This window comes from Actinomadura flavalba DSM 45200 (assembly GCF_000374305.1).
Lineage (GTDB): Bacteria > Actinomycetota > Actinomycetes > Streptosporangiales > Streptosporangiaceae > Spirillospora > Spirillospora flavalba.
The window spans coordinates 802,769-860,439 of sequence record NZ_KB894093.1 but is presented as its reverse complement, the minus strand read 5'-3'; the positions used below and the strand labels follow the sequence as shown (position 1 = coordinate 860,439).

Below are 57,671 nucleotides of genomic sequence, written 5' to 3'. Positions count from 1 at the left end.
GAAGGGTCGAGCGGTCCGCGCACGTCAGCGGCGTCACCCCCGGCCCGGACGGCGTGACCGTCAAGGTCGACCGGCCCGGCGGCACCGAGCTGATCGAGGCCCAATGGCTCATCGCCGCCGACGGCGTCGGCAGCACCGTCCGGCGCCTGCTCGGCATCGACTTCCCCGGCACCACGCTCCCGGCCCGCTACCTCGCCGTCGACGGCGCCATCGACGGCGACCTGGCGCCCGGCGCCGTCCACTACTTCCTGCGGCCCGCCGGTCCCATGGTCGTCGCGCCGCTGCGCGGCGGGACCGTCCGCATGGGCGCGCCCGTCCCCGACGGCACCGAGCTGTCCGAGGCGACCGTGCAGCGCGTCCTCACCGAGCGCGGCGGCGACGGCCTCGTGCTGCGCCGCCTCGACGACATCACCACCTTCGCCAGCCAGGAACGCGTCGCCGCCACCCTGCGGCACGGACGGTGCTTCCTCGTCGGAGACGCGGCGCACACCCACTCGCCCATCGGCGGGCAGGGCCTCAACCTCGGCCTCCAGGACGTCGCCAACCTCACCTGGAAACTCGCGGGCGTCCTGCGCGGCGCCTACACCCCCGACCTCCTCGACACCTACGAGCCCGAGCGGCGGCGGGCCGCCGAGCAGACCGTCCAGAACACCCACCGGTTCGCGCGGATGTTCACGCTCGGGCCGCGCCCCGCCCGGGTCCGCAACGCGGCCTGGCGCGGGCTGGACGCCACCGGGGTGCTGCGCCGCCACTTCGTCCCGCTGCTCGCCGGACGCCGCGTCGCCTACCCCGACGTCCTGCCCGGCGGTCCCGCCCGCCGCGCCCGCGGCCTGCCCGCGCCCGGAGAGCGGCCGCCCGGCGGCGCGCCCCCCGCCGGGACGGGCGCGCTGCGGCTGGTGACCCGCGGCGACGCCGCCCTCGCCGCCGCCGGAGCGCACCTCGCCGCCCGCCACCCCGGCCGCATCGCGCACGAGCACCGCGCCTCCGGACGCGGGTTCGTGCTCGTCCGGCCGGACGGGTTCGTCGCCCGCGCCGGCCGCACCACCGCCGACCTCGACCACGTCGCGACGCTGGCGGCGGGCCTCGCGCCCGCCCCGGGAGGAGCCTGAATGACGATCACGGAAGGGCTGGCCGAACTGGCCGACCGCAAGCGCGCCGTCCGGGACGGCGCCGCGCCGGACGCCACCCGCCGCCAGCACGACAAGGGCAAACTGACCGCCTACGAGCGCATCGCGCTGCTGTGCGACGCGGACAGCTTCCACGAGATCGAGCCGCTGCGGCGGCACCGCGCCACCGGCTTCGGCATGGAGGCGCGGCGCCCCGACGGCGACGGCGTCGTCACCGGCTGGGGCACCGTCCACGGCCGCCGCGTGTTCGTCTACGCGCACGACTTCCGGTCCTTCGGCGGCTCGCTCGGCGAGGCGCACGCCGCCAAGATCCACAAGCTGATGGACCTCGCCGCCGCGGCCGGGGCGCCGCTGGTGAGCCTCAACGACGGCGCGGGCGCCCGCATCCAGGAGGGCGTCAGCGCGCTCGCCGGATACGGCGGCATCTTCGTCCGCAACACCCGCAACTCCGGCGTCATCCCGCAGATCAGCGTCATGCTCGGGCCGTGCGCGGGCGGCGCCGCCTACTCCCCGGCCCTCACCGACTTCGTGTTCATGGTGCGGGGCGTGGCGCAGATGTTCGTCACCGGGCCGTCCGTCGTCCGCGCCGTCACCGGCGCCGACGTCACCGCCGAGGGCCTCGGCGGCGCCGACGTCCACGCCGCCACGTCCGGTGTCGCCGCCTTCGTCCACGACGACGAGGAGAGCTGCCTGGCCGACGTCCGCTACCTGCTGTCCCTGCTGCCCGCCAACAACCGGGAGACGCCGCCGCGCGAGCCGTCCGGCGACCCGCCCGACCGGCGCACCGACCGGATGCTCGACCTCGTGCCCGCCGACCCCGCCCGCCCCTACGACGTCGGCGCCGTCATCGCCGAACTCGTCGACGACGGCGAGTACCTGCCGGTGCACGAGCACTGGGCGCCGAACGTCGTGTGCGCCCTCGCCCGGCTGGACGGGCACGTCGTCGGGATCGTCGCCAACCAGCCCTCCGTCATGGCGGGCGGCCTCGACATCCACGCCGCCGAGAAGGCCGCCGGGTTCGTGCAGACCTGCGACGCGTTCAACATCCCGCTCGTCACGCTCGTGGACGTGCCGGGATTCCTGCCCGGACTCGACCAGGAGCACGGCGGCATCATCCGGCACGGCGCCAAACTGCTGTACGCCTACTGCGACGCGACCGTTCCCCGCGTCCAGGTCATTCTGCGCAAGGCGTACGGCGGCGCCTACATCGTCATGGACTCCCGTTCCGTCGGCGCGGACCTGTCGTTCGCGTGGCCGCGCAACGAGATCGCCGTGATGGGCCCCGAGGGCGCGGCCGAGGTCATCTTCCGGCGCGACATCGACGCCGCCGACGACCCCGGGCAGGTCCGCGCGCAGAAGATCAAGGAGTACCGGGCGGCGCTCGTCCACCCCTTCCACGCCGCCGAGCGCGGCCTCGTGGACGACGTCATCGACCCGCGCGACACGCGCGCCACGCTCGTCGCCGCGCTGGACATGCTCCGCACCAAGCACGCCGACCCGCCGTCGCGCAAGCACGGCAACCCGCCGATGTGACCGGCGGCGAGCCCGTCTTCCGGATCGTCCGCGGCCGCGCCGACGACGTCGAGTACGCCGCCGTCGTCGCCGTGCTGCTCGCGGTGGCCCGCCGCGCCGCGCGGCCGCCGGACGAGCCCGCCGCGACCCGCGCGGGCTGGGACCGGAACCGCCGCGGCCCCTTCGTCCCCGCCGGGTCCTGGCGGTCCTGGCGCCATTCCGGATAGGGGCCGGACTGGGGTTGTGACTAGGGGTCGGAGATCCGTAGCGTCCGCCCTAAATCGGCTTTTCTTGCGGCCACTCCGAGAAAGCGCTGAATTCCATGACGCAAGGCGCAGAATCGTTTCTTTCCGTGCTGGAGTCGGGGCGGCTCGGCCCCGGCGCACTCCAGCCGTTCCCCGCCCCCGGGCCCGTCCCCGCCGTGGCCGCCGAGATCACCGCGCTGCTGCGGGAGCGGATCGACCCCGACGACCTGGACCGCACCGGCACGTTCCCCCCGGACGTCCTCGCCGCGCTGCGCGACCGCGGCCACTTCCGGCTCCGCCTCCCGCCGGACGACGGCGGGCACGGCCTGACCGACCACGCCGCCTTCCACACCGTCACCGAGGCGGCGGCGTGGTCCGCGTCCGCCGGGCAGCTCCTCGCCGTCCAGAACGCCGTCGGCGCCGCCGCCCTGCTCGCCGCGCTGCCGCCCGGCCCGCTGCACGACCACGTCGCCGCCCGCGTGCGCGCCGGAACCGTCTCGGCGTTCGCCGGAACCGAGGAGGCCGGTGCCAACAACGCCTGGCCGGGGACGACCGCGACCCCCGACGGCGACCACTACGTCCTGTCCGGCACCAAGCTCTACACCGGCGCCGGAGCCGTGGCCGACCTGTTCGCGCTGACCGTCACCCTCCCCGGCGACGTTCCCCGCGTCGGCGTCGCGTTCGCGGACGCGGACGCGCCCGGCCTCGCCGTCACCGCCCGGCACGAGTTCCTCGGCCAGCGCGGCCTCGGCAACGCCCGGCTGCGCCTGGACGGCGTCCGCGTCCCGCGCGCGCACGTGCTCGCCGGGGAGCCCGGCGAGCCGTCGTTCCCGGCCGAGATCATGCCGATCGCGCTGCTGAGCGCGCTGTTCTTCAACGCCGCGCCCGCCCTCGGCCTCGCCCGCGGCTGCCTGCGCCTCGTCCACGCGTTCGTCCCCGGCCGCACCGTGAACGGGCGCCCGCTCGGTGAGTACGACGCCGTCCAGCGCGTCACCGCCGACCTGCTCGCCGACGTCTACGCCATGGAGACCCTGACCCGCTGGTGCCTGCTCGGACCCGGCGCCCCCGCCCGCACGCTGGAGCGGCTGGTGGCCAAGAACGTCTGCACGCGCGCCGCCTGGCGGGTCGCGGACCGCACCGTCTCGCTGCTCGGCGCGCGCGGCCTGGAGACCGCCGCCTCCCAGCGGCGGCGCGGCGCCGTCCCGGCGCTGCCCGCCGAACGGCTGCTGCGCGACGCGCGCGGCATGCGGGTCTCCGGCAACGTGGACCTCGTCCTGGACGTCAACGCCGGACGCCTCGTCCTGTCCCGCTTCCTCGGCCGCGCCGCGCCCGCGTCCGCCGCCCCCGCGGGGGACGCGCTCGCCGCCGACGTCCACCGCTTCACCGCGACCTGCGCCGCGCTCGCCGCCCGCCACCCCGACCCGGCCGACCTCGCCGAACGCCAGGGGACGCTCGGCACCCTCGGCCGCATCGCCGCCGAACTGCTCACCGCGGCCGCCGTCCGCGCCCGCGCCGCGTCCGAGCACTCCGGCGGCGAACTGGCCGCCCTGTACGGCGCCGCGTCCCGCGCCCGGCTCGCCGCGCTGTGGACCCGCCTGGACGCCGACGCCGACGCCGCCGCGCCCGACCACGCCAAGGTCAGCCGCGGCTGGCTCGGCGGCGGTGCCGCCGACCCGTTCACCGACCCCGGAGGAGACCGCCCGTGACCACCGCACCCCCGGCCTCGTCCTGGCCCGCCGTGCTCGACGGCTTCGACCTCACCGACCACGCCGCGTTCGCGCGCAGCCCGGACGGCATCCCCTACGACGTCTTCGCGCGGCTGCGCCGCGAGGCGCCCGTCCTCTGGCACCCGCCCGGCCGCACCGGCGACGGCGAGGGGTTCTGGGTGCTCACCCGGCACGCCGACATCGCCGCCGTCGCCCGCGACCCCGCGACCTTCTCCGCGCGCGGCGGCGGCGACCGCCCCGCCGGAGGCTCCCACCTGGAGGACCTGCCGTTCGGGATGCTCGCCGGAGTGATCATGGCGATGATGGACAACCCCCGGCACCATCTGCTCGGGGACCTGCTCGGCCCCGCCGTGACGGACGCCGCCGCGGCCGCGCTCCAGGACGAGCTGCGCGCCGCCGCCGTCGCGCTCGTGGACCGCGCCGCCGCGGCCGGGCGCTGCGACCTCGCCACCGACGTCTGCGAGCCGTTCGCCTACCTCGCCATCGCGATCCTGCTCGGTGTCCCGGACGAGGACCGGCCCCGCGTCGCCGGATGGGCGCACGAGTCCACCGGCTTCCACCGCCGCCGCACCGGCGTCGCCGACGACGTCTCCCGCGTCACGTTCGCGGCCACCCGGGAGTACGTGGCGGACCTGCTGGCACGCAAGCGCGCCGACCCCGGCCCCGACCTCGCCACGATCCTCGCCACCGGTGAGATCGCCGCCCACCGCGACGAACCCCCGCTCACCGACGCCGAACGCGAGCAGAACCTGCTGCTCCTGCTGCTGACCGGCGGTGAGCAGCCCCGCAACACGCTCGCGAGCGGCCTGCGCGCGCTCGCGCGGCAGCCCGGGGGGTGGCGGGCGCTGCGCGGCGACCGGGACGCCGTGCCCACGGCCATCGAGGAGATGCTGCGCTGGGCGCCGCCCAACCCCTACAACCGCCGCACGGCGACGCGCGACGTCCGGATCGGGGACGCCGCCGTCACCGCCGGGGACAAGGTCACGCTCTGGTGGCCCTCCGCCAACCGCGACGAGGACGTCTTCCCCGACCCCGGCGCCTTCGACCTCCGCCGCGACCCCAACCCCCACATGACGTTCGGGCACGGCAACCACTACTGCCTGGGCGACCGCGTGGCCCGCCGCCAGTTCGGCGTCCTGCTCGACGTGCTGCTGGAGCGCGTCGAGGACCTGCGACCGGCCGGGCCCGTCACCTACCAGCCGAGCAACAAGCACACCATCGTCCTCGACATGCCGGTCGAGCTGCGCCCGGCACGTTCCTGAGGCGACGTCCACGACAGGAGCCTCCGCATGACCGAGACCGCCGCGTTCGACCCCGCCGTGATCACCCAGATGCTCCCCTTCAACCCGTTCGACCCGGCGTTCCACGCCGACCCCTACCCGGTGTTCGCCGCGATCCGCCGCGAGCACGGCGAGGCGTTCCGCACGCCCGCCGGAATCCCGATCCTGCTCGGCCACCCGGGCGTCACCACCGTCCTGTCCGACCCCGCCTTCGGCTGGGGTGATGGGCCGATGGTGGAGAGCCAGAAGCTGTCGATCTACGGGGAACCGCCCGTCCGGTTCCTCGCCATGCAGGACCCGCCCGACCACACCCGGCTGCGCGGCCTCGTCTCCAAGGCGTTCACGCCGCGCACCGTCGCGCGGCTGCGGCCCGTCGCCGAGCGGATCACCGACCGGCTGCTGCGCGAGGCCCGCGCCGCGTCCGACGACGGGACCGTCGACCTCATGAACGAGGTGCTGCGGCCCCTCGGCGGCCTCATCCTCACCGAGATGATGGGCATTCCCGAGCAGTACCACGAGCAGGCGTTCGCGCACTCGATGGACAGCGCCCGCGGACTCGACCCCGACTTCACCCTCACCCCCGAGCAGGCCGCCCGGCGCGACGAGGCGCGGCTGTGGTTCGCCGACCTCACCCGCGAGCTGGCCGCGCGCCGCCGCGCCGAGCCCGGCGACGACCTCATCAGCGAACTCGTCGCCGCCGAGGAGGGCGGCGACGGGCTCAGCGAGGTCGAACTCGGCATCATCTGCGTCAACCTGCTCGCCGCCGGGTTCGGCGCCACCGCCGCGCAGATGGGCAACTCGGCGCTCGCCCTGCTGCGCCACCCCGACCAGCTCGCCTGGCTGCGCGAGCACCCCGGCGAGATCGCCGGGGCGACCGAGGAACTGCTGCGCTTCGACGGGCCGCTGTTCCTGCTCACCCGCTCGGCGCTGCGGCCCGCCTCCGTCGCCGGGCTCGACCTCGCGGCGGGCGAGCAGGTGTTCCTCGTCATGGGCGCGGCGAGCCACGACCCGGCCGTCTACGACGACCCCGACCGGCTCGACCTGTCCCGGCCGCCCTACCGCGTCCTCGGCTACGGGCACGGCATCCACTTCTGCGTCGCCGCCCCCGTCGCCCGCATGACCACGCAGGTCGCGCTGGCCGCCCTGGCCCGCCAGGACGTCGAGCTGACCGGCGCCGAGCCCGCCTTCAACGGCGCCCTGGTGATCCGCGCGCTCGCCGCGCTCCCGGTGCGGCTCGGCGCCGTCCGGTGACCCCGCCGGGCCGTCCGGTGGACCGGGACGGTCCACCGGACGGGCGGTCAGGTGACGGCGACCTTCTCCCGGTCCTCCTGCCGGCCGTCGTAGACGCGCTGCGCCGCGGCGATGGCGTCCTGGTGGCGCACCGCCCAGGCGGCCAGCTCCTCGAACGCGCCCTGCAACTCGCAGGCCATCGGCGTCGCCGTGTACTCCACGCGCGGCGGGACGGTCGGGAAGACGGTGCGGACGAGCAGGCCGTCGCGTTCGAGCTGGCGCAGGGTGAGCGTCAGCATCCGGCGGCTGATGCCCTCGATGCCCCGCTCCAGTTCGGTGAACCGCACCGGGCCCTTCGCCACCGCGATCAGGATGATCTGCACCGACCACTTGCCGGCGACGCGGTCGAAGATCTCCCGGATCGGACACACGATCGGGTGCACATCCTGCGGGGACACACGCTGGTTCCTCTGTGACACGAAAGTTCCTCCTTCCGTTCCTCCTGACTGTGACAGACCATTACCTCTGGAGCAAGAAGTGGCCTAGGGCAACTATCAGTTACCCGGTCACCAACGATTACGGGGAGCACGACCTGTGTCCATGGGCGGCCCCCGCGACCAGGAAAGGACCCGATGGACACGACAACGACCAGCGCCGTGCCCCAGGCCGGTCGGCGGGAGTGGACGGGGCTCGCGGTCCTCGCACTTCCCACGCTGCTGACCTCGCTGGACACGAGCGTGCTGTTCCTGGCGCTCCCGCACATCAGCGCCGACCTCGACCCGAGCAGCACCCAGCAGCTCTGGATCCTCGACATCTACGCGCTGATGATCGCCGGGTTCCTCATCACGATGGGCACCCTCGGCGACCGCATCGGACGCCGCCGCCTGCTGATCACCGGCGCCGCCACGTTCGGCGTCGCCTCCGTCCTGGCGGCCTACTCGACCAGCGCCGAGATGCTCATCGTCACCCGCGCGCTGCTCGGCATCGCCGGGGCCACCCTGATGCCGTCCACGCTCGCCCTCATCAGCAACATGTTCAAGGACCCCAAACAGCGGTCGGTGGCCATCGCCGCCTGGCTGAGCTGCTTCATGCTCGGCATCGCCGTCGGCCCGCTCGCCGGGGGCCTGCTGCTGGACAACTTCTGGTGGGGCTCGGTCTTCCTGCTCGGCGTCCCGGTGATGATCCTGCTGATCGTCGCCGCGCCGTTCCTGCTGCCCGAGTACCGCAATCCCGGCGCGGGCAAGCTCGACCTGCTCAGCGTCGCGCTGTCGCTGGCCGCCGTCATGCCGATCGTCTACGGCATCAAGGAGTTCGCCAAGGACGGCGTCGGCGCCGAGGCCATCGCGACCACCCTCGCGGGCGTCGTGTTCCTGGCGGTGTTCATCCTGCGGCAGAGCCGCCTGGCCGACCCGCTCATGGACCTCGCGCTGTTCCGCAACCGGACGTTCGCGGCGTCGCTCGGCATCATGCTCCTCGGCTCGGCGATCATGGGCGGCATCACGCTGTTCATCAGCCAGTACCTCCAGCTCGTCGAAGACCTGTCGCCCATCCGCGCGGGCGTGTGGCTGCTCCCCGCCGCCGTCGCGCTCATGGTCAGCGCCATGGCCTCGCCGGGGCTCGCGCAGCGGCTGCGGCCCGGCGACGTCATGGCCGCCGGGCTCGCCGTCGCCGTCGTCGGCGGCGTCCTGCTCACCCGGGTCGAGACCGGCGCCGGGCTGGCCCTGCTCATCACCGGGTTCGCCGTCGTCTACTTCGGCATCGGCCCGATGGCCGCGCTCACCACCGACCTCGTCGTCGGGTCCGCGCCGCCGGAGAAGGCCGGATCGGCGTCCGCGATGTCGGAGACCGCCACCCAGCTCGGCGTCGCGCTCGGCGTCGCGATCCTCGGCAGCGTCAACACCGCGCTGTACCGGGGCGAGGTGGACGGCACCCTGCCGTCCGGCCTGCCGCCCGAGGCGTCGAGCCTGGCGCACGACTCGCTCGCCGGGGCCGTCGCCGTCGCCGCGTCGCTGCCCGCCGAGGCCGCCCGCGCGGTCCTGGTCCCCGCGCGGGAGGCGTTCACCGCCGGGCTCAACGGCGTCGGCGGCGTCATCGCCGGGACCGCCGCCGTGCTGGCGATCGCGGCGGTCGCGCTGCTGCGGCGCGTCCCGCCCGCCGGCAAGGCCCCCGCCGACGCGGCCGACCCGGCCCCCGCCGCCGACGAGGTGGCCGCCCGCTGACCGGGCGTGCCGCGAGCCCGGAGACCCCGGGAGGACGGAGAGACAGGATGGACGTCACCGATCGGGTCGTCCTCATCACCGGAGGGGCCTCCGGGCTCGGCCAGGCCACCGCCGCCGCGCTCGCGGACGCGGGCGCCCGCGTCGTCATCGCCGACCTGCCGGACTCGGCCGGGGCGCTGACGGCGAAGCGGCTCGGGGGCCGGGCGCGGTTCGTCGCCGCCGACGTCACCGACGAGGCGCAGGTCGCCGCCGCAGTCGCCACGGCGGCAGAGTTCGGTGACCTGCGCGCGGCCGTCAACTGCGCCGGCGTCGCCCTGGCCCGGCGCACCACCGGCCGCCGCGGGCCCCACCCGCTGGAGGAGTTCCGGCGGATCGTCGACGTCAACCTCGTCGGCACCTTCAACGTGCTGCGGCTCGTCGCCGCGCACCTGGAGACGCTCGACCCCCTCGGTGAGGAACGCGGCGTGATCGTCAACACCGCGTCGGTGGCGGCGTTCGACGGGCAGATGGGGCAGGCCGCGTACGCCGCGTCCAAGGGCGGCGTCGTGAGCATGACGCTCCCCGTCGCCCGCGACCTGGCCGCGCGCTCCGTCCGGGTGGTGACGATCGCGCCGGGCGTGTTCGACACCCCGATGGTCGGCGGGCTGCCCGACGCCGCCGTCGCCTCGCTGGCCGGGCAGTTCCAGCACCCCGCCCGGATGGGCGACCCGGCCGAGTTCGCGGCGCTCGTCGCGAGCGTTCTGCGCAACACCATGCTGAACGCGGCGGTGCTCCGGCTCGACGGGGGACTCCGGCCCGGACCGCGCTGAACCCCGGAAATGTTCGGTACTCCGCTGCCCGGATGCGGCCACCGATAGGGGTCGTAGGGGCTGTCATCCGAGCCGTCCTGGAAATAACGTGAAAAGCGTGGTGCGGCGGGGGCGCACGCCCCGCGCGGTGCCACAGAAGGGAAACCAATGATCATCGAGCACGCGCTGCTGTCGGTCGTCCCGGACCGTGTCGACGCCTTTGAGGAGGCGTTCAAGAAGGCCGAGCCGGTGCTGGCCGAGGCCGAGGGTTTCGTGTTCGTGGACCTGCTCCGCCAGACGGGGGCCACCGGCGCCTACCTGATCCTCATCGCGTGGGCGGGCGAGGCCGCCGCCGCCGGGTTCCGGGCCTCGCCGTCGTACGCGGCGTGGACGGACCTCGTCGGCTCCCACTTCGCCGCACCGTTCTCGTCGGACCACTTCGAGGTGCTCTCGCACTACCCGCCCGAGGGCTGACCCCGGCACGCCGACGACCAGACTCCCACCCCGCACTCTCCTCCCGGCACCCGGGAGGAGAGTGCGCGTTCGTTTCCGCCCGAATAACGAGTTCCGAGGTTACGGAAAGTCAACACCCGCAATGTTGCACGGCATCAGGGGGATGCATGAGCCTCGTGGAGCGTGACCGAGAAATCCGCCGCCTCAATCCACTGTGGACCGAAAGAGATTCCGGTTCCGGCGCCGTCACCGTGATCAGCGGCCCGGTCGCCAGTGGAAAGACCGAACTGCTCGAACTGTGCGGCGCGCAGATGCGCCGCGCCGGAGTCCTCGTGCTCAAGGCCGCGGCGTCGCGGACCGAGACGGGGATTCCCCTCGGGGTCATCGGCCAGTTCGTCGCCGCCGTCGAGAACACCGCCGACCCCGACGTCGCCGCCGCCCGCGCCGTCCTCGGCGACCGCCCCTTCCCGTGGACCGCGGGCGGTTTCGACGTGACGGCCCGCAGAGAGATGGACCTGCTGCACGCCGTGGCGGGAATGCTCGCCGAACTGGGCCGCACCCGGCCCGTCGCGCTGTGCCTGGACGACGCCGGCTACGCCGACGTCCCCTCGCTCGTCTGCCTCCTCTACCTCGCCCGCCGACTGCGCTTCTCCCGCGTCATGATGCTGCTCAGCGACAGCGAGCACTCCAGTAGTGAGTACCGCTGCTTCCAGGCCGATCTGCTGCGCGAGCCCCGCAGCCGCCACGTGCGGCTGCGCAGGCTCACCCTCGGCGCCACCGCCCGCCTGCTCGAACAGTTCCTCGGCGCCGCGCCCACCGCCGCGCAGGCCGAACGCGCCCAGGAGCTGACCGGCGGGAACCCGCTCCTGCTCCGCACCCTCGCCGAAGAGCATCTCGCCCGCGCCGGGGGCGCGGGCGACCTCGTCCCCGGGCCGGAGTTCGCGCACGCCGTCGGCCTCTGCCTACTGCGCTGCGAGCACACCTCGCAGAACGCGGCGCGGATGGTGGCGCTGCTCGGTGACCGGCCCGCCACCGAGGAACTCGTCGCGGAACTGCTCGGCGTGGACCGCGTCACCGGTGCGCGCGCCCTAGGCGAACTCGTCGCGACCGGCCTGCTGCTCGACGACGGCCGCTACCGCGACCCCGCCGTCCGCGCGGCGGTGCTGGCGGGCTGGGCGCCCGAACGCCGCGCCGAGGCGCACACCCACCTCGCCCGCCTGCTCCACGACTGGGGTGCCTTACCCGCGCAGGTCGCCGGGCACCTCATCCGCGGCAGGCCCACCGGCGAACCCTGGGTGCCGCCGCTGCTGCTCCGCGCCGCCGAGCAGGCCCTGCTGCGCGACGACAACAGCGGCGCCGTCACGCTGCTGCGCGCGGCGCTGAACGCCTGCGCCCACGAGGACGAACGCGCCCCCGTCACGCTGGCGCTGCTGCGGACGCTGTGGCGCACCAACCCGGTGTCGGCGGGCCGCTACCTCAACGACGCGGTCGGCCACGCCATCGCCGGACGCCTCACCCGGGGCGACAGCGCCTCGCTGCTCATCTACCTGCTCTGGTTCGGCCGTCTCGACCTCGTCCACGCGCTGGTGGAGGCGCTCGCCGGACGCGCCGACGGAGCGGCGCACGCCGTCGAGACCTGGCTGGGCTGCTTCTACCCCGACCTGCACCGGGGCGCGCGGGACGCCGACGGCCCGCCGGGCACCTCGCCCGCCCGGCGCAGCGGGCCCAAGCGCGCCGCGCTGCTGCTCAGCTCCGTGCTGCACGGGAGCTGCGGGGAGGTGAGCCTCACCCTGGCCGAACAGGTGCTCCAGGGCGCCCGCCTGGACGACGAGGGCATCTTCACGATCAGCGCCGCCCTGGTGGCGCTCATCTACGAGAACCGCCTCGCCGACGCCGAGCACTGGTGCGACTCGCTGCTGGCCGAGCTGGCGGACCGCTCCGCCCCGACGTGGACGGCGATGCTGCTGACGCTGCGCTCCACCGCGGACCTGCGCCGGGGGCGGGTGGCCGACGCCGAACGCCACGCCGACCAGGCCCTCGACCTCATCACGCTCGACGGCTGGGGCGCCGCCGTCATGCTGCCGCTCGCCAACTCGATCGTCGCCAAGACCGCCATGGGCCGGTACGAGCAGGCGGGCGCACTGGCGCGGGCGGCCGTGCCGGAGGCGGGGCTGCGGACGCTCGGCGGCGTCCACTTCCTGCACGCCCGGGGCCGCTACCACCTCGCCACCGGCCGCCCGCACGCCGCCCTGGACGACTTCCAGAGCTGCGGCGACACGATGGCCGAATGGGGCCTGCTCACCAGCGTCGTGCCGTGGGCGGCGGACGCGGCCGACGCGCTGCTGACGCTCGGTGACCGCGACGGCGCCCGCGCGCTGGCGCAGCGCGAGCTGGAACGCACCTACGGCGCGCGGGGCGGGCTGCTGCGCGTCCTCGCGCTCACCGCCGGATGCGTGGAGCAGCGCCGGGCGCTGCTGGAGGAGGCCGTCGCGGAACTGGAGGACGTGGACGACCTGTACGGGCTCGCCCGCGCCTGCGCCGAGCTGCGGCGCGCCCACCTCCAGCTCGGTGACGAGGCGGGGGCGCAGGCCATGGAGAGCCGGGCGCAGGAGCTCGGCCGCCGCCACGGGTTCGTCGCGCACGGCACCGCGAGCCGTCCCGTGCCCGCCGTTCCGGCGCCCGAGGGCGGCGCCCTGGAGGTGCTCAGCGAGGCGGAGCGGCGCGTCGCGGTGCTCGCCGCGCACGGCGACACCAACCGGCAGATCGCGGGCAAGCTGTTCATCACGGTGAGCACCGTCGAACAGCACCTCACCCGCGTCTACCGCAAGCTCGACGTGGGGCGCCGCTCCGAACTGCTCACCCGGCTGAAACCGGGGCGGTATCCGCTGGAGCCGGCCGACTCGGCCTGACCCGCCGCAGGGGCGCCGGGTCATACCGGCGCTCCGGCGTCCGCCCGGCACGCCCGCCGGTACTCGCCCGGCGGGACGCCGTACTCCCGCTTGAAGGCGTGCGCGAACGTGAACTCCGACGTGTAGCCGACGTCCAGCGCGACGCGGCGCAGGGACGCGTCCGGCTCGCGCAGCAGCCGGGCCGCCAGGATCATCCGCCACCCGGTGAGGTACGTCAGCGGCGGCTGGCCCACCGTCGTCGTGAACCGCCGCGCGAACGCGGCGCGGGACAGGCCCGCGCGGCGGCCGAGGTCGGCGACCGTCCACGGCCGGGCGGGCTCGCCGTGCAGCGCGTCCAGCGCCGCCGTGACCGCCGGGTCGTGCAGGGCCGCCGCCCAGCCGTCGTCCTCGCGCCGCTCGTCGAACCAGGCGCGCAGGAGGTAGAGCAGGACGAGGTCGAGCAGCGCGGGCACCGCGGCGCCGCTGCCCTGCGCGGGCGACTCCGCCTCCTGGGCGAGCAGGCCCACGGCGGCGTTCAGCGACGGGTGCCGCCCGATCCGCGCGGGGAAGCGCAGCACGTCCGGCAGGTCGTCGAGCAGGGGGTGCGGGCGGGGCTGGTCGAGGATGTAGGCCCCGCAGAGCAGGGCCGTGGACTCCTCGCCCTCTGCGTCCCCGCCGCCCTCGGGCGGCCGCTCGCTCATCGGCGTCCCGCCGCGGTCGGCCAGGCCGTGCGCCCGGCCCGAGGGCAGCAGCACGATGTCGCCGGTGCGCAGCGGGAGGACCGCGCCGTCGTCGGTGACGAGCACGCACGATCCGCGCAGGACCAGATGGAAGCCCGCCCCGGCGACGGCGGGGAACCACTGCCCGAACGGGGCGCGGTGCGTCACCCGGCGGCAGTGCGGCCGCCCGGCGCTGACCGAGCTGATCACGTCTGACAGGACGTCCACACTCCGCAATCTAGCACGCATCCACCTATCAAGACGATGGAACAGGGAATCATCTTTTCCATGGATGCAACGTCTCGGGATGATGCTACGTTGGGTAGCCGGTCGAACTCTCAGGGTGGGGTGGCGTGATGGCGGTCGCGGTGTTCGGAGCGAGCGGTTACCAGGGCGGCCTGGTCCTGGCGGAACTACGGCGGCGGGGTCTGCGCCCGCTGCTGGTGGGCCGCTCGGCGGCGCGGCTGCGGGAGGCGGCCCGCCGCGCCGACCTGCCCGAGACGGTCCGCGTCGCCGACACCGCCGACGAGGAGGCCCTGGCGCACGCCTTCGCGGACGCCCGCGCCGTCATCGACTGCGCGGGCCCCTTCGCCCGGCTGGGCCCGCCGGTCCTGCGCGCGGCGCTGGCCGCGGGCTGCCACTACACCGACACCTCCGGCGAGCAGCGCCACGTCCGGTGGGTCCTGGACGCGATGGACGACGCGGCCCGCCGCGCGGGCGTCACGGCCGTCCCCGCCGCCACCGACGGCTGCCTGCTCCCCGACCTGGCGGCCCGTCTGCTCTCCGACCGGCTCGGCCCGCTCGACTCGCTGTTCATCACGCACGTGGTCGAGGGCGGCACCTCGTCCCGGGGCTCGCTGCGCTCCCTGGTCGAGGGCATGGACGACATCCGGTCCGGCGGCGTCAGCTACCGCGACGGCGCCTGGACGGAGGCCGCCCCGGAACCCGCCGAGGTCCTGCTTCCGGACGGCGCGGCCGTCCGGACGGCCCGCTTCCCGCTCCCCGAGGTCGTCACGATCCCGCGGGCGACGCCCGTCCGGAACCTGACGGCCGTCGTCGACGCCGACCTGCGCTCCCGCCTGAGCGCGGCCCCGCCGCCCGCCGAGTCCATCGCCGCCCTGCCGGACGGCCCCGACCCGGGCGCCCGTGCCGCCCAGCGCTTCACCTACCTGCTGGACGCGCTGGCGACGTCCGGCGCCCGCGCCCGCGTCACGCTCCGCGGCCGGGACACCTACGGCACCACGGCCGTCACGGCGGTGGAGACCGCCGTCCGCCTGCTCGCCGCGCCGCCGTTGCCGGGCGCGCTCACCGCGTCCCAGGCGCTGCGGCCCGGCTCGTTCCTCGCGTCGCTGAGCGCCCACGGCGTCGACCACGCCGTCTCCGCCCCCGCCCCGGTCTGAATCCCGGGCGGGGGCGAAGGGCGCGGTCAGCTCCGGGCGAAGGCGCGGAGGCGGGTCAGGTCGCCGTTGAAGTAGTTCTGGTCGCCGGGGAAGACGCCGCGGTCGGACCACTGCCAGATCGTCTGGTAGGTCCAGTTGAAGGGCATCGGACCCGGGGTGCCGTTGTAGTTGGCGATCATGAGCGGGTTCGTGGTGGCGAAGCCGCCGAGGTTGCCGGTGCACTGCGTCCACCAGCTCGTGGAGGTGTAGATCGCGGGGTAGCGGCCGGTGCGGGCGCGGTAGCGGTCGCTGAACGCGCGAATCCAGTTCACCATCGCGGTCTGGGAGAGCCCGTAGCAGGCGGCGCCGTAGGGGTTCCACTCGACGTCGAGCAGGCCGGGCAGCGTCCGGCCGTCGGCCGACCAGCCGCCGCCGTTGTTGACGAAGTAGTCGGCCTGGACGGCGCCGGACGAGATGTTCGGCACCGCGAAATGGTAGGCGCCGCGGATCAGCCCGGCGTTGTAGGAACCGTTGTACTGCTGCGCGAAGTACGGATTGCGGTATCCGGTGGATTCGGTCGCCTTGACGTAGGCGAATTTGGCGCCGTTGGCGGCGACGGACGCCCAGTTGACGTTTCCCTGCCACGAGCTGACGTCGAGTCCGGGCGTCTGCGGGACGGCGAGCACCCCGGCGGCGGGCGCCCGCCGCGCGGCCGGTTCCCGCTTGGCGATCTGCGAGCCGAGCCAGTGCCGGTCGGGGCCGTCGGCGGGTGCGGCGGCGGCGCCGGGCGCGGCGAGCGCGCTCGCCGCGAGACCGCCGGAAAGGATGAGGGAGAGCGCGAGAATCCTGGCCATGCGGGAGCTCCTGAGGGAGAGGGGCCGAGTGACGCGTGCTGCGGTTATAGTCCGCGTCCCCGCCCTTCCGCGAGCACTTGACGGGCATTTGATGCCGATCTTCGATTCGGTGTCCGGTTCTTTGGCAGGTTCCGTCCTGCCCTGAGCGGAGACGATCGGCTAGCGGGCCGGGCGGCCGCTCGCCCGGCGCGGGGGCCGCGTGTCTTGTCACCAAGGTGACTAATCGGGCGGATGTGACGTGCGTAACTGACAAGAGCGTCAGCGCGGGCGTGGCTACGCTGAGGCACCCGTCGTCCGTGTAAGGGGTGTGCATGTCGATCGCGCCGGTGTCCAAGTCCGAAGTCGAGCTGTTCCGCGAGCTCGAACCGGTCGTGGAGAAGGAGGTCGACCGCCATGTGGCGACGGCCGAGGAGTGGTTCCCGCACGAGTACGTCCCCTACAGCGACGGGCGCACCTACGCCGGCGTGCTCGGCGGCGAGGGCTGGGAGCCCGGCGACTCCAAGGTGACGCCCGAGTCGCGCGAGGCGCTGCTGGTCAACCTGCTCACCGAGGACAACCTGCCCGGCTACCACTTCGCGCTGCGCAGCGTCTTCGGCCAGGAGGGCGCCTACGGCTACTGGACGAACCGGTGGACGGCCGAGGAGGACCGGCACGGCATCGTCATCCGCGACTACCTGACGGTCACCCGCGCCATCGACCCGGTCGCGCTGGAACGCGCCAGGATGGCGCACCTCCAGGTCGGCTACGCGATGCCGTACGGGGCCGACCTGCTGCGCGGCGCGACCTACGTCGCGTTCCAGGAGCTGGCGACCCGCGTCTCGCACCGCAACACCGGCAAGGCGTCCGGCGACCCGCTCTGCGAGCGGATGATGGCGCGCGTCGCCAAGGACGAGAACCTGCACATGATCTTCTACCGGAACTTCATCGGCGCGGCCTTCGAGGCCGACCCGAGCCAGACGCTCCGGGCCGTCAAGGACGTCGTGACGACGTTCGAGATGCCGGGCAACACGATCGACGGCTTCCTGCGCAAGTCCGTCGCCATCGCGAACGCGGGCATCTACGACCTGCGCCTGCACCACGACGAGGTCGTCCAGCCCATCCTGCGCAAGTGGGGCGTGTTCGAGCTGACCGGCCTGGACGCCGAGGCCGAGCAGGCCCGCGACGAGCTGGCCGCGTTCCTGGACGGCCTCGACCAGGCCGCCACCCGCTTCGAGGACCGGCGCGCCGAGCGTCAGGCCCGGCGGGAGGCCCGCCGCGGCTGATCGTCCGGGAGGCGGAGGACCAACGACCTAGATCCACTTCGGGCCGCCGCCCGATGTGCTCCCACCAGGTGTCTTCCTAGCGTTTGCGGTGTTCGCACCTGACGTTCGACGCACCCGGTAGGAGTTCCCCGTGTCCACGCCCGCCCAGCGTTCCCGCCGTCCCGGCTGGAGCCTCGCGCTGCTGGCCCTCGGCCACCTGATCATCAGTCTCGACTTCACGATCATCTTCGTGGCGCTGCCCGACATCGCGGCCGACGTCGGTTTCTCCGCGCACGCCCTGCAATGGGTGGTGAGCGCGTACGCCGTCCTGTACGGCGGGTTCCTGCTGCTCGGCGGGCGGTTGTCGGACCTGCTCGGACGGCGCCGGATGTTCGTGACCGGCATGGTCCTGTACGGGGTGGCGTCCCTGGCGGGCGGCCTGGCCGGATCGCCGGAGGTGCTGCTGGCGGCGCGCGTCGTCCAGGGCCTCGGCGGCGCCGTCCTGTTCCCGGCCGTGCTGTCGCTGGTGAACACCACGTTCGCCGAGGGCGCCGAGCGCAACCGCGCGCTGACGGTGTGGGCGATGGCGGGCGCGGGCGGGCTCACCGCCGGTTCGCTGGCGGGCGGCGTGCTCACCCAGGCGTTCGGGTGGGAGGCGGTGTTCTTCGTCAACGTCCCGCTCACGCTCGTCGGTCTCGTCGCCGCGTTCGCGCTGCTGCCCGCCGACGGGCCGGTCGTGCGGGGACGCGTCGACCTGCCCGGCACGCTCACCGGCACCGCCGGGGTCACGCTGCTGATCTTCGCGGTGGCGCACGGCTCGGAGGTCGGCTGGTCGGCGGCCGAGGTGGTCGTCGCGGCGGTGCTCGCGCCGGTGCTGCTCGCCGTGTTCCTGCTCGTCCAGGCGCGCAGCCGTACCCCGCTGATGCCGCTGCGGCTGTTCCGCAACCGGGCGCTGAGCGCGGCGGTCGTCGTCATCCTCGTGTTCGGCCTGACGATGCAGGCCGTCCCGTTCTTCCTCACGCTGTACTTCCAGAACGTGCTCGGGTTCACCGCGCTCCAGACGGGGCTGGCGTTCCTCGGCCCGACGCTGTCGATCACCGTGGGCAACTTCGTCAGCGAGCGGCTCGTGCACCGCTTCGGCACCCGCGCCACGCTGATCACCGGAATCGTGCTCAACGCGCTCGGCGGCGCGCTCCTGGCGCCCGGCCTGGTCGCGGACGGGTCCTACCTGACGGTCCTCGCGGGCATCGTCGTCGTCGGGCTCGGCATGGGCGTCACCTACGAGAGCATGTGGATCGCCGCCGGGACCGGCGTGCCGCAGGAGGAGCAGGGACTGGCGTCGGGCGTGTCCTCGACCGCGCTCCAGGTCGGCGTCGGGGCGGGACTCGCCGTCCTGGTCGGCATCGCCAACGCGAACCTGGACGGGCTGTCCGGCGCGGCGCTGCGCGCCGCCACCGCCGACGGGATGCAGGCCGCCACCTGGACGCTCGCCGCCGGCGCCCTGCTGGCCCTGCCCGCCGCCGCGCTGCTGCCGCGCCACCGCGAGCCCGCGCCCGAACCGCACGACGAGCCGGTTCCCGTGGCCTGACCGCACGCACGCACCGGCCGGACGGCACACCGTCCGGCCGGTCACCGGCGGTTCACGAGAACTTCACACGGCCCGCCGCGCCGGCCCGCGGGGGCGTCGGCGCAGGTGGGCGGGCTCGCGGGGACGGGGGAACGGCGAGGTTCGACCAGGCGTCGCGTGCCGCGTAGGCAAACGTCAACATTTGCGGCTTATGGCGTGGATGTCAGGGTCGCACTGCCGTCGTCCCCGTCCCCCAGGGACTCCCGCATCCCGGCCGGGCGTCGGCAGAAGGGCCCCCGATGCGACGCCTGCTCGCGGTCTCCTCGACGTCCCTCGCGCTCGGCGCGGTGCTCGTCACGACCGCCGCCACGCCCGCCGCCGCGACCCCGCCCAACATCCCGTCCGCCGCCACCGCCAAGTCCCGGCTCGCGACGCTCACCGTCCGCGCCGAGGGCAGTTCGTCCGGCTACAGCCGCGACCTGTTCCCGCACTGGATCACCGTCTCGGGGACGTGCAACACCCGCGAGACCGTCCTGAAGCGCGACGGCACGGGCGTCACGACCGACGCGAACTGCGCCGCCACGTCGGGAAGCTGGTACTCGCCCTACGACGGCCGCACCTGGACCAGCGCCGCCGCCGTCGACATCGACCACATGGTCCCGCTCGCCGAAGCCTGGCGGTCCGGCGCGAACACCTGGACGACCGACCGCCGCCGCGCCTACGCCAACGACCTCGGCGGCCCCGAACTCTGGGCCGTCACCGACACCCTCAACCAGGCCAAGGGCGACAAGGACCCCGCCAAGTGGCAGCCGCCGAGCGCCGGGTTCCGCTGCACCTACGCCCGCGCGTGGGTGCAGGTGAAGTACTACTACGCCCTCGCGGTCGACACCGCCGAGAAGAACGCCCTCACCACGATGCTCAACTCCTGCTGACGGCACGGGGCCGGACGGGCGCGCCCGTCCGGCCCCGCGCGGGTCAGCCCTCCACGATGTGCGGCGAGGAGTACCGCCAGACGTGCATCCAGTAGTCGGTGATCAGGTTCTCGACGGGGGAGCCCTCCAGCAGGAAGCCGAACTCGGTGAGGCTGTGCGGGTACAGGTTGTCCGAGCCGACGTAGCAGACCTCCTCGTCGGCCATGAACAGCTTCGCGTGGTTGCCGGGCGCGGGCTGGTGGTTGGCGAGCGTGGGCGTCTTCGCACCCGGGACGAACCGGCCGATGACGCTCGTCGCCGGAGCCTCCGGCCACACGTAGTCCTTGCCCTCCGCCGTGAACTCCACGTCGGTGAAGCAGAACGGCGCGACGGCGAGCCGCCGCAGCGCGTCGTCCACGGACTTCTCCAGGCCGTGCGACGACGCGTGCGCCCTGATGAACTTCTTCAGCAGGGCGTGCGTGCCGGACGCCCCGAACCCCCACGAGTACTGCGCGCCGTGCGTGGCCGCGCCGATCGGCGACACGACGATCTCCACCTTCAGCGCCGGGGTGGCGAACAGCGCCCGCGCGATCTCCTGGCAGATCTCGTGCGCGTCCTCCCCGACGAAGCCGGTGAAGGCCAGGTCCTGCTGGCAGATGCGCAGCCGCCGCCGCGCGCCCCGGATGACGGCGACGCGCGCCGCGCCGCCCGCGTCGCCCTTGAGCAGCCCGCCCCGGCCGAGGGTGAGGATGCGGCCGTGCCGCCACTCGGCGTCCAGGAGGCGCTCGTATCCGTCGGTCGGAATGGGAAGCTGCACCAGGCAGACCGCGTCGCGCTCCTTGCCGGCGGGCAGCGCGACCGCCGCCTTGCCGGGGTTGATCCGGTACGCGGTGATCCACTTGCCGCCGGTCCGCCACGCGTAGTCGGCGAACCGCTGCGCGTCCCCGGCGGCCTTGCCGAGCACGTGCACCGACAGGTCGTGCACCGGGGGATAGGTGCCGTAGGACTCGGCCCAGAGGTTGTGACCCCCGACCAGCGCCGTCTCACTGTCCGCCGCGACGATCTTGGCGTGGTTCCAGGACGTCTCCAGCACGCTGTAGAGCTGCCCGACGACGATGGTGATCCGGTCCATCGGCAGCCTGGCGGACGCGCAGAACGCGCTCAGCTCCTTGGTGAACGCGTTCACCTCGTCCAGAACCGGGATGTACCCGAACAGGAACCGCACCAGCACCGGCCCGCCGCCGCTCCGCGCGCCGCGCTCGGCGATGCTCAGCAGGCCGTTCTTGACGGCCTCCAGCAGCGCCCCGGTCGGCGGGTTCAGCGACACGACGTCCACCAGCCGCCGCGCCCGTCCGACGATCTCCAGGACCGTCGCGGCCAGGTCGTCCATGGCCGTGCTCGCGCAGGCCGTGGCGCTGCTCTTGGTCATGGGCTTGCCCCACATGCGCGGGGTGTCGATCACGCGGACCGCGTTGCCGTCGCTGACCGCGTGCAGCGCCGGATCGAGCCCCGCCTCGGTGAGCTGCCGCTCCAGCCGATCAATGATCTTCGTCGCGGCCCCGCCGACCGGAGAATGCTGCATCCCGCTGCCCTTCGTTTTCGGTCCAGGCGGCGGGGGACTTCCGAACCGTAGCGCTCCGGCACCGCCCCGGTCCCTGGCGTGACCGGCACAGCACCGTCACCTCCGAACCGGCGCCCCGGAGGGTCCGCCGACGGGTATTGGTGCAGGACGTTCTCAGGGGTCCGTCGGGCCGGATGAATCGCAGATTCGCTTTATGGCGCGCGACGCCCCCGGATACGGAAACGGCATCCCGATTCGCCTGGTGAGAGATTGATGGAGAATTCGCTTGCCGCATGGACACATACGTCTGTGCTGCCTTGTTCGAATTCCGCGCGCCTCCTAGTGTGGCGATAGAGAAATCTTCGCAGACCTCGGGACGTCGCCGAGGCGTTCACGGAAAGGACGAATCATGTCAGTTGAGTTCTCTTCCGAAGGAAGCGCGAGTTCCGTCCGGGCGCTGGAGCCGACGCAGGACGGGCGGCCGGTCTTCGAGGCGACGCACGACGGCCCGGGCACCTTCGCGGGACGGGACGTCACCCACGTCTCGACCTACGTGTCCGAGGGACAGGCGACGGGTTCCTTCCTGGGCAACGGCCACGTGCTCATCACGACCACCGACGGCGGCGCCACCGCCGTCATGACCGGCCACGGCGCGGCGGTGCGAGGGCAGGGGGCGACCGTGTTGGAGTGGAGCGCGTTCCTCGTCTGCCGGACCCGGTCGGCCGAGTTCGGCGAGTGGGACGGCCGGATCTTCCAGGGCAGCTTCACCATGCACGACGACGGCAGGGTGGTCCAGAAGCTCCGGCTCTGGCCCTGACGGCCGCGTCAGCGCGGCGAACCGTCCCAGCCAAGATCCGCCTCGGCCATGCGGTCCAGCGCCTCGTCCAGGAGTGCGCCGGGCAGGCCGAAGAACAGACGCACGTACGCGGTCGCCGGGACGCGCGGATCGTCGCTCGCCCGGCCTGCCGGAGGCGGCGCGGTCATGCTTCCCCGTCCCAGCAGTACGCCCGCCCGGTCCAGGCACCGTTCGCGGAATCCGTCCGCGCTCCCCGCGGCGTCCAGGTGCTGAGGCGGCACCCGGAAACGAAGGTAGGAAGTGCATTCTCCGGCGTGGTAGGCGCTCGCGGGGAAACGGAGATCGGCCGCGAGGCGCGCGATCACGTGCCGCCGCGCCTGCGCGTTGCGGTGACGCATGTCGCGCAGATACTGCTCACATCCGCGATCGTGCAGCCAGGCGGCCATGGCCGCCTGAAGCGGAAGGCCCGCGCCGAAGGAATGGTGGTGGCGGAGATCCGCCAATGCCGCCAGTGTTCGCGGGTGGGCGGTGACGGCACCGATGCCCCAGCCATTGCATCGGAACTGCTTGCCGAGCGTACGGGCGGCCAGCCAGGAGAAATCACTGCCGCGCCGGTGCCCGGCCGCCTCGTCGAGCAGGATGCCCAGGGTGTTCGTGGGGCGCACCCCGGGGTCGTGCACGGCGTAGTAGGCGTCGTCGACGAGAAGCGCGGCCCCGTGGTCCAGAGCCGCGCGGACGAGAGCGCGGACGATGTCGGGCTCCCAGTTGGCGGCCGTGGGATTGTGCTGGGCGTTGAGCACCAGCATGAGGGGAATGCCGGGCTCGGCGCGGCTCAGCGCCGTGACGATCTGCTCGACGCGAGGCTGGTAACCGGCGCCGGGGTCGAGGTCGTAGAACCGGACCCGGTAGCCGAGCGGCGCATAGATTCCGGCGTAGTCCCACCCCGGCGCCGGGGCCAGCACCGTGCCCGCGTACCGGCCCCGCGCGCCGTCCGGCGCCAGGAGGCGGCCGAAGTCGAACATGGCGGCGCGGGTGCCGCTCTGGCTGACGGCGACGTCGTAGTCGGCTCCCGGCGCCGGGTGCGAGGGCAGCCCGTGGGTGTCGGCGATGTAGTCGCGCAGGACACGTCGCAGGGCCGGTGACCCGTAGGGCGAGAGCGTGTAGCCGTGGCTGGCGTGCGGCAGGCCCCGGGCCAGCGCCGCGACGAGCCCCGGCGCCGTCCCGGTCCAGGACTCGCCCAGGCTCAGGTAGATCAGGCGGCGGGGATCGCCGCCCCGGCGGCGGTATCGGTCGATGAGGCGGGCGTCGTCGAGCGGATTGGGCAGCCCGCCGCTGTCGAGGACGTCCTCAAGTGCCTGCATGGGACTCCGATCGGGGGTCACGCGGAGGACGGAGCGCCCGCGCCGCCGTCCTCCCACCGCCGCAGGAGGACGGCGAGGTCCCGGCCGGGCAGCACGATGCCGAACTCGTCCAGTGTTCGCGGCAGGTCGGCCGGGCCGATCCGCGTCCGGTCCACGCCCCCGGCGTGGACGCGGGTCAGCGTCCGGCCGCGCAGCGTCAGACGGGTGGTGGGGGTGAGGCGCTGGAGGTACAGCTCCCGGCGCAGCATGGAGCGCGGGTGCGTGCTGAGGTAGTGGTGGGCGACCGTGAAGTCGATCGGGGGACGCGGTTCCAGGCTGAGGAGGTACATCCGCTCCCACCGGCCGTGCCGGTCGATCTCCACGCCGTACTGGTGATCGCGGCAGGGGACGACGCGAAAGGCCCGGTCCCCCTGGCGCAGCACGTCGCCGGGACGCAGGGGGACGGGGTCGAGGAAGCCCTCCTCGCCGAAGCCGACGTCGCACAGCCAGTCGCGGTCACCGGACGTGACGCGCAGGGCCATGTGGGTGCGGGGGCGTGCGCCGTGGCCGCCGAGCATCACCCGGGCGGCCAGGCGCCGCACGTGGTAACCCAGGCGTTCGAGCACGCTGCCGAACAGCAGATTGTGCTCGTGGCAGCACCCTCCCCGGGATCGGCGGCACATCTTGTCGACGATCTCCGGAACGGCCAGTCCGGCGGTCCGGTGCAGGACCATGTCGATGTTGTCGAAGGGCAGGGCCGTGGCGTGGGCACGGTGTAAGGACGCCAGCACGTCGGGACCCGGGTCTCGGCTGGAGACGATCGCGGGCGCGTCGGCCCCGACGCGGGCGAGGTAGGCCCCCAGGTCGAGCCGGTCGGTGCCCCAGGCGGGGGACGCGGGCGGTGGCGAGGTCGGCACGGGTCACTCCCCGGAGTCGTCGTTCCGGTGGTTCGGTGGGGGAAGCGCCACCGGTCCCTCCGCCGCCGAACCCCGCCAGGCGCGCGCGCATCCGGCCGCCAGGGCCAGCAGGGACCGGTCGGTGTACGGCGGCGAGTCCAGGAGCAGGCCCACCGGCAACCCGTCGCGGGTCGAACCGGCGGGCAGGCTGATCGAGGGCCAGCCCAGGACCGCGGCGAGGGCGGTGTTGCGGATGTAGGCGAGGAAGACGGACATCGGGCCGCCGGGCAGACGCACCCGGGCACCGGTGGGGGCCGGGACGGCGGGCAGGATCGTGCTGGGCGACAGATAGCCGCAGGCCCGATGCTCGCGCAGCAGGGCGCGCGCCGTGGCGTCGATGACGTGCCCGGCCTTCAGCGCCCGCCGGTACTCACCGGGGGAGACGACCGGGCCCGCGAGCAGCGGCGTGAGGATGTCGGCCACGTCGCGGCCGGCGATCCGCCGGACCAGTTCCTCGGTGCTCACGTACGGATCGGAGCGGGCGAGGTAGAAGTCCAGCTCGGCCCACGTCTCGCGGAGCGGGACCGGCAGTGCGACGTCCCGCAGCAGGTCCGGGACCGGCAGGGGCAGGTCGACGTCGATGAGGACGGCACCGGCCCTGCGCAGCGCCTCCAGCGCCGGAGCGACCGCGGCGGCGACCTCCGGGGCGATACCGGCCCACGCGGCACGGGCCAGCAGCAGCCGGGGCCGCTCGCCGTCCCGGTCGTACCCACCGGACGGTAGCCGGGGCGGGACGTCCGAACGGCACGCCAGGAGCGCGTCCAGGAACGCGACGTCCTCCACGGACCGGGCCATGATCCCCGCCGTGTCCCGGCTGCGGCAGACGCGCAGGATGCCGGAGGAGGGGTAGCGGCCGGTCGTCGGCCGCATCCCGACCAGCCCGCACAGCGCCGCCGGAATGCGGACGGAACCCCCGGTGTCGGTGCCCAGCCCGGCGGGTGCGAGCCCGGCCGCGACCGCGGCCGCCGTGCCCGCACTGCTGCCGCCGCAGATGTGCCCCCCGGCGGCCGGGTTCTCCACCGCGCCGAAGGCCGCGTTCTCGCCGGTGACGCCGTAGGCGAGTTCGTCCATGCCGGTCTTGCCCAGGGCGGTCGCGCCCGCCCGGGCCAGGCGCGTCCAGACCTCGGCGGACCGGTCGCGCCCGTTCCGGCGCAGCGCCGTCGTCCCACCGGTGGTGGGGAGGGCGGCGACGTCGATGTTGTCCTTGACCGCCAGCGGAACGCCCAGCAGCGGCCGGGCCGGTTCCGGCCCGGCCCGGTCCGCGGCGTGCGCCGCCGCCAGGACTTGATCAGCGTGCTGCGTGACGAAGGCGTTGAGACGCTCACCGTCGGTACAGCGATCGAGCAGGGCGCGAGCGTACTCGTCCGCGCCCACCCGGCCGTCGCTCAACCGCCGCGCGGTCTCCAGCAGCGACCAGGTGTGCGGGGCCGGACTCATCTCAGTCACCTCCGCCGGCCGCCGAGGACGCCAGCAGGTCCGGGTGGTAGTGGGACAGATAAGGCAGCAACGCCTCCAGGGCGTCCGCATAAGCCGCGACGAACGCGTCGACGTCGCCGTCGTCCATCGGCAGGCTCAGGCAGAGCAGCCCGTGCCGCGCGGTGAGGAACCCCTGGTTGAGCAGGTGCAGGTGCAGCAGCGCGCGCAGCCGGTCCCGCCCCTCGCGCCGGGCGGCGCTGTCGGCGGCGTTGCGCGGGACGCCCGCGCCGAAGTGGAAGTAGCTCAGCGACCCGGCCCCCACCGCGTGCCCGAGGACGCCCCGCTCCGCCGCGACGTCGTCGAGACGGGCGCGCAACCGCTCGCCCATGGCGTTGAGCCGGTCGATGTCGTCGGAACCGAAGTGGTCGAGCGCGGCGTTCCCCGCCGCCAGCGACAGGTTGTTCGCCCCGAAGGCGCTCGCGTGGTAGACGGGGTCGCCGCCCGCCGGGTCGAAGACGGCCATGACGTCGGCCCGGCCACCGAAGACCCCGATCGGCAGGCCGCCGCCGATGATCTTGCTCAGGGTGGTCAGGTCGGGTCGGAGCCCCTCCCGGACCTGCCAGGGGCCGACGCGGAACGTCGCGCACTCGTCCAGTACGAGCAGCACGCCCTCGTGCCGGGTGACCTCGCGGAGGCCGTGCAGGTAGGCGGGATCGGCCGGCACCCCGCCGCCCACGCCGAGCATCGGCTCCACCAGGACCGCCGCGACCCTGCCCCGATGCCAGCGCAGCGCCCGCCGGGCGGCCGCCAGGTCGTTGAACGGCACCGCGACCACGCACGTCAGGACCGCGCGCGGGACGCCGTGCGCCAGCCGCGCCTCGGGCAGGCCCGGCACCGACTGGGCGAAACCCGGGCCCGCCGTGATGAAGGCGCTGACGTGACCCCAGTCGTGCGTCCCGTGGTAGCCGCCGTCGATCTTGATGATCACGTCTCGTCCGGTGAAGGCCCGCGCGGTGCGGATGGCCCACATCGTCGCCTCGGTGCCGGAGTTGCAGTACCGGACGCGCTCCAGCGCGGGCATCCGGGCGCACAGCCGCTCGGCATGCCGGATCTGCAACGTGCTGGGCCCGCCCGGTGCGGTGCCCCGGCCGACCTGGTCCCGCACCGCCGCCACCAGCGCCGGATGGTTGTGCCCGTGCACGAGCGCGCCGTAGTTGGACAGCACGTCGAGGTACCAGTTGCCGTCCACGTCCCGGACCCGGGCGCCCTCCCCGCGGTCGAAGTAGAGCGGGTACGGGCTGTACGTGACCATGGTGCGCGTGTCACCCCCGGGCAGGACCCGGGACGCGTCGGCGAAGGCGGCCCGCGACGCGGGGCTCCGCCCGGCGTAGCGGTCCGCGATGCCGCGCGCTACTCGATCGGCCTCGGACACGGGAATCGCTTCCTTCGGTCGGACGGCGGTCGGCTACGGACCGCCCGTGCGGTCCACAGGGGTCGGGCCCTGGTCCTCGCCGGGGGACCACAGGCGCGTGCGTGTTCGCCAGAGCTCGGGAAAGAAGCGCTGCTCGGCCGCGTGGCGCAGCCAGTCCACTCCGTCGGTTCCGCCGGTGCCCGGCTTGCCGCCGATCATTCGTTCCACCGTCAGGAGGTGCCAGGCCCGCCAACGGTGAAAGGCCGAAGCGACATCGGTGAGCGCCTCCGCCAGGCGGAACAGGTCGTCGGCCGGACCGAACGCGCGGTAGACGCGCGCCCACGCCTCGGGCAGGGCATCCTCGCCGGGTACGACCGCGACTCCGCGCCGTTCCAGGAGATGAATTGCCTCGTCGTAGACGCTGCTCTGGTGCAGCGAACGGTAGACCTGCTCGCTCACGCCGGGGACGCCGCCATGCCGCCGGGCCATCTCCTCGGACTTGTGGCCCAGGATGAACTCGACCATCCGGTACATGTAGGAGTCGATCCCGGAATCGTGTCCGAGATGGCCGCGGAAGGCGTTGTACTCCATCGGGGAGATCGCGTTCAGCACGTCCCATACGGCCGTCAGGAGATCCAGCGCCCGGGCCAGCCGGCGCAGTTCCCACGTCGCCTGATCGGCGCGGTCCTCGACCAGGGCGACCCGGGCCGCCAGCGCCTGCTCGTACACCATCTTGAAGAGCAGTTCCATGACCTGGCCGGCCAGGTAGAAGGTCATCTCCGCGGGATGGTCGGTGCGGGGATTCTGGAGGGACAGCAAGACGTCGATGCTCTGGTAATCGATGTAGGGACTTGTCTTCGACTTCCGGTCGCGAGCCTTGTCGTATAACTCGCGGAAACGCTCGTCGACGTGCTTCGACCCGTCCTTGTAATGGTCGCCGAAGCGTTCGTCGTACACCTGGAAGGTCGCCCTGTTGGAGTGCAGGAACAGGATGTCGTGCATCGCCATCGCGCGGACGGCGAAGAGCGGCACGGGCGACTGCGCGACCCGGAACCGGGGATCACCCGTAGCCGGTTCCGGGCAGCGCGGATGGAACTGCCCGATCATGAGGCCCCGGCGTACCACTTCGCCCTTCACCCGCCGGTGCGCCTCGTCCAGGAGGGGAAAGCGGTGTTCGGGCAGACCCCCGACCACCGTGACCAGAGTGGACAGGCCCTCCTTGCCGGCGGGCCGGTCGAGCGCGGCGAACCGCTCCGTCTGGCGACGCATCACCGCGCACAGTTCGGCGAGCCCGTCCCCGTCCTCCAGACGGGCCAGCTCGATGACCACCGTCCCGGCGGCGATGGCCGGTTCGACGAACGGGCAGACCGCGTTGCCACGCCCCAGCGCCTCATGCTCCTGAGTCAGGTAGCCCTCGAACCAGGAGAAGATCGCAGATCTTTCCGCAGCGGTGGGACTTTCGATCTTCATGCCTCGGCACTCGCAATTATGGATCGGCGTTCCGGAGCGGTTAGACGTACCCGTGCCCAGCGCCGACAAACGAATGGATCACGGATGATTTCGAGGGACTAAAATGACCGATGGGCCCCGCGGGTCCTCTGTTGAAATACCAACCGGAAGTCGCGACAAAAACGATCTAAGCCGATCCCGTAGATCAAGGATTTTCCCTCACCGAACGGCGATCAATCAACCGAATCCGCGTCCGCGCCGCGGACCGCGCTCAAGAGCGGCGCGGAGACGGCCTGTCCGGGACGCCGCCGGGGAGTGAGCCAGATGAGCCGATGTGGTAGGAAGACGATTGCTCCGGCCGACCTCGGTGCCGTCGGGGCTGCGACCGGGTGCCCACCTCCCCGGAGAATCATGCGCCTTCGCGTTCTCGCCCTGCTCACGCCACTGGCCCTCGTCCCCGCGTGCGGCGGCGGTCCCGGCGCGGCCCCCGTGCCCGCACCGAGCCCGCCGGTACCGTCGGAATCCTCGCCCCCCGCCGGAACCCGACTCGGCCACTACGAGAACATCGCACTGTCCAGGAGCATGACCCTCCGTCTGGACGATGATCCGGCCACCAAGCGCACGGCGGACGGCGACCTCTACTTCGAGAAGAACCTGATAGCCCACCGGATCACCCCGCTCCCCGCCCGGGCACGCGGCACCTTCGAGACCTGCCGAACACGGACGACCAACGCGAGATCTCTGAAATACAAGAAGCCGACGTCAAGCCACCTGGCGTGCGTCATCACCGAGCACGGCCTGGTCGGACTACTCAAGATCACCAAATGGGAGCTAGGCGAGTGGCCCGACCAGGGCCTCATCCACTTCGACCTGACGGTCTGGCAAGGCTGACCGAACGACCGAGACACCACACCACACCTCCAACGACGCCACTCGCCCACCCCCTTGCCGCCAACGCCGATGCTGGCATCAAGAAACCCGCGGCACGCGTCTCCGGTCGGTGCAATAGCTTCATACCGAACGTACGTGTATTCATGGCGGACGGATCGCGCCGAAAAATGGAATCCGTCCAAATTGGCGATTCGGTCATCGCGACTGATGCCGGAACTCGGAAGACGGCACCGAAGCGCGTAACCGGTATCCTCCCAGGGCCTGGCAATGGGTTTTCGCCATCCCCAACATGGTCTTCGATATGCTCAACCAGTACCCAAGATCGCTGGCGGGAGGCTGATGAGCGCCGACGAAGGGGCAAAAATCACCAGGAAGGAGAGTGCCTTGCTTGGCACTCTCGTCGAGGGAACAGTTCTCGCCGTATTTAGGTGGGGAGTGATCGTGGACCTGAACCTCTCGCATGTCGGTCTAATCGATGCCCTCTACGTTGACGACGGCGACGTTTACGAGGTGGGGGGATTGGTCACTGCCTATCTGACGCACTTCGATGAACACATGGAGAAGTTCTGGCTCCGCCCGCCCGGGCAGACTCCGGTCTCTGAGCGGCTGAGAGAGAAGGGCTTCTAACACCGGAATTCGAGGAATGAATGCGGACCCTTACGGCGAGCTGTCGCCGCAGGAGCTGAGAGCCCTCGAAGCGGCCTGGCGTACGCCTGTGTTGTCGTCGGCATCGACATGTACCAAAGGGGTGGAGATTAGGTGCCTTTCATGCATTCGACCGATTCCGATTTTCGGATAGCTTCAGTTGGGTTTGAAGAGCTTATCGCTATCCAGGCGGAGGCCGAGCAGCGTGGATTCGCCACTCGATGGACCTCCGAAGAGGCACTTCGCGGGCAGGTTAAAGAAGGGGCTGTCATCCTTCAATCCCTGTTGCGAGAAGAGAGGGGAGGCGTCGTGCGTAGCTATCGATGCCTTGTCCTGTTCTCATCGGTCGCCAAAGCGGGTTCTGGGTGTATCACCACGATAGACATCGAACCAGTCCGCTATAGATCGCTTGAGCGCCTTGATGGTGATGTGAAGACTAGGGCAATACTTATCCGGATCTTCTCTATGGCGCTAGGGAGCATATCGAACGTATCGAAGGCGTAGAACCGGACCCAGCCAGAGGTGGAACGACCCAGTGGTCGAGACGGGACGGTCCTGTGGACGTTGGGGCGATGTCCCGCGCTACCCGTGACCTGGTCTTCTTCAAGTTGGCGAGTCGCAGCGCCGTTTGGGTCGTCGGCACGGTGTGCCGGGTGAGGAGTTCGGAATAGCGTGTGGGCGGGCCCGATCCGCGCTCGCGAGCGAACACTGCCACATACGGAACTCGTCGGGCGTCAGGCGTATCCGGCGAAATTTGTGTTTGTGCTGGTCGGGTGGGTGGGTCGCGTGGGACTCGAACCCACAACCTACGGATTAAAAGTCCGGAGCTCTGCCAATTGAGCTAGCGACCCTGGGGGACGGGTCCGCGGGTGGCGGGGTCCCCTGGCCCTGGGGGCCGATACCGAGTCTAGAGGGGTGGTCGGCGTGCTCGCATCTTGTAAAGACGGGGGTGGGGTGGGTGGGTCATAGTGGGGGCATGAGCGGTCGTGTTGAGGGTGTCGTGGTGGGGGACGGGCGGTTCGGGTTGCATGTGCGCGTGCCGGAGGGGGCACGGGGGCCCGGAATCCTGCTCGTGCACGAGATCTACGGAGTGGGGGAGTACGTCCTGGACGTGGCGGACGCGCTCGCCCGCGACGGGTACGTCGTCGGGGTGCCCGAGCTGTTCTGGCGGGTCGCGCCCGGGTGGGTCGGGGAGCACACCGAGGAGGGGACGGCCGAGGGGATGCGGGTCGCCGGACGGTTCGACCCGGCCGCCGGGCTCGATGATCTCGTCGCGTCCCTGAACGTGCTGCGCGGGCTGCCCGAGGTGTCCGGCGGTGTCGGGACGATCGGGTTCTGCTTCGGCGGGACGCTCGCGTTCCTGCTCGCCGCCCGCGAGCCGCTCGACGCCGCCATCTCGTTCTACGGGTCGGGGGTGCGGGCGAACATCGGGCGGATCGCGTCCGTGCGGGGCCCGTTGCAGTTCCACTTCGGCGGCGACGACCCCTACATCCCGCGCGACCAGGTCCGCGAGGTCGAGAACGCCGTCGCCGGTCATCCCGGCGCCGAGATCCACGTGCAGGAGGACGGCGGGCACGCCTTCCACAACCACCGCTCGGAGATGTTCCACCAGCCCGAACCCGCCGCCCGTGCCTGGGCCCTCACCGAAGCCTTCCTGAACAAGCACCTGCCGGTCGGCTAGTCAGGACGCCAGGGCCGCGAGTTCGCGGCGGGACGAGATGCCGAGCTTGGGATACGCCTTGTACAGGTGGTATTCGACGGTGCGGGGGCTGAGGAAGAGCTGGGCGGCGATCTCGCGGCTGCTCGCGCCCGCCGCCGCGAGCCGGACGACCTGGCGTTCCTGCGGCGTGAGCCGGTCGAGCAGGTCGGTGTCCGGCCCGGCGACGGCACCCGGTTCGCCCGTCGCGCGCAGTTCGTCCCGCGCGCGGTCCGCCCAGGGCACGGCGTGCAGGCCCTCGAACAGGGTCAGCGCCGTGCGCAGGGGCGTGCGGGAGTCGGCGCGACGGCGGTGGCGGCGCAGCCATTCGCCGTAGAGCAGGGCGGTCCGGGCGTGCTCGAACGGCCGGGACGCCCGCTCGTGCAGGGCGAGCGCGCGCACGAACGGTTCCTCCTCGTCGGTCAGCGACGCCGCGCAGCGCGCCGCGACGGCCTGCGCCCACGGCTGGCCGGTCGCCGTCGCCCAGCGGTGGAGGCGGGCGGCGGCGGGGCGCGCCTCGACGGGACGGCCCAGCCGGACGGCGGCCTCGACGAGGTCCGCGAGGGCGAGGACGGCGCCGGGCGAGTGCCGCCGGGGCCCGGCGACGAGGTCGGCGAGCAGCCGCAGCGTCTCGTCGGGCCGCCCGAGGCCGAGCGCCAGCAGGGCGCGCGGGCCGGGAGGCACGTCGTCCAGGGCCGCCAGGCGGTCGGCGTCGCCTTCGATGGCGGCGACGCGGCCGAGCGTTCCGGCGAGCCGCCGGTCCCGCCGGGGCAGGCCGGTGTCGCGGGCGAGCGTGGCGGACTCCTGCGCGGCCTCGATGACGTCGGCGTGCCGGCCGACGGCGAGCAGCGCCCGCGCGTGGGCGCGCAGCGCGCCGGGCAGGGCGCCGATGAGGCCGCGCGCCCGGTGCTGGGCCACTTCGTCGGCGGTGAGGTCGAGGGCGGCCTCGTCCGCGCCGATCATGAGGGCGGCGTGCACGGCCTGGTAGCGCCCGTCGGACGTGGGCGCGGCGTCGCGTCCGGCGGCGGCGAGGACGGCGAGCGGCGGGGCGGCGTCCTCGTACTCGCCCGCGATGAGGTGCGCGACGCCCCGGACGAGCGGGTCGTCGCCGCCGCGCGCCGCCGCCGCGACGACGTCGGGTTCGCCCGCCGTCCACCCGTAGAGGGCGGCGTCGCGCAGCAGCCGGGGCCGGTCGGCGTCGGCGGCGTGGGCGGCGTGGGCGACGAGGCGGCGCGCGGCGGCGGCCGTGTCGCCGCGCTCGTGTTCGAGGCGGGCGCGGATCGCGGCGAGCCGGGCCAGGTCGGCGGGGTCGCGGGTCAGGTGCTCGGCGCGGGCGATGAGGTCGGCGGCCTCGTCGGGGTCGCCGACCGACGCGCGCAGCGCGGCGGCGCGGGTGAGGCGGCGGGCCCGGACGGCGGCGTCGGGGGTCAGCTCGGCGGCCTGGCGGAGCAGGGCTCCGGCGGTGCCGTGCCCGCCGCGCGCCTGGGCGGAGTCGGCGGCGGCGGTGAGCCGCGCGGCGACCGGTTCGTCCGGTTCGAGGGTGGCCGCGGCATGGTGCCGCAACTGGCAACTGGCGTCGTCGGCGGTGGTGTACAGGGCGTGGTGGGCGGTGACGCGGTCGGCGGCGGACGCGTGCTGGTACGCGGCGGCGCGGATCAGCGGGTGCCGGAACGTCAGCGTGGTGCCCGCGACGGTCACGAGCCCGGCGCGTTCGGCGGGGCCGAGGTCGGCCAGGCCCACGCCGAGCGCGGTGGCGGCGGCGAGCAGAGTCGGCGTGTGCCCGCGTCCCTCGGCGGCGGCCAGCAGCAGCATCCACCGGGTGCGTTCGGGCAGCTCCTCGATGCGGTCGCCGTAGCCCGCCAGGACGCGGTCGGGGACGGTCAGCGGCACCGGCCGCTCGGGCAGCGCCCGCCCGGCGGCGCCGAACTCGACGAGCGCGAGCGGGTTGCCCGCCGCGGCGCGCAGCACGTGCGGGCGGCGGGCGTGCGGGAGGCCGCGTCCGGCCAGGAGCCGGTCGGCGTCGGCGTCGTCCAGCCGCCGGACGGCCGCCTCGGGCAGGCCGGTGCGGACGAACCCGTCGTCGCGGGCGGCGACGAGCAGGACGACGCCCTCGGCGTCCAGCCGCCGGGCGGCGAACAGCAGCGTCTCGGCGGTGGCCGGGTCGAGCCAGTGCGCGTCGTCCACGAGGCACAGCAGGGGCTCGTCGGCGGCCAGTTCGGCGAGCAGGGTCAGCAGGGCGAGGCCGACGGCGAACCGCTCGGGGGCGTCGCCGGGGGTGAGGCCGAGCGCGCCCCGCAGCGCGGCGGCCTGCGCGGGGGGCAGCCCGGCGACGCGTTCGCGGACGGGCCACAGGAGCTGGTGCAGTCCGGCGAACGTGATCCGCGCCTCGGCCTCGACGCCGACGGCGCGCAGCACCCGCATGCCGGGGCGCGGCGCGGCGTCCAGCAGCGCGGACTTGCCGATGCCGGCCTCGCCGCGCAGCACGAGCGCGCCGCTGCGGCGGTGGTCGCAGGCGTCGCCGACGAGCGTGGCGATGCGGCGCAGTTCTTCGTCCCGCCCGTAGAGCATGGCTTCAATCTACGGGCACGATTCCCGAAGCCTTACGGATTCGCCGGGTGCGGTCGGCTTCCTAGCGTTGCCGGTATGACGACCGATTTCTTCTCCCCGGTGACCGCGGGCAAGCTCGACCTTCCGAACCGCCTGGTGATGGCCCCGATGACGCGCAGCCGCGCCCCGGAGGGCGGCCGGGTCACGGACCTGACCGTCGAGTACTACGTGCAGCGCGCGTCGGCCGGACTGATCGTCACCGAGGCGATCCAGCCGAGCCCGCGCGGGCAGGGCTACCTGTGGACGCCCGGACTGCACGATCCCGCGCAGGTGGCGGCGTGGCGGCGCGTGACGGACGCGGTGCACGACGCCGGCGGCCGCATCGTCGGCCAGCTCATGCACAGCGGACGCGTCGGGCATCCGTCGCTCCGTCCGGACGGCACGAACCCGCTGGGGCCGTCGCCGCTCGCGTCCGGCCAGTCGCTGTTCACCCCGGACGGGCCGCTGGAGCATCCCGTCCCGGACGAGATGACCGTCGAGGACATCGCGACCACCATCGCCGATTTCGTCCAGGCCGCCCGCAACGCGATCGAGGCCGGGTTCGACGGCGTCGAGCTGCACGGCGCGAACGGGTACCTCATCCACCAGTTCCTGGCGGACGGCAGCAACGTCCGCACCGACGCCTACGGGGGTTCGGCGGGCCACCGCGTCCGGTTCGTGCGCGAACTCGTCGAGGCGGTCGCCGGGGCGGTCGGCGCCGAGCGCGTCGGCCTGAAGATCTCTCCCGGGGTGACCGCCAACGGCATCACCGAGAGCGATACGGCCGGGCAGTACACGACGCTCGTCCGGGAGATCGCCCCGTACGGCCTGGCGTACCTGCACGTGGTGGAGTCGGGGAACCGCGAGCTGATCCGTACGCTGCGCGCGGCGTGGCCGGGCGCGTTCGTCCTCAACCCGCACCCGGAGGAGCCGACGCGAGCCGCGCGTCCCGACGAGGGCGCGCAGGCGCTGCGCGACGGCGTCGCCGACGCGGTGTCGTTCGGGACGCTCTGGCTCGCCAACCCGGACCTGCCCGCGCGGCTGCGCGCCGGAGGCCCCTACAACGAGGCCGACCCGGCCACGTTCTACGGCGGCGACCACCGCGGCTACACCGACTACCCGGTGCTCTAGGGCCCCGGACAGGCCACGGGCCCGGCCGCCGTGTGGCTGCCGGGCCCGTGTGGCGTCCGTCCGGTCAGTAACCGGGGCGGACGGCGCCGCTGAAGTTGCGCTTGTAGTAGCTGTTCAGCTTGACCTTCTTCACGCGCTTGCCGGAGCTGGGCGCGTGGATCATGTAGCCCTTGCCGACGTAGACGCCCATGTGCGACTTGCCGCCGTAGAAGAAGAGCAGGTCGCCCTTGACGGCGCCCTTCCAGGACACCTTGTGCTTGACCGAGCGGTAGATCTGCTGGGTCGTGCGCGGCAGCTTGACGCCCGCCTTGCGCCAGGACCCGCCCGCCAGGCCGGAGCAGTCCCAGCGGCCGGGGCCGGTGCCGCCGTAGCGGTACGGGTCGCCGATCTGCGCGTAGGCGTACTTCACGGCCTTGTTGGCGCGCTGCTTCTGCTTGGCCTTGCGTGCCTTGGAGACCTTCGCGGCGGCCGCGACGGCGGTGGGCGCCTGCGGGGCGGCGGCCTGCGCCGGGGGCGCGACCAGGACTCCGGCGCCGAGCGCGGCGGCCGTGGTCACGGTGGCGACGCGCAGGAACGGCTTACGGGCACGGGCGATCGAGGGGAAACCGGGGGTATGCAGGACGACTCCTGTTATCGCGGGCGATGCCTACCGGCGCAGCCCGGTTCCGGGCAGCGAGCTGCCCGGAGAGGTCGGGTTGCGGGAGACCTGCGCGCGGCGAGCCGTCCATGGCTGGGGACGGCGGGTGCGCGCGGGCCGGACCGGCTCCGTGCTTCGGGTCCGCACGGACGCGGCGTGACGGCGAGGCTCCGGCGGTCGTGAGGTCGTTGACGCCGGGTCGCGCGTCGGTCGGGCTGTTCTGTTGTGACCCGCAGCGGCACCGCCGCGGCTGCGTCGCCGGGCGGCAGGGGGTGCCGCATGGATCGCCAGGAACGTAGCCAGAGGCTGGGATATCTGGCAAATCGCGGGAACGGGCGGACGAGGGTCGCGCCGGGTCGCTGTGGCTTCCTGCCCCGTTCTGCCTGGGGTTATCGGCGTTCGCGAGGACAGTTTGTGATCTGCATCACAGCGGGAGTCGAAATGGTGGCAAACCGTCGGGCGGGGGGTGCGGAAGTGTTTTCCGGCGGCGTTGGGCCGGGGAGCGGGCCGTCACGGAGCGTGGTCGACGGTGCGGGGGTCCGCTCGGCGCGGCGCCGTCGGGCTGAGCCGAAGTGTTCACTGACCGGGGTGGACGCCCGTGGCCGGTCCGTGATGCGTCGTTTCTGATTACGTTGCGTAAAAGGATTCTGTTCGGTGTGAACGGTTCGCCACTTCTTCTGTGATGTGGACCACGGGCGGCTCGATCGTCCCGTCCCGTGTTCCGTGTCCCCTCTGTCGGAATTGACGGTGGGTGAGGTGAACCGGACCCATGATCAAAGCGTCTGAGGATGACCTTCCCGCGCCCCCGATGTGTCGTTCGCGCCACATTCCGGGGCGGGGAAAGTGTGGTTCGCTCGATGTTCGAGGGTGCCGGAGGGGTTGACAGCGGCCGCATCCGGACTTGTGATCCAAGTCACTGGCACGTCCGGAGTCCCGCCGAGGGAGGCCCGAAATGACCGCCCGGCCACGCACCGCGATCATCGCCGTCCTGCTCCTGCTCGCCACCGCACTCGTCGCGCCGCCCGCCGCCGCCCAGGCGCCCGCCGTCGCCCGGTTCCCCGCGAACTTCCTCTGGGGCGTCGCCACCAGCGGCTTCCAGTCCGAAGGGTCCCCACCGGACAGCAACTGGGCCCGGTACGCCCGGCGCGGCACCGGCGGCATCAAAGACCCCTACGGAACCTCCGTCGACTTCCGGCACCGCTATCCCGGCGACGTCGAACTGGCGCGCGGGCTCGGCGTCAACGTCTTCCGCACCTCGATCGAATGGGCGCGCGTCGAACCCCGGCGCGGGGTGCGGGACGCGCGCGAACTGGCCTACTACGACGACCTCGTCCGGCGCGTCCGCGCGGCCGGGATGCGGCCCATGCTGACGCTCGACCACTGGGTCTACCCCGGCTGGGTCGCCGACCAGGGCGCGTGGGACAACCCGCGCACGTCCGACGACTGGCTGCGCAACGCCCGGTTCCTCGTCGAGCGGTACAAGGGCCAGGGCGTGCTGTGGGTGACGTTCAACGAGGCGAGCCAGTACCTCTACCGCGAGCTGACGTACCGGCCGATGAACCTCGGGCAGTTCGCCACCATGCGCGAGGCGCTGCGCCGGACGCACCGCAGCGCCTACGACATGATCCACCGCGTCGATCCGGGCGCGATGGTGACGAGCAACGTCGCCTACGGCAGCGTCCTGAACGGGCTGTTCGACGCGGCGCTGTTCAACCAGATCACCGACAAGATCGACTTCATCGGCGTCGACTACTACTACGGGGCGAATCTGGAGAACCCGACCGCCGTCCACTCGCTGACGGGCGAGTTCTGGCGCATCGACCCCGAGCCGGAGGGGCTCTACTACGTCCTCAAGAACTACCAGCGGCGGCTGCCGCGCCTGCCGCTGTACATCGTCGAGAACGGCATGCCGACCGACGACGGCAAGCCGCGTGCGGACGGCTACACCCGCGCCGACCACCTGCGCGACCACCTCTACTGGGTGCAGCGCGCGATGGCCGAGGGCGTGAAGGTCATGGGCTACAACCACTGGAGCCTCACCGACAACTACGAGTGGGGCGGTTACCGGGCCCGCTTCGGCCTCTACACCGTCGACGTGCGGACCGACCCGTCGCTGCGGCGCCGCCCGACCGAGGGCGTGGCCGCGTACCGGTCGGTCATCGCGAATCGCGGCGTCGAGCGGGGGTACGTGCCGAAGCGCAGGCCGGGGTGGTGCTCGATCGAGGACCCGATCGCGACCTGCTTCGGGACGACGCCCACCCCGCCGGCCGCCTACCGAAAGGCGCCCTGATCTGTGCGGAACGAGCACGATGACCTGCCGGAAAACCGAAAAATGCGCACGTTTCGGGCAGGTCATGGTGCGCCGCGCGCGAAGGGCGACCCGGGTGCGGGCGAGGGCGGCCGATCCCCGTATTGTGACTTGTGGGTAACATCACCCGAACCACATTCGGTCCCTGACGTAAGGTGCTGCTTATGGACCTGAACGGAGTTTCCGCCGTCGTCTCCGGTGGTGCGAGCGGCCTCGGCGAGGCCACCGCCCGCGCCCTCGCCGCAGACGGCGCCAAGGTAGTCGTCGCCGACCTCAACGAGGACAAGGGCAAGGCCCTCGCCGACGAGATCGGCGGCGTGTTCGTCAAGACCGACGTCTCCGACGAGACGCAGGTGCAGGCCGCCGTCCAGGCCGCCGTCGACACCGGCGTGCCGCTGCGCGTCGTCGTCAACAGCGCCGGCATCGGCTGGGCGTCCCGCACCGTCGGCCGCGACGGCACCCCGCACGACCTGGCGACCTTCGAGAAGGTCGTGCAGATCAACCTGATCGGCACCTTCAACCTCCTGCGCATCGGCGCCGCGGCCATCGGCCAGACCGAGCCCGCCGACGCCGACGGCCTGCGCGGCGTCGTCATCAACACCGCGTCCGTCGCGGCCCTCGAAGGCCAGACCGGGCAGATCGCCTACTCCGCGTCCAAGGGCGGCATCGTCGGCATGACCCTGCCGGCCGCGCGCGACCTGGCCGCCATCGGCGTCCGCGTCAACACCGTCTGCCCCGGCATCATCGACACCCCCATCTACGGTGAGGGCGAGGCCGCCGAGGAGTTCAAGGCCAAGCTGGCCGCGCCGGTGCCGTTCCCCAAGCGCATGGGCAAGGCGTCCGAGTTCGCGCACCTGGTCAAGTCGCTCATCGAGAACGACTACATGAACGGCGAGACCGTCCGGTTCGACGGCGGCATCCGCTTCCAGCCGAAGTGAGGAACTGAATGTCCGACGCTGTTCTCACCGAGGAAGACGGCGCCGTCCTCGTCATCACGATCAACCGGCCCGAGGCCCGCAACGCCGTCAACGGCGCGGTGGCCCAGGGGATCGCGGCGGCGATGGACGAGCTGGACTCCCGCAAGGACCTGTCCATCGGCGTCCTCACCGGCGCCGGCGGCACGTTCTGCGCCGGCATGGACCTCAAGGGCTTCCTGACGGGCGACAACCCGATCATCGAGGGCCGCGGGTTCGCCGGGATCGTCGAGCGCCCGTCCGCCAAGCCGCTCATCGCGGCCGTCGAGGGCTACGCGCTCGCCGGTGGCTGCGAGGTCGCGCTGGCGTGCGACATGGTCGTGGCGTCGCGCGAGGCGCTGTTCGGGCTGCCCGAGCCCAAGCGCGGCCTCGTCGCCGCCGGGGGCGGGCTGCTGCGGCTGCCGCAGCGCATCCCGTACCACATCGCCATGGAAGTCGCGCTGACCGGCGAGAAGTACCCGGCCGAGCGGATGGCCGAGCTGGGCTTCGTCAACCGGCTCACCGACGCCGGCGGCGCGCTCGCCGCGGCGAAGGAACTGGCCCTCAAGGTCGCCGAGAACGCGCCGCTGGCGCTCGCGGCCACCAAGAAGATCATCGTGGAGTCGGCCGACTGGTCGTCCGACGAGGCGTGGGCGAAGCAGGGCGACATCGTCATGCCCGTCTTCGGCTCCGCCGACGCGATGGAGGGCCCCGCCGCCTTCGCGGAGAAGCGCAAGCCCGTCTGGAAGGGCGAGTAGGACCACCCCGTGGAACGCCCGGAGGCCGCGTGCCTCCGGGCGTTCCGCTGTCCTGGAAGCTCCCTCTTACCGTGCGGTAAGTCATCCCGTACTCTTTGGTGCCGTCGGGATCGGATCTTGGGAGACGACATATGAGAAGGAACGCGGTGCTGGCCGGGACGACGGCCCTCGCGCTCGGCGCCGGGGTGCTCGCCGCGCCCCCCGCCTCCGCGGCGAGCTGGCGCAACATCGCCAGCACGGCGCTGAACTACGACGGCAGCCTCGACCGGGTCGACTTCGCGGACAAGAACGCCGGTCTGGCGGTCGGGTCGAGCGGCGCCCTCTGGTCACCGAAGGCGCACCTCGTCCGCTGGAACGGCTCGGCGTGGGTCGCGCAGAACAGCCCGATCGGGTTCGTCCCGTCGGACGTGGCCGTCGCGAGCGCCGGCCGTGCGTGGGTCGTCGGGTACAGCCTCACCGGGCCCGCCGCGATCTACTGGAACGGCACCAAGTGGGCCTCGGTGAGCTACCCGATGGTCGGGCTGCCGACGCAGGTCGCCGCCGCGCCCGACGGCACCGCCTACTCCGTCTCCGGCGTCGACGTCGGCTCGGGCGGGCCCGCGTCGGTGCTGCGCTGGAGCGGCACGGCCTGGGTGGACGCCAAGCCGACGCTGCCCGCGTCCACGTCGATCGTCGCGGTGGACGTGCGCGCCAAGAACGACGTGTGGATCGCGGGCACGACCACGAACGGCAGCACCGTCACCGGCATCGTGCTGCACTTCAACGGCACGGCGTGGAAGCAGATCCCGGTGCCGGGCGCGATGGGCGTCCCGGCGACCCGCGCCGTGCTCACCCGCATCGTCGCCGTCTCGCCCACGAACGTGTACGTGCTCCGCGCCCGGCAGAACGCGCAGACGACCAACGCGCTGCTCCGCTACGACGGCAAGGCGTGGAAGACCGTCAACACCCCCGGCACGGCCATCCCGATCGGCCTGGCGTCCGACGGCAAGGGCGGCGCGATCGTGACGCCCGCCGCGTCCGCGGGCAAGTCGACGTACCACCACTACAACGGCAGCACCTGGACGACCGTCTCCGGCCCGGCCCGCACCGGCACGGTAACGATCGCGGACGCCGACCCCCGCCCCGGCACCACCGGCATCGCCAGCGTCGGCACCACCTCCACGGGCCAAAAACGCGTCCCCTTCATCGAATACAACAGCTAACCCTCCCCGAAGCCCCCGTCCCCCAGAACGGGGGCTTCACCATTCCCCCCCACCCCACCCGCACCCGCCGCTCGGTCCGCCACCCGCGCCCGGTACTCGGTCCGCCGCCCGCCGCCCGCCGCTCGCCGCCCCGGCGTCCGTAGACCGTCGCTCCGCGTCCGCCGCCCTAATCCGCCGCCCTAATCCGCCGCCCTAATCCGCCGCCTGCCGCCCGGCTTCAGCGCCCAGCTCCAGCGCCCAGCTCCGGTGCCCGCGTCCCGTGCCCGCGTCCGGCGTCTGTCGCCCGGTGTCCGACGCGCGCATTCGCCGCCCGCCGCGCGGCGGCCGCATTCACTGCCCGCCGCCCGGTGCACGACGGGTGTACTCGCCTCTCGTCGCTTGGCGCCCGTGTTTGCCCGCTCGTTGCGCGTTGCTCGGTCTCGTTGCGCGTTGCTCGGTGCCGGGCGGGTGGTTGTGCGGCCGAGTTATGGGGGCGTTCGTCGCGCCCGCTGTCGCGCGGTGGCCTTTCCCGTCGGCGGGGGAGTCGCGCCACGTTGTCTTTCGCCTCCTGGGCGCTGACGCGTCTGGTTGACGGTGACCGCCCCGGCAGGCGATGCCCGCGTGCGGGACGCCGTGCTTGTGGCCCGTTCACGGGCCGCCCGAGGTGTTCCTTCGTGACGGTCGGCCGATGCCCCGGGGTCGTCGGTGTCCGCGTCGCGGCGTTCCTTGGTGCTCAGCCGCGTCGCGGTGGGTCAGTCGAGGGGGAGGAGGACGCGGAAGGTGGCGCCCTCGCCCGGGGTCGAGTCGACTTCTACGCGGCCGTGGTGGGCGGCCACCAGGGCCGCGACGATGGACAGGCCGAGGCCGGTGCCGGTGTCGCCGTTCTCGGGGCTGCGGGACGGGTCGGCGCGGTAGAAGCGCTCGAAGACGCGGTCGCGCTGGTCGGGATGGAGGCCGGGGCCCTCGTCGGTGACCTCGCAGACCGCTGCGGGAACGCCGTTCAGGGAGCCGGGCCGGAGCCGCACCTCGATTCCCGTGTCGTCGGGCGTGTGGGTGATCGCGTTGGCCAGCAGGTTGCCGAGGACCTGGCGGAGGCGCGGTTCGTCACCGAGGACGCCGTAGGCCGTGCTGCCGTCCACCGACAGGTCGATCGAACGGTCCGGCGCGACGACGCGGGCCTCGCGGACCGAGTCGGCCGCGACCGCCAGCAGGTCGACCGGGCGCAGCTCGATCGGCCGCTGCCGATCGAGCCGGGCCAGCAGCAGCAGGTCCTCGACGAGCAGGCCCATCCGCGCGGCCGTCTCCTCGATGCGGCCCAGCAGCCGGGCGACCTCCTCCGGAGAGGACGCCGCGCCCTGCCGGTACAGCTCGGCGAAGCCGCGGATCGCGGTCAGCGGGGTGCGCAGCTCATGGCCCGCGTCGGCGACGAACCGGCGCATCCGCTCCTCCGACCGGCGCGCCGACGCCTCCGACACCGCGCGCGCCTCGAACGCCGCCTCGATCTGGCTCAGCATGCCGTTCAGGGCGTAGCCGAGCCTGCCCACCTCCGTGCGCGGATCGGTGTCGGGGACGCGGCGCGACAGGTCGCCCGCCGCGATGGCGCCCGCCGTCCCCTCGATCTCGCGGAGCGGACGCAGGCTCGCGCCCACCACCCACACGCCGAGGACGGTGATCGCCACGACCACGAGCAGCCCGACGATGACGTCGATGCCGATCAGCCGCCCGACCGTTCGCTCCACCTCCTCCAGGCTCATCGCGAGGACCAGGACGCTGCCGTCCGGCAGGGGCTCGGCCAGCGCCCGCCACGGGTTTCCGGCCGTGCCCGACACGGTGAAGGGCTCGGCCGCGCGGCGGACCTCGGCGTCGCTCAGCACCGGGCGGCCCGGCGTGTTGAACGGCGGCGGATCGCCGGTGCGGAGCCGCCCGCCGGGGCTGTGCACCTGCACGTACATCTCGCTCGGCAGGTTCACGTAGACGCGGTCGTCCTGCGTGCCGAGCTGCGGGACGACCTGCTTGGCCGCGCGCGGCACCGTGTCGTGCAGGGTGGCGTCGGCACGGCCCACGAGGTAGGTGCGCAGGACTCCCGCGCCCGCCGACCCCATGAGCGTGAGCCCGAGCGTCACCAGGACGAGGACGCCGGCGATCAGCCGCACCCGCAGCGAGGTGCGCCCGGCGAGGCCGCGCAGGCTCATCCGGCCGGGGGCTCGCGCAGGACGTAACCGACGCCGCGCAGGGTGTGGATGAGCCGCGGCTCGACGTTGTCGACCTTGCGCCGCAACGCCGAGACGTAGGACTCGACGATGCCGGCGTCGCCCTGGAAGTCGTAGTTCCAGACGTGATCGAGGATCTGCGCCTTGGACAGGACGCGTCCGGCGTTGGCCATGAAGTACCGCAGCAGCTTGAACTCGGTGGGGGAGAGCTGGATGACCGAACCGCCGCGCCAGACCTCGTGCGAGTCTTCGTCGAGTTCGATGTCGGCGAAGACCATGCGGGGCGTGGGCTCGGTGGAGCCGCCGCGGAAGCGCCGCAGCACGGCGCGGATGCGGGCGATGACCTCTTCGAGGCTGAACGGCTTGGTGACGTAGTCGTCGCCGCCGATCGTGAGGCCCTTGATGCGGTCCTGGACGGCGTCGCGGGCGGTGAGGAACAGGACCGGCGTGTGGTCGCCGCCGGAGCGGAGCCGCCGCGCGACGTCGAAGCCGTCGATGTCGGGCAGCATGACGTCGAGGACGATGAGGTCGGGCCGGTGCCGGCGGGCCGCCTGGACGGCGTCGGCGCCGTTGGTGGCGGTGAGCACGTCGAAGCCGGTGAAGCGCAGGCTGCCCGCGAGCAGCTCGCGGATGTTGGGCTCGTCCTCGACGACGAGGAGCCGCGCCTCCGCAGCACGCCCGTCGCCCATGCCCGCGCCCGTCGTATCGGCCACGCCTTCCCCCTCACCCCGTTCGCGCCGAGGCTGCCACCTCTGCCTGAAAGAAAGCTGAACATCTCCTGCAACATGCCCGGACCCCTCCCCGCCGACGCCTGCCCCGGACACTCCCGCGTCCGGCACCCCCGATCCTGCTCCTCCGAGCACCCTTGCGAAATCCGGAACCCGGGCCTGTGGATAACTTTTTTCACCTGGCTCGGAGGCAGCACGAAGAAGGGGTTCGCAACCCGTCTGGGGACCCCCTTGATTTCATTCTTTCGCGTTGGGGGCTTGCAGGGAGGCTTCGGCCTTGGCCTGTGGATAACGGTTGCGGGGTCCTGGGCGTGGGGCTCTCGGGGAAGGTTGTGCGGGCGTTCAGGTTTCTTTCAGGTGGGTGGGGTGGGGTGGTGGACACAGGGCGCCTCCCGGGCCGTGAGGTCGCGGGAGGGGCGTCCTGTCCAACGTCCCCGTGGCCTGGGAGGAGCACGCCGCATGAATCTCGGGCCACGGTTCGCCTTCCGGACGAGCCCGGTCGCCGGCACCGGGTGCGCCGGGGCGGCGTCGGCGTCGGCTTCGCCATCCCGGCGGACGACGCCGCACGCATGTTCGGGCGACCAGAGACGTCATCGGTGGTACCGCGCGGTCACGGCTCCGGGGGGAGCGGGCGGACGAGCGGACCACCACCGGTGATGAGGGCGTGCGGAGCCGGGCCGGGCTCCGCACGACCCGGCATGGGAAGCACGGTCGCGTGCCCCGTCCCCACGGGGCGCGCGGCCGTGTCCCCTGTGTCCGGTTCGCTCAGCGAGGGGCGGGGAGCCGGGCCAGCATGCGGCGGGTGGAGGCCAGGTAGCGGTCGCGCGGGGACGTCCGGACGTGCAGCGGCAGCCGGGGATACGTCGCGGCGAGGGCCGACGTCAGCAGACGGAACCGGCGCTGCCGGGCGGGCGTCCAGGACCAGCCGTACTGCGCGCGGATGGGTGCGGGCATGAGGCCGGTCGTCAGCAGCCGGACCGCGGCGAGGGCCGGGCGGGGAGCGCTGCCGGGCGCCGTCGGGTAGAGGACCTGGCGGGCCACCGCGTGGGACGCGGGCGACAGCCGCAGCGTGCGGAGCATCCCGGCGTAGTACGCGCGGAAGTCCAAGTACGTGGCCGGTAGGCGGGATTCGGGGCAGCCGAGGATCGTCGCGTAGACCTTCGACTGGGCGTAGAACGCCTCCAGCTCCGGCCGCGCGAAGGCGTGCCGGAAGACGAGCTGGTGGAACTGGACGGCGACGGCGAAAAGGGTCGCCGCGACCCAGACCTGGAGTTCGGGGTCGTCGGCGCGGTAGCCGGGTCCGGTGACGGAGTCGTGGCCCCGGCGGACGAGGGCGCTGAGGCGCTCGGCCTCGTCGCGGGTGCCGAACTGGACCGTGTAGAGCCAGCCCATCGTGTTGCGCAGGCGGCGGGCGGGGTCGTCGGCGGTGTAGCTGTGGTCGTGGACGCCCTGGGCGATCTGCGGGTGGGCCGTCTGGAGGAGGGACGCGGCGCCGCCGGCGGCGATCAGCAGGCCCTCGCGGCCCACGGTGCGGATGAGGTCGTCGTCGTGGAAGAGGCCGGTCATGGGTCACGATTGTAAGTAAGTACTTGCAGTCGTGCCAGCGGAAAACCGGACGACATGCTCCGCTCCCGGTGGGGATAATCAGAGCATGTCCGACCAGATCCACGTCCGCGGCTCCGTCTCGATCCCCGAGGCCGAGCTGAGCTGGCGTTTCTCGCGCTCGTCGGGTCCGGGCGGGCAGCACGTCAACACCAGCGCCACCGCCGCCGAACTCTCCTTCGACGTCGCGAACTCGCCGTCCCTGCCCGACCCGCTGCGCGAACGCGCCCTGCGACGGCTGGAGAACCGGCTCGTCCGGGGCGTCCTGACGATCCGCGCCGAGGAGTTCCGCTCGCAGCAGCGCAACCGGGACGCCGCCCGCGAACGCCTCGCCCGCGTCCTCGGCGACGCGCTCGCGCCGCCGCCCAAGAAGCGCATCCCGAAGAAGATCCCGCGCGGCCTCAACGAACGCCGCCTGGCCGACAAGAAGCGCCGCTCGGACGTCAAGCGGCAGCGTTCGTCCCGCTGGGACTGACCCGTCAGGCGCGGGCGGCGCGGATGGCGCGCATCGCGTCGCGGCGGGCGTCGCCGGAGAGCGTGTCGATGTAGACGCCGCCGTCGAGATGGCCGCACTCGTGTTGCAGGCAGCGGGCGAAGTAGCCGGTGCCCTCGACGCGCACGGTCTTGCCGCGGCGGTCGACGCCGGACACGACGGCGTGCGCGAAACGCGGCGTCGGGAAGCGGAGCCGGGGCACCGACAGGCAGCCCTCGGGCTCGGTGAGCAGGTCGCCGTCGGCCAGCTCCAGCGTCGGGTTCACGACGTGCCCGACGTGGCGGCGTCCCCGGTCGTCGGCGCAGTCGTAGACGAAGACGCGCAGCGCCGTGCCGATCTGGTTGGCGGCCAGGCCCGCGCCCTCCGCCGCGTACATCGAGGCGAACATGTCGTCGATGAGCCGGTCGAGCGCGGCGTCGAACGTCCGGACGGGGTCGCACGCCGTGCGCAGTCCCGGATCGCCCAGGAATCGGATGGGACGCACCGTCCCGCGTGCCTTCGCCATGGCACCGATCCTAGGCACGCCGCGCGGGGGCCCGGTACGGGCGCCGGACCCCCGCGAGACGCGTCAGTTGTCGGACGGCCGGTGCGGCGGGACGTCGTCGGCGTCGGGCCGGGCGGGCGCCTTGGCCTGCTGCTGGACGGGCGCGTCGGTGACGGTCCCCTCGATGACGGACGGCCCGGCGGGCGCGGTGACCGGACGCGGCGTCGGCGCGGCGGCCACGGCGGGCTTGGACGCCAACGGCGCCGAGGGCGCCGACGGCGCCGGCGACGCGGGCGGAGCCGACGGAGCCGAGGGCGCTGCGGGCGCGGACGGCTGCGGCTTGCGCGCGGCCGCCGGGACGGGCTGCTTGACCGCGTCGTCCACCATCTTCTCCAGCGGCCCCGCCTCGTTCTCGACGGTCAGCAGCCGGTGCAGCGTCTCGCTGATCTCGGTGAGCCGCTGGAGCGCCTGCGTGTGGTTGCGGGTGAGCTGCGTGAGCCGCTGCGTCGCGCCCTCGTTGATGACGCCCGCGCGGCGCTCGGCGGACGTCAGCGTGCGCTCGGCCTCGAGCCGGGCGGTGGTGACGGTCTGCTCGGCGTCCTGCTTGGCGGACGACAGCACGCTCTCGGACTCCGAGCGGGCCGCCTCCAGGATGTGCTCGGACTTCTCCTTGGCCTGGGCGACGTCGCGCTCGGCGTGGTCGCGCGCCTCGGCGACGATCCGCTGCGACTCGGACTCGGCGTCCTTGCGGATCTGCTCGCCGCGGGACTGGGCCTGGGAGACCTTGTCGCGGGCCTCGTCCTCGGCCAGGTTGATGATCTGCTTGAGCCGGTCGGACAGGTCGTCGCCGGTGGGCTTGCGGGCCTCGCGGACCTCCGCCATCTCCCGGCGGATGTGCTCGACCTCGCTGAGGGCCCGCGCGAGCCGCGCCTCCTGCTCGCGCAGCTTGCTCTGGCACCGGGCGATGTACTCGTCGACATGGCGGCGGTTGTAGCCGCGCATGACGATCTCGAAGTTCTCCTCCATCTGGAGGTTCGGCAGGATCTCGGCTTCGTTGCTCATGATGCCTCGGGGTCGTGTGGCGGGGATGACGATCACCCCGTCAGGGTCGGTGTGCGGGCCTCGCCGCCCCGTTTCGCCACGGGAGGGAACGGCACCTTCGACTCTTGTCCGGTCCGACCCATTCGCGCAACCGGATCGCCGTTCTTGCTGCCGTTACTTCATCGAGGGCGGGTCCACAAACTATCGAATCTCCGCCGAATCCGCGTGTGCGACCCGCGTCGCGGAGTGTCCGCGCACGGGGATCTACCATCGGCGCCATGAGCTATGTGGGGTCACTTGAAGCGGACGTGCCGGACATCCACCCGGAGGCGTGGATCGCGCCGGGCGCCGTCGTCGTCGGGAACGTCCGGCTCGGCCGGTTGACGAACGTCTGGTACGGATCGGTGCTGCGCGGCGACGACGCCGAGATCGTCGTCGGCGACGAGGTCAACGTCCAGGACCTGTGCTGCCTGCACGCCGACCCGGGCGTCCCGGCCGTCGTGGAGGACCGCGTCAGCCTCGGCCACAAGGCGATGGTGCACGGCGCGCACGTCGAGGAGGGCGCGCTGATCGGCATCGGCGCGATCGTGCTGAACGGCGCCCGCATCGGCGCCGGGACGCTCGTCGCCGCGGGCGCGCTGGTCACGCCGGGCAAGCGATTCCCGTCCGGCGTGCTGGTCGCGGGCGCCCCGGCCAAGGTCGTCCGCGAACTCAACGACAACGACCGCGCGGTGCTGGAGTTCACGCCGAAGGTCTACGTCGAGAAGGCCCGCAAGCACGCCAGCGCCGACTGGCAGCAGCGGGGCTGACCGAGACGGACCGGCGCGTCGTCTGACTAAGCTAGCGACCGTGGTGTGGGGACAGGGCTATGGCAGTGCTCAGCCGCCAGGCCCCCCTGCGGGGCACGATCCGTTCACGGCGGCCGAGCGGGACACGCGGGCGATGGTGGGCGCGCAGTGGTGGCCGGGTGCGGCGCCGCAGCAGCGCCAGCACGCCATCGCGGGGCGTGTCCTCGCGCTGCCCGACGGCTCGTGGTGGCTGTTCGGGGCGTGGGCGCGGTGGTACCGGCTGCATCCGTCCGACGGCCAGTGGTACCTGTGCCCGCCGCCGAGTTCGCCCGCCGTGCGGTCCAGCGCCCGGCCCGGCCAGGGCCTCGGCCAGACGCCGCAGCTCCCCGCGCACGTCGTCCCCGCCGGGCCCGACTTCTCCTACGAGGCGCCGCCGCTCAAGCCGTTCATCGGCACGGGCTTCTCGTCCGACCTGGCGATGCGGGTGCGGGCGACGCTCGAACTGGCCGCGGCGCTGCCCGCCGAGGAGTACCCGCACTGGAACGCCGAGTTCGCGCAGCACGTGCCGTCCACGGTCGTCGTCGCCTGGGGCGTGCTGCTGTGGTGCGCGGGCGCGCCCGCGTTCGACGCCCGCCTCGACGCCCAGATGCTCGACCTGTGGTCGCCGTACCGGGCGCGTCCGCTTCCGGCCGTGGACGGCCCGCGCTGGCTCACCCCGCCGCCGCTGGAGTCGCTCGTCGCGCTGTACGCCGAGCGGCTGCGGGCGGGCCGGGTGGACGCGGCCGTCGTCGTGCTGCGGACGATGTGGGCCGCCGCGTCCGCGTTGCGGGAGGACGCCCGCTTCCAGGTCCGCGCCGACGCGCTGCTGGAGATCCTCGGCTCGACGATCGGCAACCCGACGGTCGACTACGGCGCGCTGCCCTACGGTGATCCGGCGATCGTGCAGCAGTGGCTGACGCGCTGCCCGCCGCACCTGGTGCCGTCGCTGCGCAACGAGAGCTCCCCGGGCGACAACTTCCGGCACGCGTTCTACTCGCTGGCCGAGACGCTGGTGCCGCTCGCGGGCGACCCGGACGACGCGGCGTTCATTGAGCCCCGGCTCGTCGCGGCGGCGCTGCTCGCGGCCGACCTCTCGGTCGTGCGCGACGAGATGGCCTCCGGCATCGTGCCCTGGCTCGACCCCGAGGTCCGGTACACGGTGCAGGCGGCGCTGCACCAGACAGGGCATCCGCTGCGCCGTCTCTGGCCGGACGAGCTGAGCCTGGCCGAGCCGCTGCGCGGCGCCGTCCGCCGGGCGGGCCGGGACGCCGAGGAGACGCTGCTGGCGGCCGTCTACGAACTCGACCTGGCCTGGTGCCGGCTGGTCGGGATGCCCGCCCGGCCGCGCGGCTTCCCGGTGCCGACGGCGATCATCGCGAACATCATCGGCCGCGACCGGGCCCGCGCCGCGTCGCGCACCTCCACGGGCACGCCCGCCGCGTCGCCGCAGCCGCCGCCGCACAGCGCCCGCTCGCAGCCCGGGTTCGCGCCGGGCACGCCGCAGGCGCCGGGGGCGCGGCCCGGGCAGGAGCGGCCGTTCGTGCAGCCTCCCGCGGAGAGCCCGCAGGACGAGCCCGCCCGCCCGTCCGCCGCACCGCAGGGATGGGGCGCGAGCGCGCCGGACGCGGCGCCGCCCGAGGCGCCGGTGGACATCGCGCCGCCGTACACGGCGCTCGGCTTCGGCTCCGCGCAGCCGCCCCAGCCCGCGCAGCCCCAGCCCCAGCAGGCGCAGCCGCAGAACGCGCAGCCGCCCGTCGCTTCGCCGCAGCCGCCCGCCGAGCCCGTCGTCGCCCCGGCGCCGCGCACCTCGCTGGACGAGGCCGCCGTCTTCGAGGGCACCCGGGTCGACCCCGGCCGGCGGGCCGCGACGCCGCCGGCCCCCGCGACCCGCGTCGGCACCCCCGAGCCCGAGGCGCCCAAGCCTCCGCCGCCGCCCGGTACGCGCGTCATGTCCGAGACGATGATCGGCGACTTCGGCTTCCTGGAGGACACCCCGGCCCCCGCCCGTCCCGTCGAGGAGATCCCGCCCCCGCAGGACCGCAGCGACCGCCGCGTGCTGGAGCGCTTCGGCATCGGCTTCGTGTCCGGCCCGCTGGACGCGGGCGGCCTGCTCGACGACGTCCGCGAGCAGATCACGCTGTGGAACGCGCTGGACGCCGCCGAGGAGACCCGCGTCGACGGCCGTCCCGGCGTCCGCAACGGCGTGCCGAGCGTGCTGCTCGTCGGGTCGCCGCACACGGGCCAGCGGCGGCTGGCGCGGCTGATCGCGCTGACCATGGCCGACGCGGGCCACGGCGACGGCGCGCTGCGGGCGCACGAACCCGGCGACGTCCGGGGCGCGCCGCCCGACCGCGTCGCGGCCCTGCTCACCAGCGACGGCCCGGCGATCCTCTTCGAGGACCTGGACGAGGTCGTCACCGCCGCGCCCGACCCGGCGGCCGTCGCGGCGGAGATCCGCCGCGCGCGGCGCAGCCCGGCGACGTCCACGCCGCTCGTCGCCACCTGCGACCCGTCGGCGTTCCAGCGGCTGCGCGACGAGCACCCCCGGCTGGCCGACGCGTTCCAGGTCTACCGGCTGCCCGACTTCTCCGGCGTGGAGAACCGCATGGTGCTGCTGCACCTGCTGGCCGACGAGCGTCGCGTCACCGTCGGCTCGGACGCGCTGGAGACCGCGAGCACCGACCTGGACCGGCTGCGCGGCCCCGGCGACCTGGTCGGCGCGCGGCTCGTGGAGTCCTATCTCGACCAGGCGTGCCGCAGGCACCTGGAGCGCGCGGGCGCCTCGCGCGACCGGCTGGTGCTCGGCGCCGCCGACCTCGCGGGCGTCGCGGAGAGCATCGAGCCCGCGCTGCGCCCGCCCGGCGACATCGACGGGCATCTCGCCCAGCTCGACACGCTGACCGGCCTGGACGAGGTGAAGGCGACGGTCCGGCGGCTGGCCGCGACGGCGCAGGAGACCGCCGACCGGCTGCGGCACGGCGTCGGCGGCAAGGACCCGCTGCACCTGATCTTCACGGGCCCGGCCGGGTCGGGCAAGACGACGGTCGCGGGCCTGCTCGGCGGCGTGTACGCGGCGCTCGGCCTGCTCGACTCGGGGCACGTGGTGGAGTGCCGCCCGATGCACCTGGCCGGGCGCGACCGCATCGACACGCAGGGACGCGTCGCGGCGATGGTCGAGCAGGCGCTCGGCGGCGTGCTGGTCATCCAGGACGCCGAGCGGCTCGACCGCGTCCCGGCCGTCGTGGACGAGTTGCGGGCCGCGATGGCCGCGCGCGGCGCCCGGCTCATGGTGGTCTGTGCGGGCCCGCGCCGGGAGATGGAGGGGTTCCTGGCCGGGAACCCGGTGTTCCGGGGCGAGTTCGGGGAGATCGTGGAGTTCGAGGGGATGGGCGACCGGGAGCTGGTCCGCCTCTTCCAGAGCTACGCCGACCGCGACCTGTACGTGCTGGACGAGGAGCTGCGCGTCGAGCTGCTGACCCGGTTCGAGCGGCTGCGCGACGACCCGTCGTTCGGGTTCGCCCGCACGGTCCGCGCCCTGTTCGAGCAGACGGTGGCGCGGCAGGCGGCGCGGCTCGCGCGCGCCGACGTCAACGCCGCGACGGTCGCCCGGCTGACCGCCGAGGACCTGCCCTGACCTGCGAAGGTGCCGGATGACTGGTTCGTGGGGATCATGGCGGTGGGTGGTTCCCGAATGGCCCTCTTGGGTCATGTGCCCGGCGCGGGATGACGCGTAGCCTGACACAGGGCAGTGGGTGCAGTTCAATCCCGCGACGCGGGATGGACCTGGAGGTGGACGCATGCGCGGGCAGAATCTCGATCTGCGCGTCCAGGACAGTGTCGCACTGGACGAGATCGAACTCTTCGCGGGTTTGCTCAGCGCCGTGGCGACGGCGGAGGAGCCGCTGACCCTCGCCGAGATCGACTCGGCCCTGGGAGTGGACTCCGATGGCGGTCGCCGTGAGCTGACGCGGCAGGACTGAGAACGTAGGGAGAGGCCCCGCGCCGGGACGACCGGCGCGGGGCCTCTTCCCATGTCATAGCCCGGCTGCGGGCCTCGCCGCCGCGCCGTCGCGGCCGTTCCGTCACGCAATCGCGTCCAACCTGTGGCGTGACGCCCCACCCGTCCTGCTTGTGAGCAGAGTCACGCGGCCGGGACTCTCACGCTCCGCAGTCGCGGGTTTCGGCGGCGGGAAGCCCGGAAGAGGCGCTTCATCCGTGCGTGTACGGGCGTGTGCGCGACATGATCTAGGGCAACCTTCTAGGTGAGGGGGCGGGTGCCGACAGCCGAACTCGGGACGAAGGTTACTTTTACGGCTGGTTGCGCCTACGATCCTCTGCGGACCGTTCCGGCACTTCAGGAGAACGACGTGCGCTTGCGTCTCACGCCGCGTGAGGACAGCTTCTACGACATGTTCGCCGACTCGGCGAACAACCTGGTCACCGGCGCCAGGCTGCTCGTGGAGCTCATCAGTGATGGCGCCGATCGGCCGGCCATCGCCGAGAAGATGCGCGCCTGCGAACACGCGGGCGACGAGGCGACCCACGCGATCATGCGGCGGCTGAACGAAACGTTCATCACGCCGTTCGACCGCGAGGACATCTACCGCCTCGCCTCCACCATCGACGACGTCATGGACGAGATGGAGGAGGCGGCCGACCTGGTCGTCCTCTACAAGATCGACGAGTTCCCGAAGGGCATCGTCCACATGGTCGAGGTCCTGGAGCGCGCCGCCGAGCTGACCGCCGAGGCGATGCCGAAGCTGCGCTCGATGAAGGAGCTGAACGAGTACTGGATCGAGATCAACCGCCTGGAGAACCAGGGTGACCAGGTCTACCGGAAGCTGCTCGCGCACCTGTTCAGCGGTGAGTACGACACGCTGATGGTGCTCAAGCTCAAGGAGATCATCGACCGGCTGGAGGACGCGGCCGACGCGTTCGAGCACGTCGCCAACACCGTCGAGACGATCGCGGTCAAGGAGTCGTGAGCGTGTCCGACGGGCCGGGCGTCACGGTCGATCCGCCGCCGCCTCCCGCGCAGCCGCCGCCCCCGCCGCTGGCCGAACAGGCCCGGCGCGGGCCGGACAAGTTCTGGCTGCTGCTGCCGGTCAGCATCCTGCTGATCATCGCGATGGGCGCGGTCGGGCTGCGCACCGACGCGCAGATGGCGGTGCTGGTGCTCGTCATCGTCGTGGCGCTGGTGTTCGACTACACCAACGGCTTCCACGACGCGGCGAACGCCATCGCGACCTCGGTCTCGACACGGGCGCTGACACCGAGAGCGGCGTTGATCATGGCCGCCGTGATGAACCTCGTCGGCGCGCTGCTCGGCGTCCAGGTGGCCAAGACGGTCAGCGACGTGATCACGCCGCCGTCCGGGCTGCACGGCCTCACGGTCGTCGCGGCGGGCGTGCTCGGCGCGATCACCTGGAACATGATCACGTGGTTCTTCGGGCTGCCGTCGTCGTCCTCGCACGCCCTCATCGGCGGCATCGTCGGCGCGGGCCTGGCCTCGGCGTCGTCGGTGAGCTGGAGCACGGTCGGCGAGAAGGTCGCGATCCCGATGGTGGTCTCGCCCGTCGTCGGGTTCTTCCTGGCGTACTTCTTCATGGTCGCGCTGCTGTGGATCTTCCGCCGCGCCAACCCGGCCCGGGTGGGCCGCCGGTTCCGCATCGCGCAGTCGCTGTCGGCGGCGTCGATGGCGCTCGGCCACGGTCTCCAGGACGCGCAGAAGACGATGGGCATCATCGTCCTGGCGCTCGTCACGACGGGCCACGCGGACGGCGACTCGGTGCCGCTGTGGGTCATCCTGGCCTGCGCGGGCGCGCTCGCCGCCGGTACGTACGCGGGCGGCTGGCGCATCATGCGGACGCTGGGCCGCAAGGTCATCGAACTCGACCCGCCCAAGGGCTTCGCGGCCGAGGCGACCGCGTCGGTCGTGCTGTACGCGGCGGCCTACATCTGGCACGCCCCGATCTCCACCACCCACACGATCACCTCGGCGATCATGGGCGCGGGCGCGACCAAGCGCTTCTCGGCCGTGCGCTGGGGCGTCGCGGGCAACATCCTGACGGCGTGGGTGCTGACGATGCCGGCGGCGGCGCTGGTCGCCGCGATCGTCTACTGGGTCGTCCACCTGTTCGGCGCCTGACCGGAACGTCAAGGGCCGCCCCGGATCTCCCGGGGCGGCCCTTTTTCCGTGGTTACTGGCCGGAGATGCGGTTCAGCGCCGGGGGCGCGACCGGGGACGCCGTCCCGAAGTAGGCGACGAGCGCGTCCAGGTCGATCGGGCCGAGCACCTGGCCGGTGCCCTGGGTGAACGTCGTGAAGCCGTCACCGCCGCCGAGCAGGAAGTTGTTCGCCGCCACCTTGTAGCTCGCCGCCGGGTCGACCGGCGCGCCGTCGACCGTGATGGCCGAGACGCGGTCGCCGACCGGGCGGGAGCGGTCGATGGTGAAGCGCAGCGACGCCGACGGCTGGAGGATCTTCTCGCCTGCGCTCGTCCACTGTTGCTCCAGCAGCGCGTCGAGCTGCGCGCCCGTCAGCGTCGTGACGCCGAGGACGTTGCTGAACGGCTGCACCGCGAACGCCTCGCCGTAGGTGACGACGCCCTCGCCCTCGGCGCCGGACGGCGCGAACGTCAGGTCGGCGCGGTTGCCGCCCGGGTTCATCAGCGCGATCTGCGCGCCCTGGCCCTTCATCGCCGCGAGCTGCGCGTCCGCCACGACGTTGCCGAGCGTCGTCTCGCCCGCCGGGGACGGCACGCGGGTCAGGTCGGCGGTGATGCGGCCGACCGGCTTGTTCGCGATCGTCGCGACGCGGTCCTTCCACGTCCGGACGAACGTCTGGGTGTCCTCGTCGGGGTCGATGTCGCGGGTGACGACGTGGTTGTCGGCCTTGATCGACGTGCGGACGACGTCGCGCGTGGCCTTGTTCACCTGGAAGTCGACCTGGGTGATGATCCGGCCGAACGACGAGCCCGACGAGTACAGCCGCGGCTGCCCCTTCGGGTCGGTGACCGAGCAGACGTACTGCTGGTGCGTGTGGCCCGCGAGGACGGCGTCGATCTCGGGGTCGGCGTCCTTGGCGATGCGCGTCCCGGCGCCGGGGACGACGCCGCACGCGTCGGGCCTCTGCCCGGCGGGCGTCTGGTCGCCCTCGTGCACGAGCAGCACCTGCGCCTTCACGCCGAGCGCCTTGAGCTGCTTGGACGCGCGGTTGGCGGCGGCGACCTCGTCGTCGAACGTCAGGCCCTTGATGCCGTCGGCGGTGACGATGGTGGGGGTCGTCTTGGTGACGACGCCGATGAAGCCGACCGGGACGCCGTTGACGATCCGGATCGTCCACGGCTTGAGGATCGGTAGCTTCAGCTTGCCCTGGCCGACGTTGGCGGCCAGGTAGTCGAACTTGGCGCCCTTCCACTTACCCGCGGGCGAGCAGCCGTCGACGGGGTGGCAGCCGCCGAACTGGATGCGCTGGAGCTCCTTGTAGCCCTCGTCGAACTCGTGGTTGCCGACGGCGGACGCGGTCACGCCGATGTCGCCGAGGAACTGCACGGACGGCTCGTCGTGGTAGGCGGCCGAGATGAGGGGAGACGCGCCGATCAGGTCGCCCTGGGCGACCTTGAGCGTGTTGCGGTCGGTGAGCCGCTTCATGTGCGCGGCCACGTAAGCGGCGCCGCCCGCCGGGACGGACGCGCCGTGCTCGTCCACGGCGGTGCCCGAGCTGCCGGTGGGCGGTTCGAGGTTGCCGTGGAAGTCGTTGAGCGACAGGAGCCGCACCGGCACGGTCGGTGCCGGGCTGGCGGCGGCGGGCTGGGCCGCCACGCCGGTGACCGCCAGGCCCGCGAGGGCGGCGGCCACGGTGAAGCGTCGTCTGATCATGTCCTGGGAACCTAGAGCGCGCGGGCATCCGAAGCCCGGCGGGACCATGACGTTTGTGTGACGTTTCCGCAGGCTCACTCGCCTACAGTGGCGATCATGAGCGATGTGCGGGGCGTGCCGGAGACCGAGACGACGCAGGTGGAGGCGCTGGTCGACGCGGCCACCGCCACCGACGAGGTCGGGCCGCTGTCGGAGCAGGCGCTGCTCGCGCTGCGGCACGGGCGGCCGGGCCGCGCGGTGTACGACGACGGCCTGGTCGTGGCGTACGCGCACGTCGAGCCCGCCGCGCCGGGGGAGAGCGCGTCGGCGGAACTGGTCGTCGATCCGGCGCACCGCCGCCGGGGGCACGGGCGGGCGCTGCTGCGCGCGCTGCTGGCCGAGGGGCCGCTGCGCGTCTGGGCGCACGGCGACCTTCCGGCGGCCGCCGCGCTGGCCTCGGCCGAGGGGCTGGAGCGGGTCCGGGTGCTGTTCCAGATGCGCCGCGACGCGGGCCCGGCGCTGCCCGGCGTCGCGCTCCCCGACGGCGTCACCCTCCGGACGTTCCGTCCCGG

The 57,671-nt window shown here is 73.0% G+C and carries 47 protein-coding genes and 1 tRNA gene (2 of these 48 running past the window's edge); 30 read left to right on the top strand and 18 right to left on the bottom strand.

The genetic code is table 11. From position 1 onward, the window contains the following. The 6 genes from C229_RS29295 to C229_RS0103795 form a co-directional block, all read left to right on the top strand. Positions 1–1,109, top strand: the 3' portion of a protein-coding gene (locus C229_RS29295; RefSeq protein WP_018653753.1) for an FAD-dependent oxidoreductase. Its footprint begins 346 nt before the window's first position; the window shows 1,109 of its 1,455 coding nt (coding positions 347–1,455); the start codon falls outside the window, past its left edge; the stop codon is at positions 1,107–1,109. Continuing rightward, positions 1,110–2,660: an acyl-CoA carboxylase subunit beta gene (locus C229_RS0103815; protein WP_018653752.1), complete on the top strand. Its 1,551-nt coding sequence runs from the start codon at positions 1,110–1,112 to the stop codon at positions 2,658–2,660. Beyond that, complete coding sequence (locus C229_RS0103810; RefSeq protein ID WP_018653751.1) at positions 2,657–2,866, top strand: acyl-CoA carboxylase epsilon subunit; 210 nt, start codon at positions 2,657–2,659, stop codon at positions 2,864–2,866. Before C229_RS0103815 ends, C229_RS0103810 begins: the two co-directional genes overlap by 4 nt. A 125-nt stretch (positions 2,867–2,991) precedes the next feature. Next, complete coding sequence (locus C229_RS29290) at positions 2,992–4,590, top strand: acyl-CoA dehydrogenase family protein (RefSeq protein ID WP_018653750.1); 1,599 nt, start codon at positions 2,992–2,994, stop codon at positions 4,588–4,590. After that, entirely contained in the window at positions 4,587–5,873 is a 1,287-nt protein-coding gene (locus C229_RS0103800; protein WP_018653749.1) for a cytochrome P450, read from the top strand. The genes C229_RS29290 and C229_RS0103800 overlap by 4 nt, the downstream gene beginning before the upstream one ends. 27 nt (positions 5,874–5,900) lie before the next feature. Next, positions 5,901–7,142, top strand: a complete 1,242-nt coding sequence (locus tag C229_RS0103795; protein WP_018653748.1) for a cytochrome P450 — start codon at positions 5,901–5,903, stop codon at positions 7,140–7,142. A gap of 47 nt (positions 7,143–7,189) precedes the next feature. On the opposite strand, the gene C229_RS0103790 is transcribed toward C229_RS0103795, so the two are convergent. Next, on the bottom strand, positions 7,190–7,579 hold the full coding sequence (locus C229_RS0103790; RefSeq protein WP_240487064.1) for a winged helix-turn-helix transcriptional regulator: 390 nt from the start codon (positions 7,577–7,579) through the stop codon (positions 7,190–7,192). A 174-nt stretch (positions 7,580–7,753) separates the two neighbouring features. Between C229_RS0103790 and C229_RS0103785 the strand changes: the two genes are divergently transcribed. The 4 genes from C229_RS0103785 (at position 7,754) to C229_RS0103770 (ending at position 13,490) form a co-directional block, all read left to right on the top strand. Further along, complete coding sequence (locus tag C229_RS0103785; RefSeq protein WP_018653746.1) at positions 7,754–9,340, top strand: MFS transporter; 1,587 nt, start codon at positions 7,754–7,756, stop codon at positions 9,338–9,340. A gap of 47 nt (positions 9,341–9,387) precedes the next feature. Next, a complete protein-coding gene (locus C229_RS0103780; protein WP_018653745.1) occupies positions 9,388–10,149 on the top strand; it encodes an SDR family NAD(P)-dependent oxidoreductase in 762 nt (253 codons plus the stop codon). 147 nt (positions 10,150–10,296) lie between these two features. After that, entirely contained in the window at positions 10,297–10,602 is a 306-nt protein-coding gene (locus tag C229_RS0103775; protein WP_018653744.1) for an antibiotic biosynthesis monooxygenase family protein, read from the top strand. 146 nt (positions 10,603–10,748) lie between these two features. After that, positions 10,749–13,490, top strand: a complete 2,742-nt coding sequence (locus C229_RS0103770; RefSeq protein ID WP_081639711.1) for a helix-turn-helix transcriptional regulator — start codon at positions 10,749–10,751, stop codon at positions 13,488–13,490. A 20-nt stretch (positions 13,491–13,510) separates the two neighbouring features. Here C229_RS0103770 and C229_RS0103765 read toward each other — a convergent pair whose 3' ends face one another. Next, positions 13,511–14,416, bottom strand: coding sequence for an AraC family transcriptional regulator (locus tag C229_RS0103765; protein WP_018653742.1), 906 nt, complete (start codon positions 14,414–14,416; stop codon positions 13,511–13,513). Between the two features lie 128 nt (positions 14,417–14,544). Here C229_RS0103765 and C229_RS0103760 point away from each other — a divergent pair, with 128 nt between their 5' ends. Continuing rightward, positions 14,545–15,588: a saccharopine dehydrogenase NADP-binding domain-containing protein gene (locus C229_RS0103760; RefSeq protein ID WP_018653741.1), complete on the top strand. Its 1,044-nt coding sequence runs from the start codon at positions 14,545–14,547 to the stop codon at positions 15,586–15,588. 26 nt (positions 15,589–15,614) lie between these two features. Here the strand turns inward: C229_RS0103760 and C229_RS0103755 are convergent, their stop codons facing one another. Beyond that, the gene (locus C229_RS0103755; protein ID WP_018653740.1) at positions 15,615–16,421 is read right to left on the bottom strand and encodes a lysozyme; all 807 of its coding nucleotides are present in this window, start codon (positions 16,419–16,421) and stop codon (positions 15,615–15,617) included. Positions 16,422–16,732: 311 nt separating this feature from the next. Between C229_RS0103755 and C229_RS0103750 the strand changes: the two genes are divergently transcribed. The 3 genes from C229_RS0103750 (at position 16,733) to C229_RS0103740 (ending at position 20,161) form a co-directional block, all read left to right on the top strand. Further along, entirely contained in the window at positions 16,733–17,683 is a 951-nt protein-coding gene (locus C229_RS0103750) for an acyl-ACP desaturase (RefSeq protein WP_018653739.1), read from the top strand. Positions 17,684–17,813: 130 nt separating this feature from the next. Then, the gene (locus C229_RS0103745) at positions 17,814–19,250 is read left to right on the top strand and encodes an MFS transporter (protein ID WP_018653738.1); all 1,437 of its coding nucleotides are present in this window, start codon (positions 17,814–17,816) and stop codon (positions 19,248–19,250) included. Positions 19,251–19,528: 278 nt separating this feature from the next. Continuing rightward, the gene (locus tag C229_RS0103740) at positions 19,529–20,161 is read left to right on the top strand and encodes an HNH endonuclease family protein (RefSeq protein WP_018653737.1); all 633 of its coding nucleotides are present in this window, start codon (positions 19,529–19,531) and stop codon (positions 20,159–20,161) included. Positions 20,162–20,204: 43 nt separating this feature from the next. Here the strand turns inward: C229_RS0103740 and C229_RS0103735 are convergent, their stop codons facing one another. Further along, positions 20,205–21,722 carry a phospholipase D-like domain-containing protein gene (locus C229_RS0103735; RefSeq protein ID WP_018653736.1) on the bottom strand — a complete coding sequence of 506 codons (1,518 nt, stop codon included), beginning with the start codon at positions 21,720–21,722 and terminating at the stop codon, positions 20,205–20,207. 388 nt (positions 21,723–22,110) lie between these two features. On the opposite strand from C229_RS0103735, the gene C229_RS0103730 reads away from it, so the two are divergent. Next, the gene (locus C229_RS0103730) at positions 22,111–22,518 is read left to right on the top strand and encodes a hypothetical protein (protein ID WP_018653735.1); all 408 of its coding nucleotides are present in this window, start codon (positions 22,111–22,113) and stop codon (positions 22,516–22,518) included. A gap of 8 nt (positions 22,519–22,526) precedes the next feature. On the opposite strand, the gene C229_RS0103725 is transcribed toward C229_RS0103730, so the two are convergent. From C229_RS0103725 to C229_RS0103705, 5 genes are read right to left on the bottom strand one after another with little or no spacing between them, the layout of a single operon-like run. Beyond that, positions 22,527–23,858 (bottom strand): aminotransferase class I/II-fold pyridoxal phosphate-dependent enzyme, encoded by a 1,332-nt coding sequence (locus C229_RS0103725; RefSeq protein WP_018653734.1) that lies wholly within the window; start codon positions 23,856–23,858, stop codon positions 22,527–22,529. Positions 23,859–23,875: 17 nt separating this feature from the next. Then, a complete protein-coding gene (locus tag C229_RS29285; protein WP_018653733.1) occupies positions 23,876–24,754 on the bottom strand; it encodes an arylamine N-acetyltransferase family protein in 879 nt (292 codons plus the stop codon). Positions 24,755–24,757: 3 nt separating this feature from the next. Continuing rightward, entirely contained in the window at positions 24,758–26,230 is a 1,473-nt protein-coding gene (locus tag C229_RS29280) for an amidase family protein (protein WP_018653732.1), read from the bottom strand. A gap of 1 nt (position 26,231) precedes the next feature. Further along, positions 26,232–27,641 carry an aspartate aminotransferase family protein gene (locus C229_RS0103710; RefSeq protein WP_018653731.1) on the bottom strand — a complete coding sequence of 470 codons (1,410 nt, stop codon included), beginning with the start codon at positions 27,639–27,641 and terminating at the stop codon, positions 26,232–26,234. Between the two features lie 33 nt (positions 27,642–27,674). Then, complete coding sequence (locus C229_RS0103705) at positions 27,675–29,090, bottom strand: tryptophan 2,3-dioxygenase (protein WP_018653730.1); 1,416 nt, start codon at positions 29,088–29,090, stop codon at positions 27,675–27,677. Positions 29,091–29,651: 561 nt separating this feature from the next. On the opposite strand from C229_RS0103705, the gene C229_RS0103700 reads away from it, so the two are divergent. Together C229_RS0103700 and C229_RS0103695 are read left to right on the top strand one after the other, a co-directional pair. After that, positions 29,652–29,960 carry a hypothetical protein gene (locus tag C229_RS0103700; protein ID WP_018653729.1) on the top strand — a complete coding sequence of 103 codons (309 nt, stop codon included), beginning with the start codon at positions 29,652–29,654 and terminating at the stop codon, positions 29,958–29,960. Between the two features lie 339 nt (positions 29,961–30,299). After that, positions 30,300–30,587, top strand: a complete 288-nt coding sequence (locus tag C229_RS0103695) for a S1 domain-containing protein (RefSeq protein ID WP_018653728.1) — start codon at positions 30,300–30,302, stop codon at positions 30,585–30,587. Between the two features lie 796 nt (positions 30,588–31,383). Here C229_RS0103695 and C229_RS0103690 read toward each other — a convergent pair. Further along, positions 31,384–31,456 (bottom strand) — tRNA-Lys (locus tag C229_RS0103690). Between the two features lie 125 nt (positions 31,457–31,581). On the opposite strand from C229_RS0103690, the gene C229_RS0103685 reads away from it, so the two are divergent. Beyond that, positions 31,582–32,286, top strand: coding sequence for a dienelactone hydrolase family protein (locus tag C229_RS0103685; protein WP_026313416.1), 705 nt, complete (start codon positions 31,582–31,584; stop codon positions 32,284–32,286). Here the strand turns inward: C229_RS0103685 and C229_RS0103680 are convergent, their stop codons facing one another. Further along, the gene (locus tag C229_RS0103680; protein ID WP_018653726.1) at positions 32,287–34,869 is read right to left on the bottom strand and encodes an AAA family ATPase; all 2,583 of its coding nucleotides are present in this window, start codon (positions 34,867–34,869) and stop codon (positions 32,287–32,289) included. It lies immediately after the preceding gene. A 75-nt stretch (positions 34,870–34,944) separates the two neighbouring features. Between C229_RS0103680 and C229_RS0103675 the strand changes: the two genes are divergently transcribed. Beyond that, positions 34,945–36,018, top strand: a complete 1,074-nt coding sequence (locus tag C229_RS0103675; protein WP_018653725.1) for an alkene reductase — start codon at positions 34,945–34,947, stop codon at positions 36,016–36,018. Between the two features lie 64 nt (positions 36,019–36,082). Here the strand turns inward: C229_RS0103675 and C229_RS0103670 are convergent, their stop codons facing one another. Further along, on the bottom strand, positions 36,083–36,574 hold the full coding sequence (locus tag C229_RS0103670; RefSeq protein WP_018653724.1) for a C40 family peptidase: 492 nt from the start codon (positions 36,572–36,574) through the stop codon (positions 36,083–36,085). Positions 36,575–37,607: 1,033 nt separating this feature from the next. Between C229_RS0103670 and C229_RS0103665 the strand changes: the two genes are divergently transcribed. From C229_RS0103665 to C229_RS0103650, 4 genes are all read left to right on the top strand, one after another. Further along, positions 37,608–38,945, top strand: a complete 1,338-nt coding sequence (locus C229_RS0103665; protein WP_018653723.1) for a glycoside hydrolase family 1 protein — start codon at positions 37,608–37,610, stop codon at positions 38,943–38,945. Between the two features lie 182 nt (positions 38,946–39,127). Further along, complete coding sequence (locus tag C229_RS0103660) at positions 39,128–39,901, top strand: SDR family oxidoreductase (protein WP_018653722.1); 774 nt, start codon at positions 39,128–39,130, stop codon at positions 39,899–39,901. Between the two features lie 8 nt (positions 39,902–39,909). Beyond that, the gene (locus C229_RS0103655; protein WP_018653721.1) at positions 39,910–40,674 is read left to right on the top strand and encodes a crotonase/enoyl-CoA hydratase family protein; all 765 of its coding nucleotides are present in this window, start codon (positions 39,910–39,912) and stop codon (positions 40,672–40,674) included. Positions 40,675–40,805: 131 nt separating this feature from the next. Beyond that, positions 40,806–41,876: a hypothetical protein gene (locus C229_RS0103650; protein WP_033423910.1), complete on the top strand. Its 1,071-nt coding sequence runs from the start codon at positions 40,806–40,808 to the stop codon at positions 41,874–41,876. Positions 41,877–42,607: 731 nt separating this feature from the next. Here the strand turns inward: C229_RS0103650 and C229_RS0103645 are convergent. The 3 genes from C229_RS0103645 to C229_RS0103635 form a co-directional block, all read right to left on the bottom strand. Continuing rightward, positions 42,608–44,047 (bottom strand): sensor histidine kinase, encoded by a 1,440-nt coding sequence (locus C229_RS0103645; RefSeq protein ID WP_018653719.1) that lies wholly within the window; start codon positions 44,045–44,047, stop codon positions 42,608–42,610. After that, positions 44,044–44,754 (bottom strand): response regulator transcription factor, encoded by a 711-nt coding sequence (locus C229_RS0103640; protein WP_018653718.1) that lies wholly within the window; start codon positions 44,752–44,754, stop codon positions 44,044–44,046. Before C229_RS0103640 ends, C229_RS0103645 begins: the two co-directional genes overlap by 4 nt. 804 nt (positions 44,755–45,558) lie before the next feature. Continuing rightward, complete coding sequence (locus C229_RS0103635) at positions 45,559–46,359, bottom strand: oxygenase MpaB family protein (RefSeq protein WP_018653717.1); 801 nt, start codon at positions 46,357–46,359, stop codon at positions 45,559–45,561. 85 nt (positions 46,360–46,444) lie between these two features. Between C229_RS0103635 and arfB the strand changes: the two genes are divergently transcribed. Further along, positions 46,445–46,870: an alternative ribosome rescue aminoacyl-tRNA hydrolase ArfB gene (gene arfB, locus C229_RS0103630; RefSeq protein WP_018653716.1), complete on the top strand. Its 426-nt coding sequence runs from the start codon at positions 46,445–46,447 to the stop codon at positions 46,868–46,870. Between the two features lie 4 nt (positions 46,871–46,874). Here arfB and def read toward each other — a convergent pair whose 3' ends face one another. Both def and C229_RS0103620 read right to left on the bottom strand, forming a co-directional pair. Then, complete coding sequence (def, locus tag C229_RS0103625) at positions 46,875–47,393, bottom strand: peptide deformylase (protein WP_018653715.1); 519 nt, start codon at positions 47,391–47,393, stop codon at positions 46,875–46,877. A 63-nt stretch (positions 47,394–47,456) separates the two neighbouring features. Further along, on the bottom strand, positions 47,457–48,434 hold the full coding sequence (locus C229_RS0103620; RefSeq protein ID WP_020608187.1) for a DivIVA domain-containing protein: 978 nt from the start codon (positions 48,432–48,434) through the stop codon (positions 47,457–47,459). A 257-nt stretch (positions 48,435–48,691) separates the two neighbouring features. On the opposite strand from C229_RS0103620, the gene C229_RS0103615 reads away from it, so the two are divergent. From C229_RS0103615 to C229_RS0103595, 5 genes are all read left to right on the top strand, one after another. Further along, the gene (locus C229_RS0103615) at positions 48,692–49,222 is read left to right on the top strand and encodes a gamma carbonic anhydrase family protein (RefSeq protein ID WP_033423909.1); all 531 of its coding nucleotides are present in this window, start codon (positions 48,692–48,694) and stop codon (positions 49,220–49,222) included. Between the two features lie 133 nt (positions 49,223–49,355). Further along, positions 49,356–52,874, top strand: coding sequence for a hypothetical protein (locus C229_RS29270; RefSeq protein ID WP_033423908.1), 3,519 nt, complete (start codon positions 49,356–49,358; stop codon positions 52,872–52,874). Positions 52,875–53,037: 163 nt separating this feature from the next. Beyond that, positions 53,038–53,220, top strand: a complete 183-nt coding sequence (locus tag C229_RS0103605; protein ID WP_018653713.1) for a hypothetical protein — start codon at positions 53,038–53,040, stop codon at positions 53,218–53,220. A gap of 387 nt (positions 53,221–53,607) precedes the next feature. Then, positions 53,608–54,225: a DUF47 domain-containing protein gene (locus tag C229_RS0103600; protein ID WP_018653712.1), complete on the top strand. Its 618-nt coding sequence runs from the start codon at positions 53,608–53,610 to the stop codon at positions 54,223–54,225. Then, positions 54,222–55,388, top strand: coding sequence for an inorganic phosphate transporter (locus C229_RS0103595; RefSeq protein WP_018653711.1), 1,167 nt, complete (start codon positions 54,222–54,224; stop codon positions 55,386–55,388). The genes C229_RS0103600 and C229_RS0103595 overlap by 4 nt, the downstream gene beginning before the upstream one ends. A 52-nt stretch (positions 55,389–55,440) precedes the next feature. Here the strand turns inward: C229_RS0103595 and C229_RS0103590 are convergent, their stop codons facing one another. After that, a complete protein-coding gene (locus C229_RS0103590) occupies positions 55,441–57,120 on the bottom strand; it encodes a bifunctional metallophosphatase/5'-nucleotidase (RefSeq protein WP_018653710.1) in 1,680 nt (559 codons plus the stop codon). 96 nt (positions 57,121–57,216) lie between these two features. On the opposite strand from C229_RS0103590, the gene mshD reads away from it, so the two are divergent. Continuing rightward, positions 57,217–57,671, top strand: the 5' portion of a protein-coding gene (gene mshD / locus C229_RS0103585; protein ID WP_033424060.1) for a mycothiol synthase. It continues 409 nt past the right edge of the window; the window shows 455 of its 864 coding nt (coding positions 1–455); its start codon is at positions 57,217–57,219; its stop codon lies off the right edge, out of view.

Excerpts from the sequence above, each read along its gene's own strand:
- C229_RS0103815 (WP_018653752.1), top strand. The coding sequence starts at position 1,110 with ATGACGATCACGGAAGGGCTGGCCGAACTGGCCGACCGCAAGCGCGCC.
- C229_RS0103795 (WP_018653748.1), top strand. The coding sequence starts at position 5,901 with ATGACCGAGACCGCCGCGTTCGACCCCGCCGTGATCACCCAGATGCTC.
- C229_RS0103785 (WP_018653746.1), top strand. The coding sequence starts at position 7,754 with ATGGACACGACAACGACCAGCGCCGTGCCCCAGGCCGGTCGGCGGGAG.
- C229_RS0103780 (WP_018653745.1), top strand. The coding sequence starts at position 9,388 with ATGGACGTCACCGATCGGGTCGTCCTCATCACCGGAGGGGCCTCCGGG.
- C229_RS0103775 (WP_018653744.1), top strand. The coding sequence starts at position 10,297 with ATGATCATCGAGCACGCGCTGCTGTCGGTCGTCCCGGACCGTGTCGAC.
- C229_RS0103770 (WP_081639711.1), top strand. The coding sequence starts at position 10,749 with ATGAGCCTCGTGGAGCGTGACCGAGAAATCCGCCGCCTCAATCCACTG.
- C229_RS0103760 (WP_018653741.1), top strand. The coding sequence starts at position 14,545 with ATGGCGGTCGCGGTGTTCGGAGCGAGCGGTTACCAGGGCGGCCTGGTC.
- C229_RS0103755 (WP_018653740.1), bottom strand. The coding sequence starts at position 16,421 with ATGGCCAGGATTCTCGCGCTCTCCCTCATCCTTTCCGGCGGTCTCGCG.
- C229_RS0103750 (WP_018653739.1), top strand. The coding sequence starts at position 16,733 with ATGTCGATCGCGCCGGTGTCCAAGTCCGAAGTCGAGCTGTTCCGCGAG.
- C229_RS0103740 (WP_018653737.1), top strand. The coding sequence starts at position 19,529 with ATGCGACGCCTGCTCGCGGTCTCCTCGACGTCCCTCGCGCTCGGCGCG.
- C229_RS0103735 (WP_018653736.1), bottom strand. The coding sequence starts at position 21,722 with ATGCAGCATTCTCCGGTCGGCGGGGCCGCGACGAAGATCATTGATCGG.
- C229_RS0103730 (WP_018653735.1), top strand. The coding sequence starts at position 22,111 with ATGTCAGTTGAGTTCTCTTCCGAAGGAAGCGCGAGTTCCGTCCGGGCG.
- C229_RS0103725 (WP_018653734.1), bottom strand. The coding sequence starts at position 23,858 with ATGCAGGCACTTGAGGACGTCCTCGACAGCGGCGGGCTGCCCAATCCG.
- C229_RS29280 (WP_018653732.1), bottom strand. The coding sequence starts at position 26,230 with ATGAGTCCGGCCCCGCACACCTGGTCGCTGCTGGAGACCGCGCGGCGG.
- C229_RS0103705 (WP_018653730.1), bottom strand. The coding sequence starts at position 29,090 with ATGAAGATCGAAAGTCCCACCGCTGCGGAAAGATCTGCGATCTTCTCC.
- C229_RS0103700 (WP_018653729.1), top strand. The coding sequence starts at position 29,652 with ATGACCCTCCGTCTGGACGATGATCCGGCCACCAAGCGCACGGCGGAC.
- C229_RS0103695 (WP_018653728.1), top strand. The coding sequence starts at position 30,300 with ATGAGCGCCGACGAAGGGGCAAAAATCACCAGGAAGGAGAGTGCCTTG.
- C229_RS0103685 (WP_026313416.1), top strand. The coding sequence starts at position 31,582 with ATGAGCGGTCGTGTTGAGGGTGTCGTGGTGGGGGACGGGCGGTTCGGG.
- C229_RS0103680 (WP_018653726.1), bottom strand. The coding sequence starts at position 34,869 with ATGCTCTACGGGCGGGACGAAGAACTGCGCCGCATCGCCACGCTCGTC.
- C229_RS0103675 (WP_018653725.1), top strand. The coding sequence starts at position 34,945 with ATGACGACCGATTTCTTCTCCCCGGTGACCGCGGGCAAGCTCGACCTT.
- C229_RS0103665 (WP_018653723.1), top strand. The coding sequence starts at position 37,608 with ATGACCGCCCGGCCACGCACCGCGATCATCGCCGTCCTGCTCCTGCTC.
- C229_RS0103660 (WP_018653722.1), top strand. The coding sequence starts at position 39,128 with ATGGACCTGAACGGAGTTTCCGCCGTCGTCTCCGGTGGTGCGAGCGGC.
- C229_RS0103655 (WP_018653721.1), top strand. The coding sequence starts at position 39,910 with ATGTCCGACGCTGTTCTCACCGAGGAAGACGGCGCCGTCCTCGTCATC.
- C229_RS0103650 (WP_033423910.1), top strand. The coding sequence starts at position 40,806 with ATGAGAAGGAACGCGGTGCTGGCCGGGACGACGGCCCTCGCGCTCGGC.
- C229_RS0103645 (WP_018653719.1), bottom strand. The coding sequence starts at position 44,047 with ATGAGCCTGCGCGGCCTCGCCGGGCGCACCTCGCTGCGGGTGCGGCTG.
- C229_RS0103640 (WP_018653718.1), bottom strand. The coding sequence starts at position 44,754 with ATGGGCGACGGGCGTGCTGCGGAGGCGCGGCTCCTCGTCGTCGAGGAC.
- C229_RS0103635 (WP_018653717.1), bottom strand. The coding sequence starts at position 46,359 with ATGACCGGCCTCTTCCACGACGACGACCTCATCCGCACCGTGGGCCGC.
- arfB (WP_018653716.1), top strand. The coding sequence starts at position 46,445 with ATGTCCGACCAGATCCACGTCCGCGGCTCCGTCTCGATCCCCGAGGCC.
- def (WP_018653715.1), bottom strand. The coding sequence starts at position 47,393 with ATGGCGAAGGCACGCGGGACGGTGCGTCCCATCCGATTCCTGGGCGAT.
- C229_RS0103620 (WP_020608187.1), bottom strand. The coding sequence starts at position 48,434 with ATGAGCAACGAAGCCGAGATCCTGCCGAACCTCCAGATGGAGGAGAAC.
- C229_RS0103615 (WP_033423909.1), top strand. The coding sequence starts at position 48,692 with ATGAGCTATGTGGGGTCACTTGAAGCGGACGTGCCGGACATCCACCCG.
- C229_RS29270 (WP_033423908.1), top strand. The coding sequence starts at position 49,356 with ATGGTGGGCGCGCAGTGGTGGCCGGGTGCGGCGCCGCAGCAGCGCCAG.
- C229_RS0103605 (WP_018653713.1), top strand. The coding sequence starts at position 53,038 with ATGCGCGGGCAGAATCTCGATCTGCGCGTCCAGGACAGTGTCGCACTG.
- C229_RS0103590 (WP_018653710.1), bottom strand. The coding sequence starts at position 57,120 with ATGATCAGACGACGCTTCACCGTGGCCGCCGCCCTCGCGGGCCTGGCG.